This window comes from Agrococcus sp. TF02-05, from assembly GCF_017565345.1.
GTDB lineage: Bacteria > Actinomycetota > Actinomycetes > Actinomycetales > Microbacteriaceae > Agrococcus > Agrococcus pavilionensis.
Genome location: NZ_JAGEKO010000007.1, coordinates 55,793 through 109,925 on the forward strand (window position 1 = coordinate 55,793; position 54,133 = coordinate 109,925).

General features: G+C 72.6%; 60 protein-coding genes (2 of these 60 cut by a window edge). 21 read left to right on the forward strand and 39 right to left on the reverse strand.

What is annotated here, in order from left to right; genetic code table 11:
• Together JQT67_RS07635 and JQT67_RS07640 are read right to left on the reverse strand one after the other, a co-directional pair.
• Positions 1 to 443: the 5' portion of an iron chaperone gene (locus JQT67_RS07635; protein ID WP_021009522.1), read on the reverse strand. The gene continues 67 nt to the left of window position 1, outside the view; only the first 443 of its 510 coding nucleotides appear in the window; it begins with the start codon at positions 441 to 443; its stop codon lies beyond the left edge, outside the window.
• 30 nt (positions 444 to 473) lie between these two features.
• Positions 474 to 1,904, reverse strand: a complete 1,431-nt coding sequence (locus tag JQT67_RS07640; protein WP_307864261.1) for a dicarboxylate/amino acid:cation symporter — start codon at positions 1,902 to 1,904, stop codon at positions 474 to 476.
• A 176-nt stretch (positions 1,905 to 2,080) separates the two neighbouring features.
• Here JQT67_RS07640 and JQT67_RS07645 point away from each other — a divergent pair, with 176 nt between their 5' ends.
• A complete protein-coding gene (locus JQT67_RS07645; RefSeq protein ID WP_208064164.1) occupies positions 2,081 to 3,103 on the forward strand; it encodes an LLM class flavin-dependent oxidoreductase in 1,023 nt (340 codons plus the stop codon).
• A 60-nt stretch (positions 3,104 to 3,163) separates the two neighbouring features.
• Here JQT67_RS07645 and JQT67_RS07650 read toward each other — a convergent pair whose 3' ends face one another.
• Positions 3,164 to 3,703 (reverse strand): type 1 glutamine amidotransferase domain-containing protein, encoded by a 540-nt coding sequence (locus JQT67_RS07650; protein ID WP_208064165.1) that lies wholly within the window; start codon positions 3,701 to 3,703, stop codon positions 3,164 to 3,166.
• Between the two features lie 94 nt (positions 3,704 to 3,797).
• On the opposite strand from JQT67_RS07650, the gene JQT67_RS07655 reads away from it, so the two are divergent.
• The 5 genes from JQT67_RS07655 to nrdF all read left to right on the forward strand — a co-directional run bounded on the left by JQT67_RS07655 (position 3,798) and on the right by nrdF (position 8,787).
• Entirely contained in the window at positions 3,798 to 4,514 is a 717-nt protein-coding gene (locus JQT67_RS07655) for a DNA alkylation repair protein (RefSeq protein WP_208064166.1), read from the forward strand.
• A 327-nt stretch (positions 4,515 to 4,841) separates the two neighbouring features.
• Positions 4,842 to 5,069 carry a glutaredoxin-like protein NrdH gene (gene nrdH / locus JQT67_RS07660; RefSeq protein WP_021009527.1) on the forward strand — a complete coding sequence of 76 codons (228 nt, stop codon included), beginning with the start codon at positions 4,842 to 4,844 and terminating at the stop codon, positions 5,067 to 5,069.
• Positions 5,070 to 5,094: 25 nt separating this feature from the next.
• A complete protein-coding gene (gene nrdI / locus JQT67_RS07665) occupies positions 5,095 to 5,493 on the forward strand; it encodes a class Ib ribonucleoside-diphosphate reductase assembly flavoprotein NrdI (RefSeq protein ID WP_208064167.1) in 399 nt (132 codons plus the stop codon).
• On the forward strand, positions 5,481 to 7,631 hold the full coding sequence (gene nrdE, locus JQT67_RS07670; protein WP_208064168.1) for a class 1b ribonucleoside-diphosphate reductase subunit alpha: 2,151 nt from the start codon (positions 5,481 to 5,483) through the stop codon (positions 7,629 to 7,631). The genes nrdI and nrdE overlap by 13 nt, the downstream gene beginning before the upstream one ends.
• A gap of 40 nt (positions 7,632 to 7,671) precedes the next feature.
• On the forward strand, positions 7,672 to 8,787 hold the full coding sequence (gene nrdF / locus JQT67_RS07675) for a class 1b ribonucleoside-diphosphate reductase subunit beta (protein ID WP_208064169.1): 1,116 nt from the start codon (positions 7,672 to 7,674) through the stop codon (positions 8,785 to 8,787).
• A gap of 70 nt (positions 8,788 to 8,857) precedes the next feature.
• On the opposite strand, the gene JQT67_RS07680 is transcribed toward nrdF, so the two are convergent.
• Positions 8,858 to 9,619 carry an SDR family NAD(P)-dependent oxidoreductase gene (locus tag JQT67_RS07680; protein WP_208064170.1) on the reverse strand — a complete coding sequence of 254 codons (762 nt, stop codon included), beginning with the start codon at positions 9,617 to 9,619 and terminating at the stop codon, positions 8,858 to 8,860.
• Between the two features lie 57 nt (positions 9,620 to 9,676).
• The gene (glsA, locus tag JQT67_RS07685) at positions 9,677 to 10,888 is read right to left on the reverse strand and encodes a glutaminase A (protein ID WP_208064171.1); all 1,212 of its coding nucleotides are present in this window, start codon (positions 10,886 to 10,888) and stop codon (positions 9,677 to 9,679) included.
• A 244-nt stretch (positions 10,889 to 11,132) separates the two neighbouring features.
• Between glsA and JQT67_RS07690 the strand changes: the two genes are divergently transcribed.
• Together JQT67_RS07690 and JQT67_RS07695 are read left to right on the forward strand one after the other, a co-directional pair.
• The gene (locus JQT67_RS07690) at positions 11,133 to 12,161 is read left to right on the forward strand and encodes a TerC family protein (protein ID WP_208064172.1); all 1,029 of its coding nucleotides are present in this window, start codon (positions 11,133 to 11,135) and stop codon (positions 12,159 to 12,161) included.
• Positions 12,158 to 12,571, forward strand: a complete 414-nt coding sequence (locus JQT67_RS07695; RefSeq protein ID WP_208064173.1) for a hypothetical protein — start codon at positions 12,158 to 12,160, stop codon at positions 12,569 to 12,571. Before JQT67_RS07690 ends, JQT67_RS07695 begins: the two co-directional genes overlap by 4 nt.
• A gap of 14 nt (positions 12,572 to 12,585) precedes the next feature.
• On the opposite strand, the gene JQT67_RS07700 is transcribed toward JQT67_RS07695, so the two are convergent.
• On the reverse strand, positions 12,586 to 12,813 hold the full coding sequence (locus JQT67_RS07700) for a helix-turn-helix transcriptional regulator (protein WP_026372900.1): 228 nt from the start codon (positions 12,811 to 12,813) through the stop codon (positions 12,586 to 12,588).
• Complete coding sequence (locus tag JQT67_RS07705) at positions 12,813 to 13,292, reverse strand: DUF2975 domain-containing protein (RefSeq protein WP_208064174.1); 480 nt, start codon at positions 13,290 to 13,292, stop codon at positions 12,813 to 12,815. Before JQT67_RS07705 ends, JQT67_RS07700 begins: the two co-directional genes overlap by 1 nt.
• Before the next feature lie 197 nt (positions 13,293 to 13,489).
• Here JQT67_RS07705 and JQT67_RS07710 point away from each other — a divergent pair, with 197 nt between their 5' ends.
• The 3 genes from JQT67_RS07710 to JQT67_RS07720 all read left to right on the forward strand — a co-directional run bounded on the left by JQT67_RS07710 (position 13,490) and on the right by JQT67_RS07720 (position 15,711).
• Positions 13,490 to 14,260, forward strand: coding sequence for a DUF2382 domain-containing protein (locus JQT67_RS07710; protein ID WP_208064175.1), 771 nt, complete (start codon positions 13,490 to 13,492; stop codon positions 14,258 to 14,260).
• Between the two features lie 114 nt (positions 14,261 to 14,374).
• Positions 14,375 to 15,499, forward strand: coding sequence for a DUF998 domain-containing protein (locus JQT67_RS07715; RefSeq protein WP_307864262.1), 1,125 nt, complete (start codon positions 14,375 to 14,377; stop codon positions 15,497 to 15,499).
• Positions 15,496 to 15,711, forward strand: coding sequence for a DUF5302 domain-containing protein (locus JQT67_RS07720; RefSeq protein ID WP_208064176.1), 216 nt, complete (start codon positions 15,496 to 15,498; stop codon positions 15,709 to 15,711). Before JQT67_RS07715 ends, JQT67_RS07720 begins: the two co-directional genes overlap by 4 nt.
• Positions 15,712 to 15,736: 25 nt before the next feature.
• On the opposite strand, the gene JQT67_RS07725 is transcribed toward JQT67_RS07720, so the two are convergent.
• From JQT67_RS07725 to JQT67_RS07760, 8 genes are all read right to left on the reverse strand, one after another.
• Positions 15,737 to 16,318, reverse strand: coding sequence for a CueP family metal-binding protein (locus tag JQT67_RS07725; protein WP_208064177.1), 582 nt, complete (start codon positions 16,316 to 16,318; stop codon positions 15,737 to 15,739).
• Between the two features lies 1 nt (position 16,319).
• Complete coding sequence (locus JQT67_RS07730) at positions 16,320 to 16,637, reverse strand: hypothetical protein (protein ID WP_208064178.1); 318 nt, start codon at positions 16,635 to 16,637, stop codon at positions 16,320 to 16,322.
• A gap of 70 nt (positions 16,638 to 16,707) precedes the next feature.
• On the reverse strand, positions 16,708 to 18,207 hold the full coding sequence (locus tag JQT67_RS07735; protein WP_208064179.1) for a PucR family transcriptional regulator: 1,500 nt from the start codon (positions 18,205 to 18,207) through the stop codon (positions 16,708 to 16,710).
• Positions 18,204 to 19,238: a DUF917 family protein gene (locus tag JQT67_RS07740; RefSeq protein WP_208064180.1), complete on the reverse strand. Its 1,035-nt coding sequence runs from the start codon at positions 19,236 to 19,238 to the stop codon at positions 18,204 to 18,206. The genes JQT67_RS07735 and JQT67_RS07740 overlap by 4 nt, the downstream gene beginning before the upstream one ends.
• Before the next feature lie 23 nt (positions 19,239 to 19,261).
• Positions 19,262 to 20,371: a DUF917 domain-containing protein gene (locus tag JQT67_RS07745; protein WP_208064181.1), complete on the reverse strand. Its 1,110-nt coding sequence runs from the start codon at positions 20,369 to 20,371 to the stop codon at positions 19,262 to 19,264.
• Positions 20,368 to 21,447: a DUF917 domain-containing protein gene (locus tag JQT67_RS07750; RefSeq protein ID WP_208064182.1), complete on the reverse strand. Its 1,080-nt coding sequence runs from the start codon at positions 21,445 to 21,447 to the stop codon at positions 20,368 to 20,370. The genes JQT67_RS07745 and JQT67_RS07750 overlap by 4 nt, the downstream gene beginning before the upstream one ends.
• Positions 21,444 to 22,991: a hydantoinase/oxoprolinase N-terminal domain-containing protein gene (locus JQT67_RS07755; RefSeq protein ID WP_208064183.1), complete on the reverse strand. Its 1,548-nt coding sequence runs from the start codon at positions 22,989 to 22,991 to the stop codon at positions 21,444 to 21,446. The genes JQT67_RS07750 and JQT67_RS07755 overlap by 4 nt, the downstream gene beginning before the upstream one ends.
• 49 nt (positions 22,992 to 23,040) lie before the next feature.
• A complete protein-coding gene (locus JQT67_RS07760) occupies positions 23,041 to 24,396 on the reverse strand; it encodes a cytosine permease (RefSeq protein WP_208064184.1) in 1,356 nt (451 codons plus the stop codon).
• A gap of 206 nt (positions 24,397 to 24,602) precedes the next feature.
• Between JQT67_RS07760 and JQT67_RS07765 the strand changes: the two genes are divergently transcribed.
• Positions 24,603 to 25,427, forward strand: coding sequence for an SDR family oxidoreductase (locus JQT67_RS07765; protein ID WP_021009539.1), 825 nt, complete (start codon positions 24,603 to 24,605; stop codon positions 25,425 to 25,427).
• Between the two features lie 3 nt (positions 25,428 to 25,430).
• On the opposite strand, the gene JQT67_RS07770 is transcribed toward JQT67_RS07765, so the two are convergent.
• Positions 25,431 to 26,162, reverse strand: coding sequence for an MBL fold metallo-hydrolase (locus JQT67_RS07770; protein ID WP_208064185.1), 732 nt, complete (start codon positions 26,160 to 26,162; stop codon positions 25,431 to 25,433).
• A gap of 50 nt (positions 26,163 to 26,212) precedes the next feature.
• Here JQT67_RS07770 and rmuC point away from each other — a divergent pair, with 50 nt between their 5' ends.
• The 3 genes from rmuC to JQT67_RS07785 all read left to right on the forward strand — a co-directional run bounded on the left by rmuC (position 26,213) and on the right by JQT67_RS07785 (position 29,000).
• Positions 26,213 to 27,664: a DNA recombination protein RmuC gene (gene rmuC, locus JQT67_RS07775; protein WP_208064186.1), complete on the forward strand. Its 1,452-nt coding sequence runs from the start codon at positions 26,213 to 26,215 to the stop codon at positions 27,662 to 27,664.
• A 4-nt stretch (positions 27,665 to 27,668) separates the two neighbouring features.
• A complete protein-coding gene (locus JQT67_RS07780) occupies positions 27,669 to 28,316 on the forward strand; it encodes an NUDIX domain-containing protein (protein ID WP_208064187.1) in 648 nt (215 codons plus the stop codon).
• 93 nt (positions 28,317 to 28,409) lie between these two features.
• Positions 28,410 to 29,000, forward strand: a complete 591-nt coding sequence (locus tag JQT67_RS07785) for a MarR family winged helix-turn-helix transcriptional regulator (RefSeq protein WP_208064188.1) — start codon at positions 28,410 to 28,412, stop codon at positions 28,998 to 29,000.
• Here the strand turns inward: JQT67_RS07785 and JQT67_RS07790 are convergent.
• From JQT67_RS07790 to idi, 9 genes are read right to left on the reverse strand one after another with little or no spacing between them, the layout of a single operon-like run.
• A complete protein-coding gene (locus tag JQT67_RS07790; RefSeq protein WP_208064189.1) occupies positions 28,997 to 29,416 on the reverse strand; it encodes a pyrimidine dimer DNA glycosylase/endonuclease V in 420 nt (139 codons plus the stop codon). The two genes, JQT67_RS07785 and JQT67_RS07790, sit on opposite strands and share 4 nt — an antisense overlap.
• Positions 29,413 to 30,942: an SDR family oxidoreductase gene (locus JQT67_RS07795; protein ID WP_208064190.1), complete on the reverse strand. Its 1,530-nt coding sequence runs from the start codon at positions 30,940 to 30,942 to the stop codon at positions 29,413 to 29,415. Before JQT67_RS07795 ends, JQT67_RS07790 begins: the two co-directional genes overlap by 4 nt.
• Complete coding sequence (locus JQT67_RS07800; protein WP_208064191.1) at positions 30,939 to 31,838, reverse strand: prenyltransferase; 900 nt, start codon at positions 31,836 to 31,838, stop codon at positions 30,939 to 30,941. Before JQT67_RS07800 ends, JQT67_RS07795 begins: the two co-directional genes overlap by 4 nt.
• A complete protein-coding gene (locus JQT67_RS07805) occupies positions 31,831 to 32,163 on the reverse strand; it encodes a lycopene cyclase domain-containing protein (RefSeq protein WP_208064192.1) in 333 nt (110 codons plus the stop codon). The genes JQT67_RS07800 and JQT67_RS07805 overlap by 8 nt, the downstream gene beginning before the upstream one ends.
• On the reverse strand, positions 32,160 to 32,498 hold the full coding sequence (locus JQT67_RS07810; RefSeq protein ID WP_208064193.1) for a lycopene cyclase domain-containing protein: 339 nt from the start codon (positions 32,496 to 32,498) through the stop codon (positions 32,160 to 32,162). Before JQT67_RS07810 ends, JQT67_RS07805 begins: the two co-directional genes overlap by 4 nt.
• Complete coding sequence (crtI, locus tag JQT67_RS07815; RefSeq protein WP_208064194.1) at positions 32,495 to 34,075, reverse strand: phytoene desaturase family protein; 1,581 nt, start codon at positions 34,073 to 34,075, stop codon at positions 32,495 to 32,497. Before crtI ends, JQT67_RS07810 begins: the two co-directional genes overlap by 4 nt.
• Positions 34,072 to 34,980 (reverse strand): phytoene/squalene synthase family protein, encoded by a 909-nt coding sequence (locus JQT67_RS07820; protein WP_208064195.1) that lies wholly within the window; start codon positions 34,978 to 34,980, stop codon positions 34,072 to 34,074. The genes crtI and JQT67_RS07820 overlap by 4 nt, the downstream gene beginning before the upstream one ends.
• Positions 34,977 to 35,996, reverse strand: a complete 1,020-nt coding sequence (locus JQT67_RS07825) for a polyprenyl synthetase family protein (protein WP_208064196.1) — start codon at positions 35,994 to 35,996, stop codon at positions 34,977 to 34,979. The genes JQT67_RS07820 and JQT67_RS07825 overlap by 4 nt, the downstream gene beginning before the upstream one ends.
• A complete protein-coding gene (idi, locus tag JQT67_RS07830) occupies positions 35,993 to 36,541 on the reverse strand; it encodes an isopentenyl-diphosphate Delta-isomerase (protein ID WP_208064197.1) in 549 nt (182 codons plus the stop codon). Before idi ends, JQT67_RS07825 begins: the two co-directional genes overlap by 4 nt.
• A gap of 61 nt (positions 36,542 to 36,602) precedes the next feature.
• On the opposite strand from idi, the gene JQT67_RS07835 reads away from it, so the two are divergent.
• Complete coding sequence (locus JQT67_RS07835; protein WP_208064198.1) at positions 36,603 to 37,175, forward strand: MarR family winged helix-turn-helix transcriptional regulator; 573 nt, start codon at positions 36,603 to 36,605, stop codon at positions 37,173 to 37,175.
• Here the strand turns inward: JQT67_RS07835 and JQT67_RS07840 are convergent.
• The gene (locus tag JQT67_RS07840) at positions 37,172 to 38,575 is read right to left on the reverse strand and encodes an ATP-dependent RecD-like DNA helicase (RefSeq protein WP_208064199.1); all 1,404 of its coding nucleotides are present in this window, start codon (positions 38,573 to 38,575) and stop codon (positions 37,172 to 37,174) included. The two genes, JQT67_RS07835 and JQT67_RS07840, sit on opposite strands and share 4 nt — an antisense overlap.
• Before the next feature lie 175 nt (positions 38,576 to 38,750).
• Between JQT67_RS07840 and JQT67_RS07845 the strand changes: the two genes are divergently transcribed.
• On the forward strand, positions 38,751 to 39,563 hold the full coding sequence (locus JQT67_RS07845) for a class II glutamine amidotransferase (RefSeq protein WP_158316682.1): 813 nt from the start codon (positions 38,751 to 38,753) through the stop codon (positions 39,561 to 39,563).
• A gap of 72 nt (positions 39,564 to 39,635) precedes the next feature.
• Positions 39,636 to 39,872: a GIY-YIG nuclease family protein gene (locus tag JQT67_RS07850; RefSeq protein ID WP_307864263.1), complete on the forward strand. Its 237-nt coding sequence runs from the start codon at positions 39,636 to 39,638 to the stop codon at positions 39,870 to 39,872.
• A gap of 102 nt (positions 39,873 to 39,974) precedes the next feature.
• On the opposite strand, the gene JQT67_RS07855 is transcribed toward JQT67_RS07850, so the two are convergent.
• The 6 genes from JQT67_RS07855 to JQT67_RS07880 form a co-directional block, all read right to left on the reverse strand.
• Positions 39,975 to 40,193: a DUF3618 domain-containing protein gene (locus JQT67_RS07855; protein WP_021009552.1), complete on the reverse strand. Its 219-nt coding sequence runs from the start codon at positions 40,191 to 40,193 to the stop codon at positions 39,975 to 39,977.
• Positions 40,190 to 40,669 carry a phage holin family protein gene (locus JQT67_RS07860; RefSeq protein ID WP_208064200.1) on the reverse strand — a complete coding sequence of 160 codons (480 nt, stop codon included), beginning with the start codon at positions 40,667 to 40,669 and terminating at the stop codon, positions 40,190 to 40,192. Before JQT67_RS07860 ends, JQT67_RS07855 begins: the two co-directional genes overlap by 4 nt.
• Complete coding sequence (locus JQT67_RS07865; protein ID WP_208064201.1) at positions 40,666 to 40,959, reverse strand: YtxH domain-containing protein; 294 nt, start codon at positions 40,957 to 40,959, stop codon at positions 40,666 to 40,668. Before JQT67_RS07865 ends, JQT67_RS07860 begins: the two co-directional genes overlap by 4 nt.
• A 129-nt stretch (positions 40,960 to 41,088) precedes the next feature.
• On the reverse strand, positions 41,089 to 43,029 hold the full coding sequence (locus JQT67_RS07870) for a M13 family metallopeptidase (RefSeq protein WP_208064202.1): 1,941 nt from the start codon (positions 43,027 to 43,029) through the stop codon (positions 41,089 to 41,091).
• A gap of 36 nt (positions 43,030 to 43,065) precedes the next feature.
• The gene (locus JQT67_RS07875) at positions 43,066 to 43,503 is read right to left on the reverse strand and encodes a type II toxin-antitoxin system VapC family toxin (RefSeq protein ID WP_208064203.1); all 438 of its coding nucleotides are present in this window, start codon (positions 43,501 to 43,503) and stop codon (positions 43,066 to 43,068) included.
• A gap of 10 nt (positions 43,504 to 43,513) precedes the next feature.
• A complete protein-coding gene (locus JQT67_RS07880) occupies positions 43,514 to 43,765 on the reverse strand; it encodes an antitoxin (protein ID WP_208064204.1) in 252 nt (83 codons plus the stop codon).
• 77 nt (positions 43,766 to 43,842) lie between these two features.
• Here JQT67_RS07880 and JQT67_RS07885 point away from each other — a divergent pair, with 77 nt between their 5' ends.
• A complete protein-coding gene (locus JQT67_RS07885) occupies positions 43,843 to 45,159 on the forward strand; it encodes an MATE family efflux transporter (RefSeq protein ID WP_307864264.1) in 1,317 nt (438 codons plus the stop codon).
• Between the two features lie 13 nt (positions 45,160 to 45,172).
• On the opposite strand, the gene JQT67_RS07890 is transcribed toward JQT67_RS07885, so the two are convergent.
• From JQT67_RS07890 to JQT67_RS07905, 4 genes are read right to left on the reverse strand one after another with little or no spacing between them, the layout of a single operon-like run.
• Positions 45,173 to 46,807 carry a polyketide antibiotic transporter gene (locus tag JQT67_RS07890; protein ID WP_208064205.1) on the reverse strand — a complete coding sequence of 545 codons (1,635 nt, stop codon included), beginning with the start codon at positions 46,805 to 46,807 and terminating at the stop codon, positions 45,173 to 45,175.
• A 4-nt stretch (positions 46,808 to 46,811) separates the two neighbouring features.
• Positions 46,812 to 47,870: an ABC transporter ATP-binding protein gene (locus tag JQT67_RS07895; protein ID WP_307864265.1), complete on the reverse strand. Its 1,059-nt coding sequence runs from the start codon at positions 47,868 to 47,870 to the stop codon at positions 46,812 to 46,814.
• A 34-nt stretch (positions 47,871 to 47,904) separates the two neighbouring features.
• Positions 47,905 to 48,240 carry a metalloregulator ArsR/SmtB family transcription factor gene (locus JQT67_RS07900; RefSeq protein WP_208064206.1) on the reverse strand — a complete coding sequence of 112 codons (336 nt, stop codon included), beginning with the start codon at positions 48,238 to 48,240 and terminating at the stop codon, positions 47,905 to 47,907.
• Positions 48,237 to 49,475, reverse strand: coding sequence for an MFS transporter (locus JQT67_RS07905; protein ID WP_208064207.1), 1,239 nt, complete (start codon positions 49,473 to 49,475; stop codon positions 48,237 to 48,239). Before JQT67_RS07905 ends, JQT67_RS07900 begins: the two co-directional genes overlap by 4 nt.
• A gap of 94 nt (positions 49,476 to 49,569) precedes the next feature.
• On the opposite strand from JQT67_RS07905, the gene JQT67_RS07910 reads away from it, so the two are divergent.
• Both JQT67_RS07910 and nucS read left to right on the forward strand, forming a co-directional pair.
• Entirely contained in the window at positions 49,570 to 50,748 is a 1,179-nt protein-coding gene (locus JQT67_RS07910) for an MFS transporter (RefSeq protein WP_307864266.1), read from the forward strand.
• Positions 50,745 to 51,440 (forward strand): endonuclease NucS, encoded by a 696-nt coding sequence (gene nucS / locus JQT67_RS07915; protein WP_208064209.1) that lies wholly within the window; start codon positions 50,745 to 50,747, stop codon positions 51,438 to 51,440. Before JQT67_RS07910 ends, nucS begins: the two co-directional genes overlap by 4 nt.
• 29 nt (positions 51,441 to 51,469) lie before the next feature.
• Here nucS and JQT67_RS07920 read toward each other — a convergent pair whose 3' ends face one another.
• The 3 genes from JQT67_RS07920 to hemB form a co-directional block, all read right to left on the reverse strand.
• Entirely contained in the window at positions 51,470 to 52,171 is a 702-nt protein-coding gene (locus JQT67_RS07920; RefSeq protein ID WP_208064210.1) for a hypothetical protein, read from the reverse strand.
• A gap of 163 nt (positions 52,172 to 52,334) precedes the next feature.
• Positions 52,335 to 53,639 (reverse strand): glutamate-1-semialdehyde 2,1-aminomutase, encoded by a 1,305-nt coding sequence (hemL, locus tag JQT67_RS07925; protein WP_208064211.1) that lies wholly within the window; start codon positions 53,637 to 53,639, stop codon positions 52,335 to 52,337.
• Positions 53,636 to 54,133, reverse strand: partial view of a porphobilinogen synthase gene (gene hemB / locus JQT67_RS07930; RefSeq protein ID WP_208064212.1) — the 3' portion only. 507 nt of this gene lie beyond the right edge of the window; 498 of the gene's 1,005 nt are visible here — the last part of the coding sequence; the start codon falls outside the window, past its right edge — the gene reads right to left on this strand; it ends in the stop codon at positions 53,636 to 53,638. Before hemB ends, hemL begins: the two co-directional genes overlap by 4 nt.

Here is a 54,133-nt window from a genome sequence, read left to right on the forward strand (position 1 = left end):
GCGTACGAGGTCGGCCACATGTCGCCGTCGTCGAGGTTCGCGATCGTCTGGAATCCGAGCGTCGAGTAGCGCTCGTCGAACTTCGACGCCTGCTGGAAGAACACGAGCACCTTGCCGTCGCGCGCGTAGGACGGGAAGCCGTACCAGGTCTTCGGGTCGAGGTCGGGCGCCGTCTCGGAGACGACCTCGTGCACCATCTGCGCGAGCGACTTGTCGGGCTCGGGGAGCCCCTCGATCGCGTCGAGCACGTCCTGCCGGTCGCGCTCCTTCTTGTTGCCGCCCTTGGACTGCCGCCGCAGCTCGGCGGTGCGGGCCTTGAGCGCCTCGCGCTCCTCCTTCGAGAGCGTGCCGTCCTCGGTCTTCGCCTCGGTCTTCGCCATGGGGATCCTCCGATCGTCGTCGATCGCGCGAGCCGCGATGCGCACCATCTTGCCGGTGCGCATCGCGGCTCGCTTCTCCGATCCTGCCCGGGCTCAGCGCGCCGGCACCGGCTCCCGGCGCTCATCGGGCTCCGCGCCCGACGGCGTCGACGCATCCGCCTCGGCCGCCTCGTCGGAGTCGTCGAGGAACGGGCCGTCGCCGCGCGGGCCGTCGTAGATCGCGCGGTCGAGGATGCCCTCGCGCTTCGCGACGATCGTCGGCACGAGCGCCTGGCCCGCGACGTTGACCGCGGTGCGGCCCATGTCGACGATCGGGTCGACGGCGAGCAGCAGGCCGACGCCCTCGAGCGGCAGGCCGAGCGTCGAGAGGGTCAGCGTGAGCATGACGGTCGCGCCGGTCGTGCCCGCGGTCGCGGCCGAGCCGACGATCGAGACGACGGCGATGAGCAGGTACTGGATGAGCGTCAGCTCGATGCCGAAGAACTGGGCGACGAAGATCGCGGCGATCGCGGGGTAGATCGCGGCGCAGCCGTCCATCTTGGTCGTCGAGCCGAACGGCACGGCGAACGACGCGTACTCGCGCGGCACGCCGAGGTTGCGCTCGGTGACGCGCTGCGTGAGCGGGAGCGTGCCCATCGACGAGCGGCTCACGAACGCGAGCTGCACCGCGGGCCAGACGCCCGAGAAGTACTGGCGGATCGAGAGGCCGTGCGCCTTGACGAGCGCCGGGTAGACGACGAACAGCACGAGCGCGAGCCCGAGGTAGATCGCGCCGACGAACCACGCGAGCGTGCCGAGCTTCTCCCAGCCGTACTGCACGACGGCGTTGCCGAGCAGGCCGACCGTGCCGATCGGGGCGATGCGGATGATCCACCACAGCGCCTTCTGGATCACCTTGAGGGTCGACTCGGTGAAGTCGAGGAAGGGCTGCGCCTTCGTGCCGAGCTTGAGCGCGGCGATGCCGACGACGGTCGCGACGACGATGACCTGCAGCACGTTGAAGCCGACGGTCGAGCTGATGACGCCCTCGGCCGACTCGCGCGTCGAGACGGTGAGGCCGAGGAAGTTCTGCGGCACGAGGCCCGTGAGGAAGTCCCACCAGCCGCCGACGCGGCTCGGCTCGCCAGGCTCGAGCCCCGAGCCGTCGACGCGGGCGCCGGGCTGCAGCGTCACGCCGAGGGCGATGCCGATCGTGACCGCGATCGCCGCGGTGATCGCGAACCACAGGAGCGTCTGGCCCGCGAGCCGCGCGGCGTTCTGCACGCGGCCGAGCCGCGCGATCGAGGCGATGATCGCGGTGAGGATGAGCGGCACGACGGCGGTCTTGAGCAGCGCGACGTAGCTCGAGCCGATCGTCGCGAGCGTCTCGGCGAGCGGGTTGTCGGCGCCGTCGGCGCTGGGGCCGAGCTGCAGCGCGACGAGGCCGAGCACGACGCCGAGCACGAGCGCGGCGGAGATCTGGAAGCCGAAGGATCCGAGGATCCGGCGAGCGCGCGAGGGCGCGGGCGCGTCAGTGGTGGGCACGGTGCTCCTAGGGATGCGGTGAGGGACTCGCGCGAGCCAGACGGGCTGGTGCGCAGATACAGTTATAGCGGCAATAAGGTGCGGTTGTCACGCGGCGTGTCAGATAGCGCCACGCAACTGCGCCTCGCGCACGCGTCACGCGGAATGCGGCTCGGCGCGCCCGGGTTCTCCCGTCCATGCGCAAGCGGATCGGCTTCCTCTCCTTCGGCCACTACCGGCAGGTCGTCGGCGCGCGCGTGCCGACAGCGGGCGACTCGCTCCGCATGCACGTCGACCTCGCCGTCGCGGCCGAGGAGGCGGGCATGGACGGCGCCTGGGTGCGCGTGCATCACTTCTCGACGTCGCTCGCCGCGCCGTACCCGCTGCTCGCCGCGATGGCTGCCCGCACGTCGACGCTCGAGCTCGGCACCGGCGTCGTCGACCTGCGCTACGAGCAGCCGCTCGCCATGACCGAGCTCGCGAGCGCCGCCGACCTGCTCTCGGGCGGCCGGCTGCAGCTCGGCATCTCGCGCGGCTCCCCCGAGCCCGCGATCGACGGCCAGGAGCGCTTCGGGCTCGGGCTCGGCGTCGGCGAGCGCTGGGCCGACGTCGCCCGCGAGCACGCCGCGCACTTCCGGCGGGCGCTGCGGGGCGAGCCGCAAGCGCGTTCGGAGCGGGCGGCGCAGCTCGGCCAGGGCCCCGACCTGCCGGTCGAGCCGCGCTCGCCCGGGCTCGCCGACCGGTTGTGGTGGGGCGCCGGCAACCACGCGTCGGGCCTGTGGGCGGGCGAGCACGGCTACCACCTGCTGTCGTCGACCCTGCTGACGCAGGACGACGGCCGCCCCTTCCACGTGCAGCAGGCCGACCAGGTGCGCGGCTACCTCGCCGCCTACGCGGAGGCGGGGCACGAGGTCGCTCCCCGCACGGCCGTGACCCGCAGCGCGTTCCCCTTCTTCTCCGACGACGACCGCCGCTACTTCGGGCTCGCCGACGAGCAGCACGACGGCGTCGGCCGGCTCGACGGCGGCGCGGCGCGCGGCGGCCCGACCTACGCGGGCGAGCCCGAGCACGTCGCCCGCCGGCTGCTCGCCGACGAGGCGGTGCAGGCGGCCGACACGGTGCTCTTCGCCCTCCCGAGCCAGCTCGGGCTCGACTACAACGCCCACTTGCTGGGCTCGCTCGTCGCCGTCGCGCGCGAGCTCGGGTGGCAGGAGGACTGACCCTCCCAAGATGGCAGAGGCCGGCTGCCGCAGCGGACAGCCGGCTCCTGCCCGCTCCGGTCAGCGCTCGTGCGTGCCCTCGGCGAACTCCTCGACGATCTTCGCGTTGAACGCCGGCAGGTCGTCGGGCGTGCGGCTCGAGACGAGCCCCTTGTCCGTGACGACCTCCTCGTCGACCCAATCGGCACCCGCGTTCCGGAGGTCCGTCTTGAGGCTCGGGTAGCTCGTCATCCGGCGGCCGTTGACGGCGCCCGCCTCGATGAGGATCCACGCGCCGTGGCAGATGACGCCGATGGGCTTCCCCGCGTCGGCGAAGCCCTTCACGAGCGCGACGGACGCCTCGTCCATCCGCAGGTGGTCGGCGTTCACGACGCCGCCCGGCAGCACGAGGGCGTCGAAGTCGGATGCGCTCACGGAGCCGGGTGCGGCATCCACGGCCTGCTCGTGCCCGTTCTTGCCCTCGATCGAGCCATCCTTGGGCGAGACGAGGGTCGGCGTGCCGCCCGCGGCCTGCACCGCCTCCCACGGGCTCGTGAGCTCGGAGTCCTCGAAGCCGTCCGTGAGCACGAACGCGACCTTCTTGCCGGTGATGTCAGCCATGCTGCCTCCTTCTCCACTGGTGTGCGTCGGCGACGGTACGGGCCGCGCCTGAGCGAGCCTTGTGCGCGACCTGCACGGGTGCCAGCCTGGGCCCGTGCAGCCGGAGGGGGCGGACGCGCCGATCGCGCTCGTCGAGCGGCTGCGCGCGCTCGCGAGCCCGGAGCAGCGGGCCGCGCTCGAGCGGGCGCTCGCCGACCGCGTCGAGACCGAGATCCTCGGCGTGCGCATGGGCGCGGTGTTCGCCCTCGCGCGCGAGCACCTCGACGCGCCACTCGAGGTGGTGCGGGCGCTGCTGCAGCGGCAGGAGCACGAGGCACGCGTGCTGGGCCTCAGCATCATCGGGCAGCGTGCCAAGCGCGCCCGACGGGGCGATCCGTGGCTCGACGAGGCCGCCGCGCTCTACGTCGCCGAGCACGACCGGATCGTCTCGTGGGACCTCGTCGACCTCGCGGCGCCCTCCGTGCTCGGCCGCGCCGCGCTCGAGCACGGCACCGCGGTGCTCGACGACCTCGCGGGATCGGCCGAACCGCTCCGGCAGCGCAGCGCGCTCATGGGCTCGCTCCCGCTCGTGCGGCGCGGGCGGCCGGCGGATGCGGTGCGGCTCGCCCTCGGGATGCTCGGCTCCCCCGCGACGCAGCTGCAGCGCACGATCGGCGCCGTGCTGCGCGAGGTCGGCAAGGTCGATCGCGAGCTGCTGATCGGCGTGCTCGAGCGGGAGGCGCCGGGCATGACGGCGATCGCCCTGCGCTTCGCGACCGAGCGGCTCGAGCCGGCGGAGCGCGAGCGGCTGCGGGCGCTGCGGGAGCGCTGAGCGGCATGTGGGCGGCCGGGCGTAGCGTGCCTCTCGAAGCCCCCGGAGGTGCCCGATGCCGACCCCGAACCACACCGGTGTAAGTCGTCGTCGGCGTGTCGCGAAGATCTTCCGGCCGACTCCCCACAGGGTCCGCGCCGACTCTCCACAGGCTTTTCCGCGTCGTTCCGCGGCGGGAATGACACCTGTGGAGTTCTTGTTGACTCAGGTGTGGAGAAACACACCATCTTGTGTCCTTGATCGCCGCCAGACCCCACATATAGTGGGAGCCCGGCCACGGCCGGACCACGAGACCTCAGCACCGGAACCACACCGAGGAGAGCGGCCATGACCGTCACCGTCTATTCGAAGCCCGCCTGCGTGCAGTGCACGATGACCACTCGCGCGCTCGACGCCCAGGGCATCGAGTACGAGATCTTCGACGTGACCGCCGACGACAAGGCGCTGCAGACGGTCAAGGAGCTCGGCTACATGCAGGCACCCGTCGTGATCGCCGACGAGCAGCACTGGTCGGGCTTCCAGCCCGACCGCATCAAGGCGATCATCGCGGCTTGAGCCGCGCCGCCGGCAGGGGGGCGCCGTGAACCAGGTCGTCTACTTCTCGAGCGTGTCGGGCAACACCGCCCGCTTCGTCGAGAAGCTCGGCCGGCCGGCCTCGCGCATCCCCCTGTACGCCTCCGACCCGCCGCTCGAGCAGCGAGAGCCCTACGTGCTCATCGTGCCGACCTACGGCGGCGGCGACGGCAAGGGTGCCGTCCCGAAGCAGGTCATCCGGTTCCTCAACGATGAGCAGAACCGCAAGCACCTGCGGGGCGTCATCAGCGCCGGCAACACCAACTTCGGCGCGGGCTACGGGCTTGCGGGCGACATCATCGCCCGCAAGTGCGACGTGCCGCACCTCTACCGCTTCGAACTCTTCGGAACCCCCGACGACGTGCGCGTCGTCAACGATGGATTGGATGGACTATGGCGACAGTGACGCCCGAGATGACGACGGGCAAGACGTCGGCGATGGACTACCACGCGCTCAACGCGATGCTCAACCTCTACGGACCGGACGGCAAGATCCAGTTCGAGAAGGACCGCGAGGCGGCCAACCAGTACTTCCTGCAGCACGTCAACCAGAACACCGTCTTCTTCCACTCGCTCAAGGAGAAGCTCGACTACCTGGTCGAGAACGACTACTACGAGAAGGAAGTGCTCGACCAGTACTCCTTCGAGTTCATCAAGTCGCTCATGAAGCGCGCCTACGGCTACAAGTTCCGCTTCCCGACGTTCCTCGGCGCCTTCAAGTACTACACGTCGTACACGCTCAAGACCTTCGACGGGAAGCGCTACCTCGAGCGCTACGAGGACCGCGTCGTGAACGTCGCGCTCGCCCTCGCCGCGGGCGACGAGACGCTCGCCGAGCACATCGTCGACGAGGTCGTCAACGGCCGCTTCCAGCCGGCCACCCCGACCTTCCTCAACGCGGGCAAGAAGCAGCGCGGCGAGCTCGTCTCGTGCTTCCTGCTGCGCATCGAGGACAACATGGAGTCGATCGGGCGCTCGATCAACTCCGCGCTGCAGCTCTCGAAGCGCGGCGGCGGCGTGGCGTTCAACCTCACGAACATCCGCGAGTACGGCGCCCCGATCAAGCAGATCCAGAACCAGTCCTCGGGCGTCATCCCCGTGATGAAGCTGTTCGAAGACAGCTTCTCGTACGCGAACCAGCTCGGCGCGCGCCAGGGCGCGGGCGCGGTGTACCTGCAGGCGCACCACCCCGACATCATGCGGTTCCTCGACACGAAGCGCGAGAACGCCGACGAGAAGATCCGCATCAAGACGCTGTCGCTCGGCGTCGTGGTGCCCGACATCACCTTCGAGCTCGCGAAGAAGGGTGAGGACATGTACCTGTTCTCGCCGTACGACGTCGAGCGCGTCTACGGCGTGCCCTTCAGCGACATCTCGGTGACCGAGAAGTACCACGAGATGGTCGACGACCCGCGCATCACGAAGACGAAGATCAACGCGCGCGAGTTCTTCCAGACGCTCGCCGAGATCCAGTTCGAGTCGGGCTACCCGTACATCATGTTCGAGGACACGGTGAACCGAGAGAACCCGATCGAGGGCCGGATCAACATGTCGAACCTCTGCAGCGAGATCCTGCAGGTCAACACGCCGTCGACCTACGACGACGACCTCGACTACGTCTCGGTCGGCAAGGACATCTCCTGCAACCTCGGCTCGATGAACATCGCGCTGTCGATGGACTCGCCCGACTTCGGCAAGACCGTCGAGACGGCCATCCGGGCGCTCACGGCGGTCTCCGACCAGTCGAACATCGGCTCCGTGCCGTCGATCGCGCGCGGCAACGACATGAGCCACGCGATCGGCCTCGGCCAGATGAACCTGCACGGCTACCTCGGCCGCGAGCGGATCTTCTACGGCTCCGAGGAGGGCATCGACTTCACGAACATCTACTTCTACACGGTGCTGTTCCACGCGCTGCGGGCCTCCAACCGCATCGCGCAGGAGAAGGGCCGCACCTTCGAGGGCTTCGAGCGCTCGAAGTACGCGACCGGCGAGTTCTTCGACAAGTACACCGAGCAGGAGTGGAAGCCGGCGACCGCCCGCGTGCAGGAGCTCTTCGACAAGTCGGAGATCCACATCCCGACGCAGGATGACTGGCGCGACCTCAAGGCGCTCGTGCAGCAGCACGGCATCTACAACCAGAACCTGCAGGCGGTGCCCCCGACCGGCTCGATCTCGTACATCAACAACTCGACGTCGTCGATCCACCCGATCGCGGCGAAGATCGAGATCCGCAAGGAGGGCAAGCTCGGGCGCGTCTACTACCCGGCGCCGTTCATGACGAACGACAACCTCGAGTACTTCCAGGACGCCTACGAGATCGGCCCCGAGAAGATCATCGACACCTACGCCGCGGCGACGCAGCACGTCGACCAGGGCCTCTCGCTCACGCTGTTCTTCAAGGACACCGCGACGACCCGCGACATCAACCGCGCGCAGATCTACGCGTGGCGCAAGGGCATCAAGACGATCTACTACGTGCGACTGCGCCAGCTGGCGCTCGAAGGTACGGAAGTGGACGGCTGCGTCAGCTGCATGCTGTGATTTCCTCACTTTTAGCGCGACAACGATGAAGGAACAGGACATGGACACCCAAGAGACGCAGGCGTCGGTCTTCGACGACCCCATCGACGCCCCGGCCCTCGCCGAGGAGGCCGGCCCGGCGATCGAGGCCGACCGCGCCGAGATCCAGGAGGCGCTCGACGGCGGCGTGCAGACCGAGGCGCAGAAGCGCCAGCACCGCCACAACCACCTCGTGCGGGCGATCAACTGGAACCGCATCGAGGACGAGAAGGACCTCGAAGTGTGGAACCGCCTCGTGAACAACTTTTGGCTGCCCGAGAAGGTGCCGCTCTCGAACGACATCCAGTCGTGGGCGACGCTCACCAAGGACGAGAAGCTGCTCACGATGCGCGTCTTCACCGGCCTCACGCTGCTCGACACGATCCAGGGCACGGTCGGCGCCGTCTCGCTCATCCCCGACGCGGTGACGCCGCACGAGGAGGCGGTGCTCACGAACATCGCCTTCATGGAGAGCGTGCACGCGAAGTCGTACTCGTCGATCTTCTCGACGCTCGCGTCGACGAAGGAGATCGACGACGCCTTCCGCTGGTCGACGGAGAACCCGTACCTGCAGCGCAAGGCCGAGATCATCATCGGCTACTACGAGGGCGACGACCCGCTCAAGCGCAAGGTCGCCTCGACGCTGCTCGAGTCGTTCATGTTCTACTCGGGCTTCTACCTGCCGATGCACTGGTCGAGCCGCGCGAAGCTCACGAACACGGCCGACATGATCCGCCTCATCATCCGCGACGAGGCCGTGCACGGCTACTACATCGGCTACAAGTTCCAGAAGGGCTACGAGCAGCTCACGCCCGAGAAGCAGGCCGAGCTCAAGGACTACACGTACTCGCTGCTCTACGAGCTCTACGAGAACGAGTCGAAGTACTCGGCCGAGCTGTACGACCCCGTGGGGCTCACTGAGGACGTCAAGAAGTTCCTCCACTACAACGCCAACAAGGCACTGATGAACCTCGGCTTCGAGCCGCTGTTCCCGTCGACGGTCACCGACGTCAACCCGGCGATCCTGTCGGCCCTGTCGCCGAACGCCGACGAGAACCACGACTTCTTCTCGGGCTCCGGCTCCTCCTACGTCATCGGCAAGGCCGAGGCGACCGAGGACGAGGACTGGGACTTCTAGTCCACGACGATGGAGGGGCGGCGCTGCGGCGCCGCCCCTCCATCGTGCGCGCCGCGCATCCGCCGGCGGCTCAGGAGCGCAAGTACGACGCACCATTGAAGTCGAGCACCCCGCCCGACGACCATGTCGCCGCCGGCGAGCTCAGGAAGAGCACCGCCGCGGCGACCTCCTCCGGCGTCCCGACGCGCCCGAAGGGGCTCTGCGCGCGCAGGTCCTCGCCCGCGGCGCCTTCGAGCTTCGCGCTCTGCCGCTCCGTGCTGACGAATCCCGGCGCGATCGTCGTCACGACGATGCCGTGCGGCGCGAGGGCCACCGCCATCGACTGTCCGAACGCGTGCAGCCCGGCCTTCGCGGCGCCGTAGGCAGGGAACTCCGGTTCGCCCCGGTACGCGCCTCGGGATCCGACGTTGACGACGAACCCAGGCGCTCCGCGGTCGATCAAGCGGCGCGCGACGAGGAAGGTCAGGTTCGCAGCGCCGAGGAGATCGACGTCGACGATCCTCCGCCAAGCCGCCTGCCACTCCTCGAAGCTCGCCTCGTCGACCCGATGGCGGACGTCGTCGGCGGGCGCCACAGCGGCGTTGTTGATGAGGATGTCGATCCCACCGAGCGCATCGTCGGCGGCCCGCACAATGTCGGCAGCGCTGTCGGGATCGCCGATGTCTCCACCGACCGCGATGTGGCCGACGCCGGTCATCGAGCGGAGCGTCTCCTCCGCCGCGGCGCTGTCGGAGCCGTAGTGGACCGCCACGCGGTCTCCGCGCTCGGCGAGAGCCCGAGCGATCGCGCGTCCGATCCCGCGCGAAGCTCCTGTGACCAATGCGGCACCCATGGTTCCCCTCCTGCTCTCCGGATCGCGGTCACCGGCCCACGGCCCGCGCGCCTCGCGTCATCCGCCCAGCACGCCGTCTGGGTCGGTGACCCGCACGTCCCGACCGTCGGCGCGCATCCGCTCGACGGCCTCGGTCAGCAGACGACGGCCGATGGCGCTCGCCGAGACGACGCGCGTCAGGTCCAGCACGACGGGCGAGCGATCGTCGGGGAGCCCTTCGAGCTCGCGCAGCGCCGCCTCGGCCGCGGCGAAGTGCATCGTGCCCTGCAGCTGCACCTCGCGGACGCCGTCGCCGTCGGTGTCGGGCTCGACGACGCCGTAGAGCACGTGCGTCGCGACCTCGGGCGCGTGCATGAGGTGGAGGCCGAACTCGGTCGACATGCGCGCGAAGGCCTGCTCGCCGCGCACGCTCGTGCCGACGTCGTCGAGTCGCGGCGAGAAGGCGCCGGCGCCGATCTGCCCGGGGAGCGCGCCCAGCACGCCGCCCGCGACGCCGCTCTTCGCAGGGATGCCGACCCGGCTCATCCAGTCGCCCGCCGCGTCGTACATGCCGCACGTCGCCATGACGCTCAGCGCTTGCGTGCACGCCCAGACCGGCACGACCTGCTCACCCGTGACGGGGTTCCTGCCGCCGCCGGCGAGCGTCATCGCCATCACCGCGAGGTCGCGCACGTCGACGAGCATCGAGCACTGCCGGATGTAGCCGTCGACGGCGTCGTGCGGCTCGCCGTCGAGCTTGCCCTGCGAGTGCGCGAGGTAGGCGAGGGCGAGCGTGTGGCTCGCGACCGAGCGCTCCGACTCGAAGACCGCCTCGTCGATCTCGAGCTCGCGGCCGGCGAACGCCGAGAGCCCCGAGCGGACGCGCTCGTCGCGCTCGGCGAGGCTCCACTCGGGGTCGCCGATGAGCGCGTGCGTCGTCACGGCGCCGACGTTGATCATGGGGTTCCGCGGACGGCCGCTGCGCTCGAGCGAGATCTCGTTGAACGCGTCGCCCGAGGGCTCGACCCCGACGTGCTCGAGCACCGTCTCGATGCCGCGGTCGGCGAGCGCGAGCGCGTAGGCCAGCGGCTTCGAGATCGACTGGATGGTGAAGCGGTGCTCGGCGTCGCCCGACGCGTAGACGGTGCCGTCGGCGGTGCAGAGCGCGATCGCGAAGCGGTCCGGGTCTGCCTCGGCGAGCTCGGGGATCTCGTCGTGCAGCTCCCCGCCGTCGTCGTCGGCGCACTCGCGCAGCATCTCGTCGAGGAGCTCCGGGATAGGGTTGCGCATGCTCGAGGCTAGCGATGCTCGGCTGAGGGCCATCCGTGCGGCGAACCGCGGCATCCGCTGTGGCCTCGCAAGGAGAGCGCCCCGATCGGTTCCGGCCGCAGCGTCTGCGCATGTATGATGCTTGCGGAGGGGAGTAGTCCCCCGGCCACGCGTCGTCATTTCGTGCTCGCCATCGGGCTCCGGCGCTTGGAGGCCTTCGGGTCTCGGACGAGACCTCCAGTTGCACCGTCAACTGGAGGACACGATGGATGTACCTTTCTATGCCTGGCTCGCCGTGCTCGCGGCGATCGTCGTCATGCTCGCGATCGATCTCTTCGCACATCGGCGGGCACACGTCATCGGCGTGCGCGAGGCGCTCGCCTGGTCGATCGTCTGGGTGCTCTCGGGCATCAGCTTCGGGATCGTCGTCTGGAACCTGTGGGGCGCCGAGCTCGGCCAGCAGTACTTCGCCGGCTACCTGATCGAGAAGTCGCTCGCGGTCGACAACGTCTTCGTCTGGGCGATCATCTTCGCCGCGTTCTCGGTGCCGCGCGAGCTCCAGCACCGAGTGCTGTTCCTCGGTGTGCTCGGCGCGCTCGTCTTCCGCGGCATCTTCATCGCGGTCGGGGCTGCGCTCATCGAGAGCTTCGCCTGGATCCTCTACGTCTTCGCCGCATTCCTCATCGTCACGGGCATCCAGATGCTGCGCACTCGCAACGAGCACGTGCACCCCGAGCGCTCGCGAGTGCTCAGGCTCTTCCGGCGCGTCGTGCCGATGACGGATGCGTACCACGGGCAGCGCTTCCTCGTGCGGAAGGCGGGAGTCGTGGTGGCGACGCCGCTGCTCGCGGTGCTCGTGCTGGTCGAGGTGACGGACATCGTCTTCGCGGTCGACTCGATCCCGGCGGTCTTCGCGGTCACCTCCGAGCCGTTCCTCGTCTTCACCGCGAACGCGTTCGCGATCCTCGGGCTGCGAGCGATGTACTTCCTGCTCGCCGATCTCATCCACCGCTTCGTCTACCTCAAGGTCGGACTCTCGCTCGTGCTGATCTGGGTGGGCGCGAAGATGGCGCTGCTGGACGTGCTGTACATCCCCACGCTCGTCTCCCTCACCGTCGTCGCGCTCATCATCGGCATCTCGATCGCGGTGTCGCTCGCGGCGACGCGAGGGCAGGAGCGCCGCGCCGTCGAGACAGCGCCCGCGGGCTCCTTCCGCGTGGCGACAGCGGCTGAGCTCGCCGAGCTCGAGCCGCTGCTGAGTCGCCGCCGCGCGCGCGAGCTGAGCCGCCGGTGACTGTCGCTCACACCGTCGCGGTACTGGTCGACGAAGCGGATGAGCGCCCGCTCGAACTCATGGCCCGCGCCCTCGCCGAGCCGCTCGACGGCCTCGTCGTGGTCGCGGCGGTGCGCCGCCTCGGCCTCACGACCGATGCGGCGCTCGCCGACCGGCACGCGCTGCGTCGCGAGGCGCTCGTCGAGCACCTCGCCGAGATGGCGCGAGACCTCGCGCCGGCTCCACTCGCGTTGCGGCGGCGCAGCCTCACCGCTCGCTCAGCGGCACTGCACCGCACCGCCCGGCGCGCCCGGCGGCTCGCGCGAGCCCTCGGCGCCACCGCGCTCGTCCACCGGGACGACACGGGCGGAGTCGTGGTCGAGCGGATTGCCGTGCGCCGGCAGCGGCCCGGTTCGACGGAGCGATCATGACCCGCCCGCGCGGCTCAGGTCGACGCATCCGCCCCGTCGTCGTCGACCCACTCGAGCAGGTCGCCCGGCTGGCAGCCGAGCACGCGGCACATCGCGTCGAGCGTCGAGAACCGCACTGCCTTCGCACGGCCGTTCTTCAGCACCGCGACGTTCGCGGGGCTCAGCCCGACGCGCTCGGCGAACTCCCCCACGCTCAGCTTGCGCTTGGCGAGCTCGACGTCGATCCGCACGACGATCGGCATCAGATCACCTCGTCGAGCTCGGCGCGGTAGCCGCTCGCCTGCTGCAGCAGGCCGCGCATGACGAGCATGAGCAGCAGCGGCAGGAGCGAGAGCACGACCGGGCCGAAGAGCGCCATCGGGATGCCCGGGTCGCGCAGCTCGGGCGTGAGGAAGACGACCGCGACGACGACGAGCGCGCCGGCCGCGAGCAGCGCCCAGCCGATCGCGAGCGCCCACACGATCGCGTCGACCCAGCGGCGCGCCTCGTCGCTGAAGATGCGGTCGCGCTGCACGAGCGTGAGCAGCCGCCAGATGCAGACGATGACCGCGAGCACCGCGACGATCACGAGCGAGAGCACCGCCTGCGCGCCGATGCGGAACCACAGCGCCTCGTCGGCGAGCTCGCCCGGCAACGACAGCAGCAGGATGATGAGCAGCCAGGCGGCGGCGAGGATGAGCGCGACCCGGAGCGGTAGGACGGTCCAGCGAGAGCGGAGCATGCACCCATCTTGCTGGCTTTGCTATCGAGAATCAATAGATACCGGTCGAATATCGATGTCGTCGTCGGATGGTGGCGCTCACCGGCGAATCGGTGTGGGGTACACGGCGGGCGTGCAGGTCACGAGGACGGGACGCCCAGGCGGAGTCGAGAGGCTGGACGCAGACCACCAGATCCGACAGGAAACGAGGCATGACCATGAGCAACGGCAATCTCTCCATCGACCAGGTCCAGGGCGGCACGGTCTACGACTCGACCGGCGACAAGGTCGGCGAGGTCTCGAGCGTCTACCTCGACGACTCGACCGGCCAGCCGGCGTTCGCGACCGTGAGCACCGGATGGTTCGGCACGCGCGAGAGCTTCGTGCCGCTCCGCGACGCGACCGTCCGCGGCGACGAGATCCACGTGCCGCACACCAAGGACACGATCAAGGACGCTCCGAACATCGACGCAGACGCGCACGTGAGCGAGGCCGAGGAGGCGGAGCTCTTCCGCTACTACGACTACCAGGGCGGCACCGGCACCACGGGCACCGACTCGGTGGGCACGGGCTCGGTGGGCACCGGCTCGATGGGCACGGGCACCGACGCGGTCGACAGCGACCACGAGTCGATCGTCCGTCGCGAGGAGGAGCTGCACGTCGGTACCGAGCGCGTCGAGTCCGGCCGCCTGCGCATCCGCAAGCACGTCGTGACCGACCACGAGACGGTCACCGTCCCGGTCGAGCGCGAGGAGGTCGAGATCGTTCGCGAGCCGCTCGACGGCACGAGCACCGGCACCCGCGGCGATCTCGGCGACGACGAGATCGAGGTCACGCTCAGCGAGGAGCGGCCGGTCGTCGACAAGCGGGTCGTCGACGCCGAGCGCATCGGCGTCGACCGCCGCACGGTCGTCGACAACGAGACCGTGCAGGCCGACGTCGCGCGCGAGGAGATCGACATCGACCGCGAGGGCGACACGCGCCGCTGACGCACCCCTGGGAACGGCCCGCCGGCGACTCGCCGCGCGGGCCGTTCCGCGTCCCTGGCGCGGCGCCGACGCGCGCTCGGCGCGCGGTGGGCGCGGCATGGTTCGATCGGATGCGTGGAGGCCGTCACGAGCGTCGAGCTGCGTCGCGAGGCGCGCGCGATCGCCGCGGCGTGGGCCTCGTTCGCCGTCGGCGGGCTGTTCGCGCTCGTGGCGGTGTGGGGTGAGCCGAGGCCGATCGCGGGAGAGGGCTCCGTCGCGCTGCCCGCGGCGGGCATCGTGGCGCTCATCACCGCAGGGGCCTTCGCACTCAGCACGCTCCTGCACCGGCGCGACGAGGCGGGCCCGATGCCGCCGTGGCAGCGCTCCGTCTCGCGTATCTCGACCGTGGCGCTCGCCGTCGGCTTCGCGGCGGTCGCCTACCTCGGCACGCTCACGGGCGCCGAGATCCTCGCCCGCGGACTGCAGGGGCTCGAGGTGCCGGCGATCGGCGGCGCGCTGCTCACCGGGGTCGCGAGCGCCGCCGGCGGCTGGCTCGCCTACCGGGCGGGCATCGAGCTGCGCACGCGCGACCTCGCGACGCTGCTGTTCGGCTTCCTCACGATCGGCACCGTCTTCGCGATGCTCACCGCGGCCGATCCGCGCTGGTGGGAGCGCCACTTCTCCGACCTCGGCGCAGGCTCGGGCGCAGGATCGTGGGCATTCAACGGCACGGTCGTCGTCGCAGGGCTGCTCGTCGCGACGATCGGCTCGTACATCGGCCGCGACCTGCACCGCTGGCTCGGCGACCGGGCGCTGCGCGGCATCGCGAGCGTCGTGGTGCTCTTCGCGCTCACGGGCCTCGCGCTCGCGTGCGTGGGCCTCTTCCCGGTGCAGGCGGCACCGCTGCCGCACAACATCGCGGCGTTCGGCACGCTCGGCCTGTTCGCCGCCTCCGCGGCGGCCGTCATGCTCGTGATGCCGCTCCGGCCGCGGGCCCTCGTGCTGACGACCGCGGGGGCCGCGGCGGGGATCGTCGTCGCGCTCGCGCTGTGGCGGCCGCTCGAGGTCTACTCCGCCGCCGGCCTCGAGGCCGTGGCGGTCGGCATCGCGTTCGCGTGGCTCACGACGCTCGTGCGCACGATCGGCGCCCTCGCTCCCGACGCATCCCGCCCCTCGCGCGTGCCGAGCCTGCTGCGCCGAGGCCCGACAGGGCGGCCGGACTCGACATCGTCACCGGCAGGCGGCAAGGTGGGGTCATGAGCGAGAACGAACCGGCAGCGGCACACGCGCCCCAGGACACCCCGGAGGGCGTCGAGAGCGCCGAGCAGGCGCAGCGCCGCAAGTTCCGCGAGGCGCTCGACAAGAAGAAGCTCGGCCACCACGGCCAGGGCATGGCGCCGCAAGGCGGCGTGCAGGGCGCCCACTCGGGCCCCGCGGTGCAGAAGCGCGTCCACCGCCGCAAGAGCGGCTGAGCGCCGACGAGCCGAGCTGCGCGCCTCAGCGCAGCGCGAGCGTCGTGATGCAGGTCGGGGCGTCTGCGGACGTCGACAGCGTCGCGACACCCATCATTCCCGCGTGCTCGATCTCGATCGAGCCGCGGAGGTCGCGGGGCAGCCAGTAGCCCACGAAGCCGTTGTCGAACGTCTGGGTGCTCTCGTCCACGATCACCGCGCCGGATGCGTCCGTGATCGTCACGCGCACCGGCTCGCGCGAGAGCTCACCCTGGCACGTCGTGAGGCTGTGGAAGTGGCACTCGTGGGTCTGCTCGACGTAGGGCGCGATCGAGACGTAGGCGAGGTCGTCGGGCAGCGGCAGCGACGTCTCACCACGCTCGTCCTCCAGCACGAGCGCATCCGGCCGCACCGACGCGATGAGGGTCGTCGAGCGCTCCGAGACCGCCACGCGGTCGAGCACGTCGATGACCTCGACCGCGGTGAGCCCGGCCAAGCCATGGTCGGCCAGGACGTCGTCGGTCGCCGAGCTCGCCGCCGCGTCCTGCGGAGCGGGCACCGCTGTGCAACCGGCGAGCACGGCGATGCCGACGGCGGCCAGCGCGGTGAGCGATCGTCGCGAGCGCACGTCAGAGCCGGTCCAGCAGCGCGCGCATGGCGTCGATCTCCGCCCGCTGGTCGCGCACGACGGCCTCCGCGAGGCGGACGACCGCGGCGCGCTCGAGCGCCTCGAGGTCCGCGGGCGACATCATCCCCTCGGCCGTGCCGCTGCGCGAACCGTGACCGACGTCCGCGCTCCCGCGATCCTGACCCCACGCGTCGAGCTGCTCGATCTCGGGAGCGTGCGCCGCCCTGATCTCCTCGACGACCCGCGGGTCGTCGCCCTCGATCCCGAGCGCGGCGACGGCCGCAGCCGGCACGGCGATGCGAGTGAGTCCTCCCGGCACGGCGTCCCCTTTCGACAGCGCCAGTATACCCCTAGGGGGTATCGCAGACCAGCCGGACGACGCAGGCGCGTCAGCGCGCCGGTGCCGCGCGCACCGCGAGCTGCAGGGCGAGGCGCACCTCCGGGTCGGCGAGATCCATCCCGAGCTCCTGCCCGACGCGCGCGATCCGCTGCGCGACGGTGTTGCGGTGGATGCCGAGGGCGCTCGCGGTCGCCGCGAGCGACGACTCGTGGTCGAGATAGGCGGCGAGCGTGCGGCGGTCGTCGATGCGCAGCGGCTCGAGCAGTCCTCGCGCCGCCGGGAGGAAGGCGTCGCTGCCCGTCCACGCCAGGAGCAGCTGGTCGATCCCGAGCCGATCGACGTGCAGGAACCAGTCGGCGGCGGAGCGGTCCGCCGCGAGTCGCGCGGCGTCCATCGCCTCGTGGATGGTCTGCGCGAAGCCGGCGACGCCGCGCTGCAGCGTGCCGACGCCCGTCGCGACCGGCAGCTGTAGCAGCCACGCGCCGTGCCGCTCGCGCAGCGCGGCGATGGCGGCGCTGAGCTCAGCGCGCGAAGGCGCGCTCGAGAAGCTCAGCCACCCGACGGCCCCAGCGCCGCGGATCGTCGAGTGCGCGCGCACCCGCAGCGCCGCGAGGCTCGGGCGGAGGAGGCGCAGCACCTCGAGCGGCTCGGCACGACCACGTCCCTGCACGGCGAAGCCGACGTGCCAGCCCTCGGTCGTCCACCCGCGCTCGGCGACGCGGCGGTCGAGCTCGACGTCGTGGCTCGCGGACGGATCCAGGAGCTCGCTCAGGAGCGACGACGAGCGCGAGGCATCGTCGCGCTCCTCGACCTCATCGATGAGGATGCGGGCCGCGACTGCAGGCATCGCGATCTCGGCTGCAGAGGCGAGCGCCGCGAGCTGCCGCAGGCTCAGCGCGCGACCGTGGAACGCCAGGCGCAGCCGGTCGGAGCCCTTGCTGTCGACACGCACCGAGGCGACGGTGCCCGCAGGATGCTCGAGCCGATCGACCCAGCGGTCGAAGTCGATGTGCGCCAGGACGCTCGGATCGAGCTCCGGACCCGCTTGCTGCACGATGCCGTGCGGAGCGACGAGCGCGACGCCGTGGCCGATGCCCGCGGCGAGGTGCCGGAGCTGGTCGGGCAGGTCGCGCGCCGCGTACTGGATCGTCTGGGCCACGCGTCGCACGAGCGAGAGCGCCAGGGCGTCGGCGCTCGTCGTGAGCTCCCAGCACGTCCTTGCGAGCGAGGTGGGCCGCGCTGCGCGGACGAGGGTGAGCCCGACGCGAGCGGCGAGGCTGGCGGTGCCGGCCGAGACGGCGGTGCCGCCCGGCAGCGCGAGACCGGTGATGCCGAGGTCGCGCACGCGCCGCACGAGCGCGTCGAGCTGCCACGCGCGCGTCGCGCTCGCCGTCACGATGATCGCGAAGGTCGCCGCGGATGCTCGCTCGAGCGTCGACTCGTCCGGCTCCACCTCGACGCGGTCCCAGGTGTCGGCCGCACGGACGAGGACCTCGATGCCGCCGTGGCCGGGCTGCTCGAGGAGCGCGTCGAGGTGCAGGGCACTCATGCCGCGACCTCGTCGAGCCCGTCGAGGCCGTAGCGCGAGGGCAGCACGCGCTCGAGCCGTTCCGGCCGAGTCGACCACCAGGCGGGCGCTTCGAGGCCGAGCACCGCGACGCTGCGGCCCGCGGCGATCTCCTCGACCTGCAGGATCGCGCCGGACTGCGGATCGACGACGTCGACGATGTCTGGCGAGCGCGCGACCACGGCGCCGTCGACGAGGCACGCCACGACCTCTGAACGGGCGACCAGCCGCACCGCGGCGCCGTCGTCGGCCGCGATGTCGATGACGCGCACGCGGACGTCCGCGGGGTCTGGCCCGACGTGCGCGACTCGCCCGAGAGCGAGGGCACGAGCGCCGATCGCGGCGACGCGCGCAGCGATCGCGTCGTGCGATCCCCACGCCTCGCCGAGCGCCCGGGCGCGAGCGAGCGTGCCATGGATCGCGTGCTCCTCGAGGTCCCCGACGGTGAATCCGCCGATGACGATCCCGGCCCATCCGCCCGCCGCCTGGAATGCGGCGCGCAGCACGTGCTCGACGTCGGCGGGGCGCGCGTCGGTGAGGAGCAGCGAGCCGCGCCGCCAGGCCGAGATCGCGATCGCGATGCCGGGGAGGTCGTCGACGAGGATCGAGAACTGGTCGAGGTCGGGGAGCGCCCGCCCCATGAGGTCGGCGTCGACGAGCGCGAGGTCACCGGCGACCTGCAGCGGCGCGAGCGCGTTCATGCCGCCCGCCTCCGTGACGCACACCGCCGCCGCTCGGGTGCCCGTCCACCGGTCGATCGTCTCGATCGCATCGTCGAACAGATCGCTGCCGGGCAGCCGCTCGCCGAAGACCATGGTCGAGCCCCCGACGCCGACGGCGACGCACGGCGTCGAGGGGTCGAGGTCGTGCACGTCGTGCACCGAGAGCGGCCAGCTCACCGCGCTGCCGGCGCTGAGCGCCATCAGCCGCGGGGTGCCGCCGCCCCCGCCGCCCAGGAGCGATGCGCCGATGCCGAGCGCCGCGAGGTCGTCGCGCTCCAGCGTCCACCCCATGCGTCCAGCCTACGGCGCAGCAGTCACGCCCCCGCGGTGGCGGGCTGCACCTCCACGGGCACGAACGGCTCGTCGAGCCCGAAGGCCGCGGGACCGAACGCGGCGAGCGCCCCCGGCGTGCGCATCATGTCGGGCGTCGAGATCCCGAGCACGCGCACGCGCTGGCCATAGCGGAGTCCCTCGGTGGTGATGGGCTCGGCGCTGTCCGCATCCAGCACGCAGATGAGGTCGGGCACGATCGCGACCGTCTCACCGCCGCGCTTGGCGATGAGGTTCTCGTTCTGGAACTGCACCTCGAGCGCCTCGCCACCGCCGTCGATCGGGTCGATGCGCGCGCGGCCCTTCGCGAAGCCGTCGGTCGTTCGACGTTCGACATCGGCGACCTTGCCGTGGAAGAGCTCCCGGACATGGCTGTAGAGCGTCGTCGCGAGGCACGCGGCGATCGCATCGAACGGCGAGCGGTGCTCCTCGCGCGCCTCGCGGATCGCGCGCCCGAGGGCGAGTGCCATCGAGAGCGTGCGCGGAATCGCGGTGCGGCGCACATCGGCCCCCGACATCGCGTATTCGGCGATGTGGCCGACCCCGCCGAGGCGGATCGTGATCGCGCGCGCGAGCCACTCCATCTGCCGATCGTCGTCGCCGGTGTCGATGATGACCCGCTCGCCCCGCTCGCCCGCGAGGGCGAGCGGGGACCCGTGCACACCGTAGACGGCGAACGTCTCCATCGACAGCTCCGGGAAGGCCCGCCCCATGCCGTCGGCGTCGACGACCGGCAGACCGGTCTCGGCGGCCACGACGAGCGGGATCATCGAGTTGATCCCGCCGCACTCGATCGGCATCGTCGCATCCGCCGCCCTGCCGAGGTGCTCCTCCAGGATGCGCAGCGCGAGGGTCGGCTCGGTGCCGGCCGGGATCTTCTCCACCATGACGGTCGGCGCGCCCATCTGCGCCGTCGGGATGACGAAGCAGTCGTCGGCGAGGTCCTCGGGATCCAGCACCGTGATCGCGCGGTCGCCGAGCACCTGCTCGACGAGCCGGCGGCCGATGTACGGGTCACCTCCGCCGCCCGTGCCGAGCAGGGTCGCGCCTCGGGCGAGGTCGCCGAGATCGGTCGCGCGGAGCTCGAAGCTCATGCGGCCACCTCCTGGATCGAGCCGTCGAACCGGGTCGGCGGGCAGTCGTAGCCGAAGTACGCGGGACCCGCGAGCGCGATGCCGCCCTCGGAGTGCCAGCGCTCGTCGGCCGGCGCGGCCACGACGCGCACGCGCTGGCCGTAGCGCAGGCCCTCGGTCGTGATCGGCGCGCCGGAGTCGTGCTCGAGCACGACGATGAGGTCCGGCGTCGTGACGAGCACCTCATCGTTGAGCGTGGCGACGAGGTGCTCGTTCTGGAAGGAGAGCGTGAGCGCGCCCGCGTCGCCCGTGATGCGCGCGCTGCCGCGCGCGAAGCCGGTCGTGGTGGCGCGCGCGACGTCGACGACCTTGCCGGCGAAGAGCTCGCGACCGCCGAGCCGGTCGACGACGGCCGCGACCGGATCGACGTTCGCGCTGCGGGCGCGCTCGATCGCGTCGCCGAGCTCGACGCACAGCGAGAGCGAGCCGGCCACGAGCGACTCGCGCGCTTGGGCCCCGCTCATCGCGAAGCCCGAGATCATCACCGAGCAGCCCATCTCGACCGCCGCGACGCGTGCGATGCGCTCGGTCCACAGGTTGTCGACCGTCGAGAGCACGGCCGTGTTGCCCTTGTCGTCGGCGATCCCGAGCGGCGAGGCGGTGATGCCGTAGAGGGTCGGCAGCACCATCTGCAGCTCGGGGAACGCGCGGCCCATGCCGTCGCCGTCGAGCAGCGGGAGGCCGAGCATCGCGGCGGCGGCGACGGGGATCGTCGAGTTGACACCGCCGACCTCGGCGCATGCGATGTGCGTCGGCCGTCGGTCGAGCTGCGCCGCGAGCGCCTCGATCGCCGCGACGACCTCGTCGACGTTCGGCAGCTTCTCGACCATGACGGTCGGGGCGCCCATCATCGCCGCGTTCACGACGACGGCGTCGTCGGGCAGCGACGCGAGCGGCACGACCTCGACGCTCCCGTCGCCGATCGCCTGCCGCGCGAGCAGGGCGCCGACGTAGGGGTCGCCTCCACCGCCCGTGCCGAGGACCGCGGCACCGAGAGCGAGTCCCGGGATGGAGTCGGCGGTGATGTGCCAGCTCATCGGCCCATGTCCAGGTCGCCGACCGCCTTGGCGCGCACGCGCGTGGCGTTGCCGGGGAGGTAGGGCAGCGGCACTTCGTCGAAGTCGACGATCTGCACGCTCTGCGGCGTCGCGCCCGCGGCGATCGCCTTGTCGACGGCCTCCTGCCGCACGTCGTCGAGGATCGCATCGCGCCGACCGGGGTCGACGGCGACCACCTTGTCGATCTCACCGCCCACCTGCGCGATCGACGCGCCGATCGCGTTCGCGACCGCGTAGTTGTCGGGGCGCTGCACCGCTCCGAAGATCGGCAGCACGTCCGGTAGGAGGATCGAGCCGCCGCCGACGGCGACCACGGGGATGGGCTCGGACGACGTGCGCATCCGGTCGACCGCCTCGGTGACGCGCTCCGCGATGCGGTCGATGACGGCGAGCGCGAAGGAGCGCTCGATGTGGCGCACGCGGTCGACATCCCCGATCTCGACGCGGCCGGCGGCGACCGCGATGTCGGTCGCCGTGAGCGTGGATCCGCCGAACACGAGCGCCTCACTCGTCAGGCGGTACCCGACGGAGGTGGGGCCGACCTCGCGGGACTCCTCGTGCACGTGGCTCCCGCCGCCGATGCCGAGCGACAGCACGTCCGGCATCCGGAAGTTCGTGCGCACGCCGGCGACGGTGACCTCGGTCGACGTCTCGCGCGGGAAGCCCTTGACGAGCAGGCCGATGTCGGCGGTCGTGCCGCCCACGTCGATGACCGCGCAATCGGTGAGGCCGCTCGTCGCCGCGGCGCCTCGCATCGAGTTGGTGGGACCCGAGGCGAACGTCGCGACGGGATAGCGGCGCACGAACTCCTCGTCCATGAGCGTGCCGTCGTTCTGACTCAGGAAGATCGGCGCGGCGATGCCCTGCGCTCGCACAGCTGCGCTGAGCCCGTCGACGATCTCGACCGCGAGCTCGCGGAGCGCCGCGTTGATCACGGTCGCGTTCTCGCGCTCGAGCAGACCGATGCGACCGATCTCGTGGCTGAGCGAGATCGCGGCGTCGTCGCCGAGCTCCTCGCGCACGACCTCGGCGGCCGCGAGCTCGAGGTCGTGGTTGACCGGGCTGAACACGCTCGAGATCGCCACCGAGCGGATGCCGTTGGCGGCCATGTCGGCGGCGTGGCGGCGCAGCTCGTCGGGGTCGAGCGGCGAGATCGGACGGCCGTCGAACTCGTAGCCGCCGTGCGCGAGGTAGGTGCGCGCCTGGATCGCCTCGCGCAGCTCGCCCGGCCAGTCGACGAGCGGCGGAAGAGCGCGCGTCGCCGGAAGGCCGAGACGCAGCGCCGCAGTCGGAGCGAGGCCGCGAGCCTGGACCAGCGCGTTGATGAAGTGGGTCGTGCCGATCATGACGGCCGTGATCTCGACCCCCTCGAACGGCCGGTCGGCGCGCAGCGACTCGATCGCCGCGACGATGCCGCTCGTCACGTCGGCGCTCGTCGAGCGCTTGACGCTCGCGAGCACGCGCGATCCCTCCATGAGCACGGCGTCGGTGTTCGTGCCGCCGACGTCGATTCCGATGTGCATCGCGAGTGTCCCCTTGGTTCCGGTCCGGTGTGCTTGCTGGTTCGGCGCGTCAGCGCTCGGTGGCATCGACGACGGGGCTCGCCGCGCCGCCGATGGCGACGTCGTTGTCGGTCGCGACCTCGCCGATCCCTCGCACGAGGCCGAGCTTCCCCGCCACGACGTAGAGCACGAAGGAGAGCACGAGTGCGGTGATCGACGGGATGCCCCACGTCACGAAGTAGCCGACGAGGCTCGACAGGAGCCAGACGACGAGCGTCGCGGGGACGATGCGCGGAGCGGTTGCCGGCAGTGTGCCTGCCTCGCGCGTGGCGTCGAGCGCGGGGCGGAAGCGCCGCACGACGAAGTACTCGGCGAGCAGGATCCCGGCGATGGGCGGGAACGCCGCGGCGAGCACGGTGAGGAAGGGGATGAAGCCCTGCAGGATGCCGAAGGCGGCGAGCAGCGTGCCGACGACTCCGATCACGATGGTCGTCGCGAGGTGCGGCAGCCTGCGGTTGAAGGCCGTCGAGACGAAGTTCACGAGGCCGAGCACCGACGAGTACAGGTTCCAGTCGTTGATCTTGAGCGTGCCCGTGACGATGATGAGCAGGCCGACCCAGCCGACCGCCGACGTCACGATCGCCACGATGTTGCCGCTCTGCGCGGCATGGGCGAGGAGCACGCCGGCCATGCCGATCACAAACTCGCCGAGGGTGATGCCGACGACCGTGACCTTGACCACGTCCCCGGGCGTCCGGTTGAAGCGCGTCATGTCGCTCGTGATGATCGCGCCCACGATGAAGCCGCCAGCGACGACGCCCGCGCCCGCGAAGACCGACATCGGCTCGCCTGCCGGAGCGCTGTTCATCAGGTCGACGATCGAGTGCTGGCTCAGCTCGCTCACGATCGACCAGCCGACTAGCACGAGGAAGAGCGGCACCGTGATGTTCGCGAGCAGCTGCATCCCCTTGAAGCCGAACGCGACCACACCCGTGACCGCGAGGCCGAAGATGATCGACCAGGCGGGGATCGGCATGACGTCGGGCATGAGCGAGTCGAGCGACTCGGCGGAGATGGCGCTCTGGATCCCGAACCAGCCGATGAGGCTCATCGCGATCGCGAGGCCGACGAGCGACGAGCCGATCTCGCCGAACCCCGTCCAGCGAGTGAGGAGCGACGTCTGCATGCCTTCGCGCTGCCCGACGATCCCGACGAGGATGATGACGACCTCGAGGATGATGGAGCCGAGCAGGAACGCGAGCGCCGCATCCCAGAAACCCATGGCGTAACCGAGCGTGGCGCCGAGCAGGAACTGCGAGAGCGCGGAGACCTGGCCGAATCGCTGCACCGCGATGCCGAACCAGTGCCTGCGCGCCCCCTTGGGCACGCGCTGCAGCGAGTAGTCGTCGTGGGCCGTGGCTTCCATCGCGCCACCCTCCTGATCGAAGCGGTCGATGGCGCCACGGTATGGGCGTCGCGGAGCGCTCGCCATGTGCGGAGCGCTGAAGATTGGCGTCGCAATATGCGAAGTGCACAGTCACAGGAGAGGCGGGACGGGGCGCGGCGGTTCGCCGGGGGTGCGATCATCGGGCTGATGCCGGGCAGGACCGGCACGGTTCGAAGGAGAGCACCTTGGCACGCACAGCGATCATCACGGGCGCCGCATCCGGCATCGGGCGGGCGACGAAGCAGCTGCTCGACGAGCGCGGCTACCGCACCGTCGGCGTCGACCTCGCGGGCAGCGACGTCGACGGCGACCTCTCGACGCCCGCGGGCCGTCGCGCGGCGGCCGACGCCGCCCTCGCCGCCGCGGGCGGTGAGGTCGACGTGGTGGTCGCGAGCGCAGGCATCGCTGCGCCGATCGCCAAGACCGTCGCCGTGAACTACTTCGGCGTCACGGAGTTCCTGGACGCCCTGCGGCCGGCGCTCGCGCGCTCCGCCGCACCGCGCGTCGGCATCACCTCGTCGTTCTCGTCGCTGCAGCCGACGTCGGCCGAGCTCGTCGACGCGCTGCTGGCCGGCGACGAGGCGAAGGCGCTCGAGATCGGCGGCGCCGCCGAGGCCCAGGGCCCGCAGGTGGGATTCATCAACTACAGCGGCTCGAAGCGCGCGATCAGCCGCTGGGCGCGGAGGGTCGCGCCGACCGCCGAGTGGGCGGGCGCGGGGATCGCGGTGAACTGCGTCGGCCCCGGCATCGTGGAGACGGCGATGACGGCGGATCTCATCCGCGACATGGGCGATGCGCTCGACGCGCAGCTGCCGATGCCGCTCAACTACCACGCGAAGCCCGAGACCGTCGCGGCGCTGCTCGCCTGGCTCGTGAGCGAGGAGAACACCCACGTCACCGGTCAGACGATCTACGTCGACGGCGGCGCCGAGGCGCTGCTGCGCGGCGATGACATCTTCAGCGCACTGCCCGACGTCGGCGGCGAGGCGCCCGGCGACGCGCCCGCGTAGGCGTCAGCCGGCCTCGGCCAGGTAGCTGAGCTGCGCCGCGGTCGACGCCTCGGCGGCGAACCGCACGTCCGGATCGAGGTCGGCGTAGACGAGGTCGACGACGTCCCCGACCGTGGCGTCGGCCGCGCTCGTGCCGAGCTCGCGCAGCGCCCGCCGCACCTGCTCGAGGCGCTCGAGCCGGTGCGCGCGGTACTGCCGCGCGATCGCGGCGACCGAGGGCAGCGGGTCGCCGTGGCCGGGCAGCACCTCGAGGTCGCCGAGCTCCTCGAGCTTGTCGAGGCTCGCGAGGTAGGGCGCGATCGCACCGTCGGGGTGCATGATCACGGTCGTGCCGCGGCCGAGGATCGTGTCGCCGGTGAGCACCGCGCGGTCCGGCACGACGATGCTGACGGAGTCGTGCGTGTGGCCGGGGGTCGCGAGGATCTGCAGCTCGGCGTCGCCGACGGGGATCCACTCGCCGTCGACGAGCGGCGAGCCACCGTGGCACTGATCGGCGTCGAGGCCGCGCAGCACCGCGCCGGTCGAGCGCGCGAGCTCGCGCGCCGACTCCGTGTGGTCGGTGTGCTTGTGCGTCACGAGGATCAGCCGCGGCGCGAGGTCGACGAGCCGCTCGACGTGCTCGGCATCGGCGGGACCCGGGTCGACGACGACCTCGCCGCCGAGCACGTAGGTGTTCGTGCCGTCGAGGGTCATGGGACCGGGGTTCGGGGCGACGATGCGCTGGATCTCCACCATGCGATCGAGGGTAGCCCCGGCATGTCACCGGCATCTGGTGCCATGGGGGCATGGATCCGCTCCTGGTCGTCGCCGCCCTGCTCGGGATGCTGCTCGCCGGCGCGCTCGGCGCGCTGCTCGGCTCGCGCGTCGGCCGTGCCCGCGCCGACGCCGCGCACGCGGCGAGCGCCGCCGAGCTCGAGGTCGCGCGCAGCCGGCTCGAGCTCATCGAGGGCGAGCGCGCTCGCGAGCGCGACGTGGCCGAGCGCCGGCACGCGGCGCAGCTCGAGGAAGTGCGCGCCGAGGCGGCGCAGCGGCTCGCCGAGGAGCGCGAGCGCGGCCGCGAGGCGATCGCCGAGCTGCAGCAGGACGCGCGGCGCCGCGCCGACGAGTTCGCGAAGCTCTCGAGCGCCGCGCTCGAGCGCAACTCGGCGCTCTTCCTCGAGCAGGCGGAGGAGCGCCTCCGTCGCTCCCAGAGCGAGGGCGCGGCCGAGCTCGCGAAGCGGGAGCGGGCCGTGCAGCAGCTCGTCGAGCCGCTCTCGAAGTCGCTCGAGTCGGTGCGCTCGGAGGTCACGGCCGCCGAGAAGGCGCGCGCCGAGGCGAACGCCGCGCTCGCCGAGCAGCTGCAGCTCATGCGGTCGAGCTCCGAGCGGCTCTCGACCGAGACCCGCCAGCTCGTCACGGCGCTGCGGGCACCGCAGGTGCGCGGCCGCTGGGGCGAGCTGCAGCTGCGACGCGTCGTCGAGGCGGCCGGCATGCTCCAGCACGTCGACTTCACCGAGCAGGCGCACCACGTCACCGACGACGGCGCGCTGCGCCCCGACATGCTCGTGCACCTGCCCGGCGACAAGCAGGTGATCGTCGACGCGAAGGTCGCCTTCGCGGGCTACCTCGAGGCGATGGAGGCGAGCGACGACGCGACGCGCGACAAGCGGCTCGACGCGCACGCGCGGCACCTCCGCGACCACATCGACCAGCTCGGCTCGAAGGGCTACTGGGAGGCGGTGCCCGGCAGCCCCGAGTTCGTCGTCATGTTCGTGCCCGCCGAGCCGTTCCTCAACGCGGCGCTCGAGCGCGACCCGACCCTCTTCGAGCGGGCCTTCGAGCGCAACGTCGTGCTGGCGACGCCCGCGACCCTCGTCGCGCTCCTCCGCACGGTCGGCTACACCTGGCGGCAGGAGCAGCTCGCCGGCGAGGCGCTGCAGGTGCTCGAGGTCGGCCGTGAGCTGCACAAGCGGCTCGGCACGATGGGCACCCACCTGACGAAGCTCGGCAGCAGCCTCAACCGCACGGTCGAGGCGTACAACGCCTTCAACGCATCCCTCGACCGCAACGTCGTGACCCAGGCCCGGCGGTTCTCGAGCCTGCAGGGCCTCGAACCGTCGCTCGAGCGGCAGCCGCCGCTCGAGGTGCTCGCGGTCGCCGCGCAGAAGCCCGACGTGCACGCCGACGACGCGATCCGCGACATGGCGCGCACGGAGGCCCGGGATGCCGCGGGATCGGGGCCCTCGGCGGTAGCGTGAGCGCGTGACCGAGATCCCCGTCGCCGCGACCCTCGTGCTCGTGCGCGACGGGCACGCCGGCGCCATCGAGGTGCTGCTGCTCCAGCGGCCCGACCGCGGCTCCTTCCCGGGCGGCTGGGTCTTCCCCGGCGGCCGCGTCGAGCCGGTCGACGAGGCGGCCGACGAGGAGACCACGGCGCGCAACGCCGCGGTGCGCGAGACGGCCGAGGAGAGCGCGCTCGTCGTCGACCCCGAGTCGCTCGTGCCGCTGTCGCAGTGGATCCCGCCCGAGCAGCTCTCGACGAAGTTCCACACGTGGTTCTTCGTCGCCCGCGCGCCCGAGGGCGAGCTGCGCCTGCAGCAGGCCGAGGCGATCGACGCGACCTGGATCCGGCCGGCGGATGCGCTCAAGCGGCACGGGAAGGGCGACCTGCGGCTCTTCCCACCCACGTGGGTGACGCTCGACACGCTGCTGCCGTTCCCGACCGTCGACGCGGCGCTCACCGCCATCGCCGGCCGCGAGCCGCAGCGCTACGCGACGAAGCAGGACCCCGCCCGCGCGCTCGCCATCTGGGAGGGCGACGAGGCGTACGACGGCGGTGCCGACTCCGAGGAGGGGCCGCGGCACCGGCTGCACGTCGGCGCGCTGCCGTGGCGGTTCGAGCGGCGCTGACCGGGGTCGAAGCGGCCGACTCCGTCGGCGGCGCACCGTCCTGAGCAGATGCTAAGCCTGGCGAACTATGAGCCGCAGTAGTACCATCGGCTCATGAGTGAGGTGGTGCGCGACGTCGATCGCGACCTCATGGACCCCCGCCGCCTCGACGCATCCGCCGGCCTCGTGCGCGAGCAGGGTCTGAGCGACGCCGAGGTCGACGAGATCACCGACCTCTTCCACGCGCTGCGCCGCTGGCACCGCACCTCCGCCGCGCACAGCGAGGCGAGCCGTCGCTACATGCGGCTCGGCGAGAACGACATGCGCGCGATCCGGTACGTGATGTCGGCCGGGCACGACGGCGGCATCGTGACCTCGTCGATGATCGCCGAGCACCTCGGGATCACGGGACCGTCGGTGACGAAGCTGCTCGACCGGCTCGAGCACGGCGGCCACATCCGCCGCGAGCGGCATCCGCGCGACCGCCGCGCGCTCTCGATCGTCGTGACCGACGAGACCCGCGCGCAGGCGACCGCGTCGGTGGGCGCCGATCACGCGCGGCGCTACGCCATCGCCGCCGCGCTCTCGCCGGAGGAGCGCCGGGCAGCGACGAAGTTCCTGAGCCTGCTCGCCGACCTGCCGGTCGTCGAGCACCATGCGGCCGACTCGGAGGCATCGGCCCGGTCGCCGCGCGAAAGCGACTAGGGCCGCTCCCACTCCGCGACCGGCCCCGGCTCGACCGTGAAGAGCGGATGCGGCACGGGGCGTCGGGCGTACCGGAGCCGCTCGGGCGTGCGCTTGGCGAGCTTCGCCCGCAAGTGGATCCACTCGAACTCGAGCTGGCCCTCGGTGACCGTCATGCGGGGCGCGGGTCCCGGCATGTCGATGCGGGAGCGGTCGAAGCGGTAGCCGCGGGCCTCGGCGGCGTCGGCGACTCCGGCGAGGTAGGCGCCGATCGCCACGACCGGATCGGGCTGCTCCCGGAACCGCTGCAGCTGCGGGTGGCGGGTGTAGCCGCGCGTGCGGCCGGCGAGCACCGCTTGGGCGAGCAGTGCCTCTCGCCAGCACGCGGTGAGCCCCGGCCGATCGAGCAGGCCGGGGTGGAGCGACCAGATCCTCACGAGCGGGCCTCCGCCGCCGCGACGATGCGGCTCGCCATGACCTCGAAGATCACCTGGTGCGCGGGCACGAGCGACCACCAGTAGAGGCGACCGCTCAGCCCGCTCGGCAGGAACACCGCGCGCTGGCGGTAGTGCGCGCCGCTGCCGCGCGGGGTCACCTCGAACTCGATCCACGCGCGGCCCGGCACCCGCATCTCGGCGCGCAGCCGCAGCAGTCGCCCGCGCTCGATGCGCTCGACGCGCCACCAGTCGACGACGTCGCCCTCGCGGAGCGCCTCCGGGTCGCGGCGGCCGCGGCGCAGCCCGACGCCGCCGACGAGGCGGTCTGCGAGGCCGCGGATGCTCCACAGCAGCGGCACCGAGTACCAGCCGCGCTCGCCCCCGATCGACTCCACGACGCGCCAGACCGACTCCGGTGACGCATCCGTCGACCGCTCGCGCGCATCCTCGAAGACGGTCGATCCCGACCAGGCCGGGTCGCTCGGCAGCGGATCGGAGGGGGCGCCCGCGGGGCTCGCCGAGCGCCAGCTCGACTCGATGTCGCCGGAGCGCTCGCGCGCGAGCGCGAGCCGCACGGCGTGCCGGTAGCCGGTGAGGCCGGCCGCGGGCGGCGGGATGACGGCGTCGATGCGGCGCTCCTCGACCACGCAGTCGTGCAGCAGCGAGCCGATGAGGGGCACGGCGATCGCGCGCGGGACGGGCGTGACGAGGTTGACCCACTGCGACGCGAGCCACGGCGTGAGCACCGGGAGCGGTGCGATCGGCCGCTGCGGCAGGCCCGCCTCGAGCGCGTAGCCGTTCATCACCTGACCGTAGCGCAGCACGTCCGGGCCGCCGATGTCGAAGGCGCCGTGCACCTCGCTCGGCACCGTGGCCGCGCGCACGAGATAGTGCAGCACGTCGCGCACCGCGATCGGCTGCACGAAGTTGCGCACCCAGCGCGGCGCGGGCATGTAGGGCAGCACCTCGGTGAGGTGGCGGATCATCTCGAAGGAGGCTGAGCCGGAGCCGATCACGATGCCTGCCTCGAGGACGATCGTGGGCACGCCGGAGGCGAGCAGCGTCTCGCCCACCGCGACGCGCGAGGCGAGGTGCCTCGAGAGCCGCTCGCCCTCGGGGTGCAGGCCCGAGAGGTAGACGATGCGCTCGACGCCTGCGGCCCGGGCCGCCGCCGCGACGTGCCGCGCCTGCGCGAGCTCGGCGGCCTCGAAGTCGCCGCCAGCGCTCATGGCGTGCACGAGGTGGAAGACGACCTGCTGCCCCTCGAACGCCGCCGCGAGCGTCGACGGGTCCTCGAGGTCGCCCCGCACCACCTCGACCTCGCGGGTCCAGGATGCGTCGGCGAGCCTGCGGGGATCCCGCGCGAGTGCGCGCACGCGGTGCCCCGCGAGGGCGAGCCGCGGGATGAGGCGCCCGCCGACGTAGCCGGTCGCGCCGGTGACGAGCACCGATCGGCGCTCCGCCTCGGGAAGCCGCTCGACCGGCGGCTCGGGCGCGAGCCCGCCCGCGTGCGCGCGCTCGCTCATCGCGCGAGCATCGCCCACGCGATGCAGAGCATCGTGACGAGGAACCCGCAGCCGTAGTTGACCCAGAGGAAGCGCCGCCAGCCGCGGTTCGCCGCGGCGCTCGACGCGTCGTCGACGCGCCAGAACGGCGCCGCGAGCACGATGTACGGCACGGCGACGAGCGCGCCGAGCGACGCGGGCCATGGCGCGAGCAGCATGAGCGAGCCCGCGACCGCCCACAGCGCGATCGCGAGCCGCACGGTCGCGCGCGCGCCGAGCACCGTCGCGATCGAGGCGATGCCGCCCTCGCGGTCGGGCACGACGTCCTGCACGGCGCCGAACGCGTGGCTCGCCATGCCCCAGCAGAAGAACGCGACCAGGATCGCGACGAGCTGCGGCGTCCAGTCGGCGCCCGCGAGCACGAGGCCGTAGACGGCCGGGCTCACGAAGTGGGTGCTCGAGGTGATCGAGTCGAGCACCGGCACCTCCTTGAAGCGCAGCCCCCGCGCCGAGTAGGCGACGACCGCGAAGAGGCTCACGGCGAGCACGGCCCACGACACCGGGTCGCCCAGCCCGACGAGCGCGACCACGAACGGCACCGAGAGCCCGATCGACCAAGCGAGCGTCGCGCGGTGCGTCTCGGGCGGCAGCAGCGCACCCTCCACGCCGCCCTTCCGCGGGTTCTTGGCGTCGGATGCGTAGTCGAAGACGTCGTTGATGCCGTACATCGCGAGGTTGTACGGCACGAGGAAGAAGAGCGTGCCGATGATCGTGCGGACGTCGACGGTGCCGGTGGTGAGCACCATCGCGGCGGCGAACGGGAAGGCGGTGTTGATCCAGCTCACCGGGCGCGAGGCGAGCAGCAGCCGGCGGGCGAGGCCGGGGCCGGTGACCGCGCCCTCGGCGACCTCACGCATCCGTCGCCTCCGACGCGTCGTCGCCCCTGCGCGCGGCCCGGCTCGGCAGCAGCGTCCAGATGGCGGCGGCGAGCAGCACGGCGATGAGCGCGTAGCCGAGGTCCTCGATCGGCGCGAGGGCGATGTGCGGGCCGAGGAGCTTCGCGTCGTCGTAGCGGAAGAGGTCGGCCGCGATCATGAGCGAGTCGAACACGATCGTGAGGGCGAGCACGATCGCCGCGGCGATCGCGAGCGCGCCCCACCGGCGGCGGTCGCGGCGCAGCGCGAGCAGCGCCGCGACGATCGAGGCGGCGAGCAGCGGCGCGAGCACGAGGATGTAGCTCACGCGCGCTCCTCGACCCGGGCGCGGCGGTTCGCCAGCAGCCGCTCGCCGGCCGCGAAGGCGACGAGCGAGACGTAGGCGAGGAAGGCGATGAAGAAGAGCTCCTCGATCGGCAGGTGCGGCAGCACCTCGAAGCCGGTCATCCAGGGCGACGCCCCGAGCCGGAAGTTGCCGGTCGCGATGCACGCGAGGTCGGTGATGAGCAGCACCGCGGCGGTGCCGGCGACCGCGCCGAGCGCGCGCAGCGGGTCGGCGAAGAGCGCGAGCCGCCACCGCGCGTCGAGGAGGCCGACGCAGAAGGCCGAGACGACGATCGCACCGAGGTAGACGAAGCTCACGGCCGCTGCCCCGCCCGCTCGGGCTCGAGCGGCTGCAGCGGGCCGGTCGAGCGCTCGCCGCGCACGTGCTTCACCACGAGCTCCGCCGAGATGAGGCACATCGGCACGCCGATGCCGGGGACGGTCGTCGAGCCCGCGAGCAGGAGGTCGCGCACCGACGCGTGCTTCGTCGAGCCGCGGAGGAACGCCGACTGCCGGAGCGTGTGGGCCGGGCCGAGGGCCGTGCCGCGCCACGCGTCGAGGTCGGCCGCGAAGTCGGCCGGACCGACGGTGCGGCGCGTGACGACCCGCTCGGCGAGCCGCTCGATGCCCGCCCACTCGGCGATCTGCGCGATCGCGCGATCGGCGATCGCCTCGACCGCGGCGTCGCCGGCGCCGTCGACGCCGCCGCGGCCGAGCCGCGGGTCGGCCGGCACGGGCACGAGCACGAAGAGCGCCTCGTGGCCGGCGGGCGCGACCGAGGGGTCGGTGGCGGAGGTGCGGCTGACGTAGAGCGACGCGGGGTCGGTGACGCCGTCGGCCGGGTCGGCGGCGGGCGGGCCGAAGATGCGCCCGAAGCCGTCCTCCCAGTCGCGCGTGAACAGCAGCGTGTGGTGCTCGAGCTCGAGCAGCTCGCCCTCGACGCCGAGCATGACGAGCACGGCGGAGGGGCCGGCGACGCGCTTCGCCCAGCGGCGTCGGGCGCGCTCGGCGACCCCGGGCACGTGCGGGAGCAGCTTCGTGTCGGTCGCGTGGCCGTCGGCGGCCGAGACCACGAGGTCGGCGTCGATGCGCTCGCCGCTCTCGAGCAGCACGCCGCGGGCGGCGCCCTGCTCGACGACGATGCGACGCACGCGCGCGCCGGTGCGCAGCTCCGCGCCCGCCTCGCGCGCGAGCCGGGCCATCGCCTCGACGAGCACGCCGAAGCCGCCCTGCGGGTACCAGACGCCCTCCACGAGGTCGAAGTGGCTCATGAGGTGGTACATCGAGGGCGCCGACCTCGGCTCTGTGCCGAGGAAGACCGCGGGGTAGCCGAGCGCCTGCCGCAGCCGCACGTCGCGGAACGATCGCGCGACGCGGGAGTGCAGGGTCTCGACGAGCAGCCGCGCGAGCGTCGGCAGCCGGGTGCCGACGCCGACCCCCGCGAACGCGCCCGGCGAGTCGAAGCGGTTCGAGAGCAGCCCCGAGGTCGCGAGCTCGGCGGTCTCGCTCGCCGAGCGCAGGTAGCGCCGCAGCTCCTCCCCCGCGCCCGGCTCGATGCGCTCGAACGCCGCGATCGTCGCCTCGAGGTCGCCGGAGACCTCGAGCGGCTCGTCGACGCCCTCGTAGAGCACCTTGTAGGCCGGGTCGAGCCGCACGACGTCGACCTCCGCCTCGAGGCTCGAGCCGAGCATCCGGAACGCGTGCTCGTAGGGCTCGCGCATGAGCATCCATGACGGCCCGGTGTCGAACGTGAAGCCCTTCGAGCGCCAGGTGCCGGCGCGGCCGCCGAGCGCCTCGCCCTGCTCGACGAGCACGACCTCGTGGCCGTCGCGCGCGAGCAGGCCAGCGCTCGCGAGCCCCGCGATGCCGCCGCCGATCACCACGATGCGGCTCATCGGGCCGGCTCCAGCCGCGCCTCGCGCGCGCTCGTCGCGCGGGCGACGCTCGCGCCGAGCGCGGCTCGGGCGACGATCGCCGCCTTCTCGGCGCTCGGCACGCTGATGCGGCGCCGGGGCAGCTCGTCGGCGGGGGTCGCGCGGATGCGTCGGGCGAGCGCCGCGAAGAGGCCGTGCGCGGCGAGCACGGCCGGGCGCGCCTCGCGCGGCAGCAGCGGCACGGTGTCGCGCGCGATGCGCAGCTCTCCCTCGAGCCGGTCGAGCACGCGGCCGACGGCCTCCTCGGTCGGATGCGCCGGGTCGACGCCCGGCAGGTACGCGCGGCCGAGGCCGTCGGCGTCGGCGCCGATGTCGCGCAGGAAGTTCACCACCTGGAAGGCGGAGCCGAGGGCGCGGGCGCCGCGGTCGACGCGCCGCGCCTCGGCGTCGGGCAGCCGCCGGCCGCCGAGGAAGCAGCGCACGCACATGAGGCCCACGACCTCGGCGGAGCCGTAGACGTAGCTGCGCAGCTCGCGCTCGTCGCGGAACGCGACGGGCTCGAGATCGCGCCGCATCGCCGCGAAGAAGGGCGCGGTCTGGTCGGCCGTGATGCCGACCCGGCGGGCCGTCTCGGCGAAGGCGTGCACGACGAGGTCGGCGCTGAAGCCGGTCGCGACCGCGCGCTCCACCTCGCGCTCGAGCGCGTCGAGCACCTCGCGGCATGAGCGGGTGTCGAGGCCCGACTCGGCGCCGGGCCCGTCGACGATCTCGTCGGCGACGCGCACGAGCGCGTAGACGCTCGCGATGTCGCCGCGCATGACGGGCGGCAGCAGCCGGCTCGCGAGCCCGAACGACGTCGAGTACGCCTCGATGACCGTCGCGCTCGCGCGCCGGGCGGTGCGCGTGTAGAGGTCGAGGCCCGTCATCGTCCCCGCTCCACGCAGCGCGCGAGGATCCGCAGCAGCTCGTCGCGCACCGACTGCTCGACCGGGGCCGCGACGAGCAGCGCGCGCACCTCGTCGGCCCCATCGGCGATGCGGCGCTCGACCTCGTCGAGCGCGCCGCTGCCGCGCATGACGTGCCGCACTCGCGCGGCGGCGCCCTCGTCGGCATCCGCGTCGCCGTAGTGGCTCGCGACGCTCGCCCAGGCCGGATCGCGGCTCGCGAGCGCCGAGAGCAGGGTCGGCGCTCCGGCGCGGATGTCGCTCAGCGTGCTCTTGCCGGTGATCGCCTCGTCGCCGAAGACGCCGAGCACGTCGTCGCGCAGCTGGTAGACCACGCCCATCCGCAGGCCGATGTCGCCGAGCGCGGCGATCGCGGCATCGTCGCGGCCGCCGAGCACGGCGCCGAGCTCGAGCGGAGCGCGGAAGGAGTAGTCGGCGGTCTTGCCCTCCAGGATGCGGTCGATCGCGGCGTGGTCGGGCGTCGCGCCGGCGAGCAGGACGTCGTCGTGCTCGCCCTCGGCGGCGCGCACCATCGCTCGCGTGACGATCCCGAGCACGCGCGAGCGCATCGCGCTGGGCGCGTCGAGCGAGCCGAGCGAGGCGATCGCTCGCACGAGCAGCGCATCGCCCGTGACGATCGCGGCGGCGAGGCCGAGCCGCTCGGCCCGCGCCGGCGCGAGGCCGGCCTCGGCGGCGAGATCGCGCGCCTCGCGCGCGACCGAGGGCTCGCCGCGACGCTCCTCGTCGCCGTCGATGACGTCGTCGTGCACGAGCAGCGCCGCGTGCAGCAGCTCGATCGCCGCCGCGACGGCGACGACGGCGTCGCGATCGGCGCTGCGGCCGGCCGCAGCCATCACGAGACGGGGGCGGAGCAGCTTGCCGCCGGCCGCGGCCCGGGCCGCCGCGGCCTGCACGGGGTGCGGACCCGTCGGCGCGGCGAGCTGCGCGATGCGCTGCTCGACCTCGGCGAGCAGCGTCGGTGCGTCGACGGCGGTCACGACGCGCCCGCGAGCGCGTCGAGCTGCTCCGCCTGCAGCACGAGCCAGGGGCTGAAGGCCCACGGCGTGGCGACGACGCTCGTGCGGAGGTCGTCGGGATCGACCCACTGCCACTCGGCGACCTCGCTCGGCTCGGGTTCGAGCGGGCCCGCGATGCGGCCGACGAAGACGGGGCAGCGCTCGTGCTCGACGATGCCGCTTGCGTCGACCGCGCGGTACGCGAAGTCGGGCAGCACGAGCCGCAGGTCGCTCGCGCTCGTGCCGAGCTCCTGCTGCAAGCGCCGCTGCACAGCGTCCTCGAACGACTCCCCGGGCGCGGGGTGCCCGCAGCAGCTGTTCGTCCACACACCGGGCCACGCCCGCTTCTCGAGCGAGCGGCGCGTGATGAGCAGCCGGCCCTCGTCGTCGAGCAGGTAGCACGAGAACGCGAGGTGCAGAGGCGTCGAGTCGGTGTGCACCGTCGCCTTCGGGGCCGAGCCGATCGGCGTGCCGTCGTCATCGAGCAGCACGACCAGCTCGTCGTCGTTGAGCGGCGGGTTCTTCATGCCCCGAGAGTAGCAAACACTTAGCCATTGCAACTATGAGTTGTGGCAATAGAATGAGCGCATGCCGCAGACGCCGAACGAGGGTCCGCACGAGCGCGAGATGCTCGATCCGCGCCGCTACGACGTGTCCTCGTCGTTGGTCTCCGAGTATGGCTTGAGCGACGGCGAGGTGGAAGAGGTCATCGACCTGTTCGACGCGCTGCGCGGCTGGCACAGCGCATCCGAGGCGCAGAGCGAGGCGAGCCGGCGCTACATGAAGCTGAGCGAGAACGACATGCGCGCGATCCGCTTCATCATGGCGACGACCCGCGAGCAGCGCATCGTCACGTCGACGATGCTCGCCGAGCACCTGCGCATCACGGGGCCCTCGGTGACGAAGATGCTCGACCGGCTCGAGCGCGGCGGCCACATCCGCCGCGAGCCGCATCCGACCGACCGCCGCGCGCTCTCGCTCGTCGTCTCCGAGAGCACGCAGCAGACCGCGAACGCGACGGTCGGGCGCTACCACCTGCGCCGCTTCCAGGTCGCGTGCGAGATGTCGAGCGCCGAGCGCCGCACGGTGACGGCGTTCCTCCGCCGGCTCGCGGAGGTGCCGCTCCTCGACCCCGGCGCCGAGGCGCCGCAGCCGGGCTAGAACGGCAGCGGCCCGTCGGGCGCGAACGCCACCACGGCGCTGTCGCGGCCGTCCTCCTCCGCCGCCGTCTCGGCAGGCTCGGCACCGGCGGCCGGGGCGTCACGCAGGTCGGTCGCGGCCGCTCGAGCCGCGTCGCGCGCGCGCACCTCGTGGATGAACCGGCGCACGCGCTGGTCGACGATGATGTCGCCGGGCCGCAGCGGCCGCGAGAGGTAGAGGCCCTCGAGCGAGGTCAGGCGCGAGAGCGCGACGTAGGTCTGGCCGGGCGCGAAGGCGCGCGAGCCGAGGTCGACGACCGCCTCGTCGAAGGTCTTGCCCTGCGCCTTGTGGATCGTGACCGCCCATGCGAGCCGCAGCGGGAACTGCGTGAACTCCGCGACGACGTCGCGCTTGATCTCCTTCGTCGTCGGCGAGTAGGAGTAGCGGTACTGCTCCCACACCGCCGGCTCGACCTCGTGCTGCTCGCCGTCGACCTCGACCCACACGGTGCCGCCGATGTCGACGACCTTGCCGAGCGATCCGTTGACCCATCGCCCCTCGGCGTCGTTGCGCAGGAACATCACCTGCGCGCCGAGCTTGAGCTGCAGCTCGACGTCGGCCGGGTACTGGCGGCCGCCGTAGTCCCCCGAGACCTCCGCGACAGCCGTCTTCGACTTCCCGGGCAGCTGCGCGAGCGCGCGGCCGTTGATGCGCGTGACGGTGTCGTTGCGGCTCGCGAGCGTCAGCACGTCGTCGGCGGGCTTGCGGGCGCCCGCGTCGTTGAGCAGCTGCGCGATCTCGGCGGTGACGGTGCCGTGCCGCACCGCGTTGAGCGCCATCTTGAACTCGAGGTCGGTCTGGCGGTGGATGTGCACGAGCTCGACGACCTCGAGCTCCGCCTCCTCGCGCCACACGCGGGCGTCGAAGAACCACATCGATTCGTAGTGGTCGGCGAAGTAGGCGCGCTCCTCGGCGTCCCCCGGCACGGGCGCGAGCTGGTACGGATCGCCGAACATGACGACCTGCACCCCGCCGAACGGCACCGAGCGCACACCGCGAGCCTGCCGCAGCGACCGGTCGATCGCATCCATCAGGTCGGCGTTCACCATCGAGATCTCGTCGATCACGAGCAGGTCGAGCGAGTTCAGCATCTGCTTGAGCTCGGTGCGCTGCCGCAGCGGCGCATCCGCGATCACGCCGAGCGGCAGCTTCAGGAGCGAGTGGATCGTCTGCCCGCCGACGTTGAGCGCCGCGACGCCCGTCGGCGCGCACACGATGATCTGCTTGCGCGAGTGCTCGGTGAGGTGGCGCAGCAGGGTCGACTTGCCGGTGCCCGCGCGGCCGGTGATGAACAGGTGCCCGTCGCCGTCCTCGATGCGCCGGAAGATCGCCAGCTGCTCGGGGGTCAGCTCGACGTCCATCCCTCCATCCTCCCGCACCGGCGGCGCAACCGGGCCTGCACGCGCGGGCAGCTGTTGATGCGCCACGCCGTGGAACAGCGGGCCGCGACGCGCTGTTACCCACTGTGACGCCGCATCCGCACACCGTGCGCTCGCGTGCGCCATCATGGATGCCGACGGAAGAAGGGGGATGCGCATGTGCCGATTGCTCGCGCACGTCTCCCCCACCCCTGTCACGACGCAGAGCGTGCTCGGCGACGCGAGCTGCCACGAGTGGCAGCGCCTCGGGCGGCTGCACACCGACGGCTGGGGCACCGCGTGGCTCGACGGCGGCGAGGTGCGCCGCTACCGCGATGCGCGTCGCGGGCTCGACAACCCCGACCTCACCGACGCGCTCGGCGACACGCCCTCGCGCGCTCGGCTCACCCACCTGCGGCTCGCGACCGAGGGCTTCGCGACCCGCGTGCAGAACACGCACCCGTTCCGGGTCGGCGACATCGCGCTCGCCCACAACGGCTCGGTCGTGCCCTTCGCGCCGCTGCGGGCCAAGGTGACGGATGCGGAGCTCGAGCGGGTGGGCGGCGAGACCGACACCGCGGTCGTCTTCGCGCTCATCCTGCGGCAGGTCGACGTCGGCGTGCCGCTCTTCGACGCCGTGACGTCGACGGTCTCGCAGCTGCGCGAGGAGTTCCCGACCTCGGCCCTCAACCTGCTCGTGCTGAGCCCGGACGAGCTCATCGCGGTGCACGCGAACCAGGGCGCGCCGATCCCGCTCGAGCTCTTCGAGGAGTCGGGCCTCGGCGACGACCTGCCGGTCGACCACGTCGACCACTACTACCAGCTGTCGTGGCGGCGCTCGGAGGACGGCGCGATCGCGGTGACCTCGAGCGGGCTCACGGGCGACGGCTGGAACCGCATGCGGCCCGAAACGGCCGTGCGCATCGACCTCTCAACGCTGCACGTCGAGCGCCGCGAGCTGCGCGAGGTCGCGGCGGCGCACGTCGCCTGACCCCCACCGCTGGCTGAGCCGCTGCGCGCCGGCTCCTACTACGTCGGCAGCACCGGCGTCATCGAGCAGCGTGTGCAGGAGCACGCGCATGGCAAGGGCGCCGAGTACACGCGGCGACGACTCCCGGTCGAGCTCGTCTGGGCCGAGGAGCTCGACGGACTCGCGGATGCGTACGCGATGGAGCGACGGATCCACGGGTGGAGCCGCGCCAAGAAGGAGGCGCTCATCGCCGGGGACTGGGAGCGGATCCGGTCGCTGGCGCGGCGACGCGGCGTCGAGAAGGTGAAAGGGCGCTTCAGAGCCGGATAGCTCGCACGGTCGGCCTGGAGGCTTCGTCACGCTCAGTCGCCTTCGGCGACGGAGCGGCTCAGCCAGCGGGAGGGCGCGAAGCCCCCCTCAGTCAGCGGGGCGCTAGCGGCGGCCGAAGATCGCCAGGGCGATGCCCCCGACGATGAGCACTGCGACGCCTGCCGCCGCGGCGATCCAGGGCGTCGGGTCCTCGTTGTAGGAGTCCTGCGCCCGGCCGACGACGCGGTCGGCGACCTTCTTGGGGTTGACCCGGTCCTCGATCTCGTTGAGGTGCTGGCGCAGCTGCTCGCGCTGACGATCGATCTCGCGCTGCTCGGTCATCGCACGTCCCCCTCGACCCTCGTCGCTCCGCTCGCGCCCGTCGTCCGCGCCGCGGTCGGCAGGTCGTCGAGCGGGTCGGTGCCGTCGGCCGCGTGCCCGAGGCCGCGCACCATGTTCACGTCGTCCTTGATGCTGTCGACGGCCTGGAGGTCGCCGAAGTCCTTGTTCTTCTTGATGAGCTGGATCCCCACGAGCGCGAGGATCGCCAGGATCACGAGCAGCACGCCCGAGACGATGAGCGCCGAGAGCCACGGCGCGAACGCCTCGTTGAGGCCCTGGTAGCCCGCGTAGAGCAGCCAGCTGAACAGGAAGATGGCCACGACGCCGGCCGCCGCGAGCAGCGCTCCGCCGACCCCGACGCCCTTCGCCTTCTCGGAGAGCTCCTCCTTGAGGTGCCGCACCTCCGCCTTGGCGAGGTCGACGATCATCTGCGGCGTCTCCGCCAGGAGATCGCCGAGCGACTTGCGCGGCGTCATGACACGTCCTCGGGGCGCGCGATCTCGGTCGTGCCGCCGTTGCCGCGGCCGCCCTTGCCCTTCGAGACCTTGCTCATCGCGTCGCCCGCGACGCCCTTGGCCTGCTCGACGAGCTTCGGCGCCTGCGTCTCGACCAGGTGCTGCACCTCGTGGCGCTGCTTCTTGACCGTCGGGTTGTTCCAGACCTTGTCGGCCGCGCTGGCGATCTGCTCGTAGCGCTGGCGACCGGCCTTCGCGCCGAGCACGTACCCGGCCCCGAAGCCGATGACGAGAAGGATCCTGCCGCGCATGTTCGCTCCTGCCGTTGGGGGGTGCCAGCCGTGCTGGCCTCGTGCCTGTTCACGATACCCAGCAACGCCGGGTCCGCGCTCCCAGGTTCCGCTCGGGCGACGCGGAGGAAGTCCCGCGTCGCCGCCCGCTCACCAGATGGTGACGCGGGCCTCCGGGTCGAGCCACAGGCCGTCGCCGGGCTGCACGTCGAAGGCCTCGACGAACGCATCCAGGTTCTTCACCACCTGGTTCGTGCGGTGCTCGTTCGGCGAGTGCGGATCGATCGACACGAGTCGCACGGCCTCCTCCGGGCGGATCTTGATCTGCCACGCCTGCGCCCACGAGAGGAAGAAGCGCTGCGCACCCGTGAGCCCGTCGATGACGGGTGGCTCCTCGCCCGCGAGCGAGTGGAGGTAGGCGCGCCAGGCGATGCCGAGGCCGCCGAGGTCGCCGATGTTCTCGCCGATCGTGAGCGCGCCGTTCACCTTGTGGCCTGGCGCCGCGACGGGCTCGAGCGCGTCGTACTGCGCGATGAGCGAGCCGGTGCGCAGCTCGAAGGCCTTGCGGTCGTCGTCCGTCCACCAGTCGATCAAGCGGCCGTCGCCGTCGTACTTCGAGCCCTGGTCGTCGAAGCCGTGCCCGATCTCGTGCCCGATGACCGCGCCGATCGCGCCGTAGTTCGCCGCCGCATCCCGCCCCGCGTCGAAGAACGGCGGCTGCAGGATCGCGGCGGGGAAGACGATCTCGTTGAAGCCCGGATTGTAGTAGGCGTTGACCGTCTGCGGGTTCATGAACCACTCGTCGCGATCGATCGGCTTGCCGATCTTCGCGAGCTCGCGGTCGTGCTCGAAGCGCGTCGCCGCCTGCACGTTCGCGACGAGGTCGTCGCCGATCTCGAGCGTGGAGTAGTCGCGCCACTTCGCCGGATAGCCGATCTTGGGCGTGAACTTCTCGAGCTTCTCGATCGCGCGGCGGCGCGTGTCCTCGCCCATCCACTCGAGGCCCTCGATCGACTCGCGATAGGCGATCACGAGGTGCTCGATCAGCACGTCCATCGCGGTCTTCGCCTCCGGCGGGTAGTGCCGCTCGACGTAGATCCTGCCGACCGCGTCGCCGAGCAGGCCCTCGACGAGCGAGACGCCGCGCTTCCAGCGCTCGCGCTGCTCGGGCGCACCCGTGAGCGTGCGGCCGTAGAAGTCGAACTGGTCCTTCGAGATCTCGGTCGTCAGGTAGCTCGCGAACGAGCGCAGGATGCCCATGCGCAGCCACGTGCGCCACTCCGGCAGCCGCTCGTCGACGAGCATCGACTCGAGCCCCTCGAAGAAGCTCGGCTGCCGCACGACCGCCTCCTCGAACGCGCCGTCGGGCGCGTGGACGGCCCGCAGCCATGGCCGCAGGCGCTCGTAGCGCTCGACCGGGCGCTGCAGGTTGTAGGTCTTCTCGTCGTCGCGGGACGCGACGCGGTCCCAGTGGTGGGATGCGAGCTCGGTCTCGAGCGCGAAGACGGCGGCCGCGTCGGCGTCGGCCTGGGCAGCGCCGAGGTGGCCGAACATCGTCGTCAGGTGGGCGAGGTAAGCTTCGCGCACCTCGGCGAAGGACTCCTCGCGGTAGTACGACTCGTCGGGCATGCCGAGGCCGCCCTGGTTCATGTGCACGAGGTAGCGCGTGGGGTCGCCCGGGTCGGTGTCGACCCACACGCCCGTGAACCCCGGGCCGCCGATCGACTCGAGCTCGCCGAGCAGCGCGAGCAGCTCGTCGATGCTCGAGACGGCCTCGGCGCGCTCGAGCAGCGGCCGGATGGGCTCGATGCCCTTCGCGTCAGCGGCCTGCTCGTCGAGGAAGGAGGCGTAGAGGTCGCCGACCTTGCGGGCGTCGGTGCCGGGCTCGGCGTCCTGCATCTCGATCACGATCTCGCGCACCGCGGCCTCCGCCTCCTCGGCGAGCACCGCGAACGAGCCCCAGCGGGCCTTGTCGGCCGGGATCTCGGTGCGCTCGAGCCAGCGCGAGTGGACGTGCATGAAGAGGTCGTCCTGCGGCCGGACCTCGTCGTTGAAGTCGTCGACGGGCAGGCCAGAGGGCAGGGTCGTCATGCGGTCCAGCCTATTGGCGCGCTCGACGCCCGGCGCTCAGCGCAGCAGCTGCTCCGGCGTCCGCCACTTGACTCCCTCGAAGCGGGAGAAGTCGTTGTCGTACGAGACGATGTCGGCGCGATGCTCGAGCGCAAGCGCCACGAGGTGCGCATCGTTGACGAGGTTGCCGCCGCGGCCGACGTCGCGCAGCGCCCGCAGCAGGGCTCGCGCATGCTCGGGGCCGGGCGCGACCGCACGACCACCGGGCGCAGCCAGCCACTCGTCGACCTGCTCCATCGCGTCGTCGATCGTGAGCGGCTGCGGGAAGAGGCCCTCCTTCGTCGCGAGCCGCACGAACGCGAGCATTGCGACCCACGAGAGGCCGACCGTGTCGCCGCCGCCCAGGGCGCGATCGAGCCAGCGCTTGGATGACTCGTGGTGCGGGGCGTCGGCGTTCACCGCGTACAGCAGCACGTTCGCGTCGACGATCCTCACGCGACCCTCCTCACTGGCCCGCCCGCATCCGTCGGATGAGCTCGGCGTCCTCGTCCTCCGCCGCGAGCTGCAGCGCTCGATCGAGATCGATCGCCGGCCTCCCCATCGATCGAGCGCGCGTCTCGAACGGCGGGGCGCTGCCCTGCAGCGCACCGGCGCGGATCGCATCGTTGAGCGCGCGCTTGAACGAGACGCCGCGCTCCGCCATCAACCGGCGCACGAGCGACTCGGTATCCGGGTCGAGGGTCACCGTCGTCCGCATGGTGACAGCATATCATCACGAAGAATGATGCCTTGCTGTCGAAGAGCGGCCAGGCACAGGCTCGCTAGCGTGGACGGGTGCGGGTGAAGGCGGATGCGCTCGATCGGGAGATCCTGCGGCTCGCGGTCCCCGCGCTCGGCGCCCTCATGGCCGAGCCCGCGTTCCTGCTGGTCGACACGGCGCTCGTCGGGCACCTCGGCGCCGAGCAGCTCGCGGGCGTCGGCATCGGCGCGGCGGTGCTCTCGACCGCGGTGGGCCTGCTCATCTTCCTCGCCTACGGCACGACGCCCGCGGTCGCGCGGCTCGTCGGCGCCGGCGACCGGCCTGCCGCGATCCGCGCGGGCATCGACGGCATCTGGCTCGCGATCGTCGCCGGCGCGGTGCTCGTCGCGGCCACGCCGCTCGCCGGCCCCGTCGTCGGGCTCTTCGGAGCCGCATCCGCCGTCACCGAGCACGCGGCGGTCTACCTCGGCATCTCGATCCTCGGGCTGCCCGCGATGCTCATCGTGCTCGCCGCGACGGGGCTCATGCGCGGGCTGCAGGACACCCGCACGCCGCTCGTCGTCGCCACCATCGGCTTCGCCGCGAACGCCGCGCTCAACGCGCTGCTCATCTACGGCGCCGGGCTCGGCGTCGCGGGCGCCGCGCTCGGCACCGTCATCGCGCAGTGGGGCATGGCGGCGTTCTTCCTGTGGTTCGCGGTGCGGGAGGCGCGCCGGGAGGGCGTGCCGCTCGGCATCCACTGGGACGACCTCGGCCGCACGGCGTCGACGGGCGGCTGGCTCTTCCTCCGCACCCTCTCGCTGCGGGCGGCACTGCTCGCCACGACGGTCGTCGCGACGCAAGCGGGCACCGCGACGCTCGCGGCGACGCAGATCGCGTTCACGCTCTTCTCGACGCTCGCCTTCGCGCTCGACGCGCTGGCGATCGCCGGGCAGGCGATGCTCGGCAAGGCGCTCGGCGCGGGGGACGTCGCCGAGGCCCGCGCCGTCACGCGGCGGCTGCAGGTGTGGGGCGTGGGGTTCGGATGCGTCGTGGGCGCGCTGCTGCTCGCCGTCGCGTGGGTGCTCGGCGGGGTCTTCACCTCCGACCCGGCGGTGCTCGAGGCGCTGCCGATCGCGCTCGTGCTGCTCGCGCTCGCGCAGCCGATCGCGGGCTTCGTCTTCGTGCTCGACGGCGTGCTCATCGGCGCGGGCGACGCGCGCTACCTCGCGCTCACGGGCGTGCTGAACCTCGCCGTCTACCTGCCGCTCCTGCTGCTCGCGCTCCTGCCGGGCGTCGATGCGCTCGCCGTCATCTGGGCGGCGTTCTCGTTCGGCTACCTCGGCGCGCGGGCGACGACGCTCGGCCTGCGGGCGCGCTCCGACGCGTGGCTCCGCACGGGCCGGCGCTGACGCATCCGCCCGGTCAGACGACCGCGTCGCGGCGCGAGAAGCGCAGCGCTGCCGCGGCCAGGAGCGCCGCCGCGATGGCGGCGAGCCACCCGGAGCCCGTCCAGTCGGGCTCCGGGGCGAGCGGGTTCGCGATCCAGTGGAAGGGGCTCAGGTCCTCGATCCACTCCCATGGCTCGCCGAAGAGCGGCGCGAACTCGCCCGCGAGCATGAGGCCGACGAGCAGCACCCAGCCGAGCCACGCGACCGCCGCCGGCACGAAGGCGACGATCGCCGCGCCGACGGCGAGGTAGACGGCGACGAGCGGCACGTGGGCGCCGGCGATCGCGACGAGCTGGCCCCAGCGGTCGTCGCCCCCCGCGCTGAGCGAGGCTCCCGCGACGGCGGCGAAGGATGCGAGGGTCGCGAGCCCGGCGACGGCGCCGACGAGCAGGTGGCTCGCGAGCCATCCGGTGCGGCGCACCGCGGCGGCGAGCACGAGCTCGCCGTGCGCGAGCTCCTCGTGGCGGAGCCGCAGCGGCGCCTGCATCGCGGCGGCGCTCGCCATGAGGCCGATGAAGGCGGCGAGCGCGGTGAGGAAGACGCCCTCGGTGTCGTCGCCCTCCGCGCCGAGCGTCGAGACGATGCGGGACAGCCCCGGATTGTCGGCGAGCGCGCTCGCGACGACGGGCGCGAGCCGGCCCGCGATCGCGCCGACCGCGGCGGCGACGAGCACCCAGGCGAGCCCTGCGCCGAAGAGCAGCCGCGCGGTGAGCCCGAGCGGTGCGCCGCCGGGCATCGCGCCGAGGGGCGACCTCGCGGTCGCGCGACCGCCGCGCTCGGGCAGGAGCGAGCCGCCGAGCTCGCGGCGCGACTCGAGCAGCACGACGAGCGCGCCGAGCACGAGCGCTGCGGCGGGCAGCAGCAGGAGCGGCGTGGCATCCGGCGACCACGGCGGGTCGGCGAACGGATGCGCCTGGGCACCCCAGCCGATCGGCGAGAACCACACGGGCCAGGCCGCCTCGACCCGCGTGAGGTCCGCACTCGGCTCGCCGAGCGCATCCCCGATCCCGCGCACGAGGAACCACGCGCCGACGACGATCGCGGCGGCGCCGTTCGCCGCGCGCGACGTCGGCAGGGCTTGCGCGGCGAGCAGCCCGACGAGCAGCGCGAGCGCCCCGACGCCCGCGAGCGCCGCCGCCATGAGGAGCGAGCCCGTCGCGTCGAGGCCGAGCGCGATCGACACGGCCGCGGTCGCGCCGCACACGACGACGAGCTCGACGGCGCCCGCGAGCAGGGTCGCCGCGAGCGGCGCCCAGCGGCCGACCGCCGTGCCGCGCACGAGCTCAGCCCGGCCGGCGTCCTCGTCGCCGCGCGAGTGCCGCACCGCGAAGGAGGTCATCATGAGGCCGACCATCACGGCGAGGTAGGCGAAGGTCGAGACGAACATGACCGCGCCGAGCCCGATGCCGGCGGGCGCACCGCGCAGCAACAGGAGCGCCGGCTGGGCCGCGAGCAGCGCGACGAGCCCGCGCCGGGACTCCTCGTCGAACGCCGCTCCGACACCGCCGACGACCGCTGCCCAGAGCCCGGCGACGCCGAGCACCCAGAGGGCGAGGCTCAGCCGGTCGCGGCGCAGTGCCGCGGAGAGGAGCAGTCGGGTGCCGTCCACCGGCTCACTCCGCGTGTCGACCGCGGCGGCGCGCGGCAGGCTCCGGCGCCGCCGACGGCAGGACGCCCGTCGAGGCGATCGGGCCGGTCAGCTCCTCCGGCTCGGCGAGCGCGTCGACGTCGGGTGCGAGCAGCTCCTCGCCGTGCCGCTCGCCCTGCGCGCGCTCCGAGCGCGCGCGATCGACGCGCTCCGCGTCGCCGTAGTGGCGCAGGAAGAGCTCCTCGAGGCTCGGCGGCGTGAGGGTGACGGCCTGCGCCTCGGCCTCCCCGAGCCAGCGGAGCACCGCGGGCACGTCGTCCGGCGCGACCGAGCCGCGCACGCGCTCGCCGTCGACCGCGACGTCGACGATCGGCACGCCGACGGGCGCGGGACCGCGGTAGGCGACGACCGCGTGCCGGAGGTGCCGCAGCTCGTCGAGCGAACCGCTCTCGACGATCCGGCCGTCGCGGATGATCGAGACGACGTCGCACAGGCGCTCGACCTCGCTCAGGATGTGACTCGAGAGCAGCACGGTCGCGCCGCGCTGGGCGACCCGGCGGATCTCGGCCTGGAAGACGCTCTCCATGAGCGGGTCGAGCCCGCTCGTCGGCTCGTCGAGGATGTAGAGGTCGGCCTCGCTCGCGAAGGCCGCGATGAGCGCGACCTTCTGGCGGTTGCCCTTCGAGTAGGCCTTCGCGCGACGGCGCGGATCGAGGTCGAAGGCCTCGATGAGCCGGGCGCGGTCGGATGCGGGGGCCCGGTGGCCGCGGAGGCGCGTGAGGGTGTCGATCGCCTCACCGCCCGTGAGGCCGGGCCAGAGCGTCACGTCGCCCGGCACGGTCGCCACGCGCCGGTGGATCGCGACCGCGTCGCGCCACGGGTGCATGCCGAAGACGCTCGCCTCGCCGCCCGTCGCACGCAGCATCCCGAGCAGCACCCGGATCGCCGTCGACTTGCCGGCGCCGTTCGGGCCCAGGAAGCCGTGCACCTGCCCCTGCTCGACGACGAGGTCGAGCCCGTCGAGCGCGCGCACGCGCCCGAATCGCTTCTCGAGCCCCTGCGTCTCGATCACCGGCCCCGGCACGCCGCCGACGCTACTCCTCGGAGCGGCGGACGCGTCAGGCCGCGTGGTGCGGCGGCGTCTCGTGCAGGAGGTGCTCGGCGTGGTGCAGCGCGTTGGTGACGAGTCGCGCGACGTGGGCGTCGGGCTGGCTGTAGCGCACCGAGCTGCCGTCGCGCCGAGCGACGACGAGGCCGTGCGCGCGGAGCTTCGCGAGGTGCTGCGAGACGGCCGGCAGCGGCCGGTCGAGCCGCTCGGCGATCGTCCCCACCGACAGCTCCTCCCGCTCGAGCATCGCGAGGACGGCGAGCCTCGTCGGGTCGGCGAGCAGCTTGAGCACGGCCGCGGCCGCGGTCACCTCCTCGGTGCTCGGTCGGCGCGGCGCTGCGGTCACCCGAGCATGCTCTCAGACGGCGCGCGCCGCGCGGGCGCCGAGTGCCACAGCCGCCACGCGACGACCGTCGCGATCGCCGCGACGCCGGCGAGCACGAGCGCCGTGCCCGGGAGGCCGATGACGCCGAGCCAGCCGGCGAGCGGGTAGGTCAGGAGCCAGCACGCGTGCGACAGCGAGAACTGCGCCGCGAACGCCGCGCCGAGGTCGCCGGCGGGCACGCCGCGACGGATGAGCCGGCCGACGGGCGTCTCGACCGCGCTCCAGCCGACGCCCACCGCGAACCACAGCGCGCCGACGAGCAGCGCGCCCTCGAGCCCCGGAAGAGCGACCGCGCCCGCGGCGAGCGCCGTCGCGACCGCGAGGAGTGCCGCGGCGCCGAGCATGACGCGCCGCTCGGGGGCACGCCGCAGCACGGCGGGGAGCGCGAGCGCGGCGAGCATGGAGCCCGCGCCGTTGGCCGCGAGCAGCATCGCGACGACCTCATCCCCCAGCCCGAGGGAGCCGCGGGCGATCACCACCGTCTGCACGAGCACGAACGCGCCGGCGGCGGCGACCGCGAGGTTGAGCGCGAGGATCGGGCGCAGGGCCCTCGTGCGCACGAACAGGCGCACCCCGTGGCGGGCGCGATCGCCGAAGGGCGCCTCGGGCGCATCGGGTTCGATGCGCCGGGCGGGGACGGCGGTCGCGAGCACGAGCAGCGCCGAGCCGGCGAACCCGATCGCGGTGCCGAAGAACAGCGCGCTCGCCGGCACCACGAGCAGCAGCACCGCGGCGAGGGCGGGCGAGAGCACCGCCTCGAGGTCGTAGGCGAGCCGCGAGAGCGAGAGCGCCGCGGTGTAGTCGTCCTCGTCCTCGAGCACGTCCGGGATGACGGACTGGAACGTGGGGGTGAAGGTCGCCGATGCCGCCTGGAGCAGGAAGATGAGCACGTAGATGTGCCACGCCTCGTCGACGAAGGGCAGCGCGAGCGCCACGACGAGCCGCACCGCATCCGCGCCGACGAGCACGGCTCGCCGCGGGAGACGGGCGAGCGCGGCGGCCGCGAGCGGCGCGACGCCGACGTAGGCCACCATCTTGATCGCGAACGCGGTGCCGAGCACCCCCGCCGCGTCCGCGGGCTCGAGCTGGTACGCGAGCAGGCCGAGCGCGACCGTCGCGAGGCCGGTGCCCGCGAGTGCCACGACCTGCGCGAGGAAGAGGCGTCGGTAGGCGGGGTGGGCGAGGGCGCGGCGCATCCCTCCAGCCTGCCCACGCTTGCGCAGTTGCGCAATTTCGCAAGAATGGGCGGAGCCCGCACCCGAGCGCGCCCGGCACGGCAGAATGGGGCGAGTGCACTCCGTGACCGCCTGGCGCAACGCCGTCTTCGCCGCGTTCTTCGCGATGGGATTCGGCTACGCGAGCTGGATGGCCCGAGTGCCGCACGTGCGCGACATGCTCGACGTCTCGACCGGCGAGATGGGCTTGCTGCTGCTCGGCATCTCGATCGGCTCGGTGACCGGCCTGCTCGTCGCGAGCCACGTCATCCACGCCCTCGGCGCCCGGCTCGTCATCTCGATCGGCATGATCTCGGTCTCGGTCGGGCTCGCGCTCGCCGGCTGGGCCGCCGACGCGGGGCTCGCGTGGCTCGTCGTCGGAGGCTTCATCCTCGGCGGCAGCCTCACGGGCATGACCGACGTCGCGATGAACATCTCGGGCGCGGCGAACGAGCGCGCGGTGGGCAAGCCGATCATGCCGATCTTCCACGCCTTCTTCTCCTTCGGCACCGTCGCCGGCGCGGGCCTCGGCGCGCTGTGCGAGGCGCTCGGCATCGGCGTCGGCTGGCAGGCGACGGGCGTCGCCGTCGTCACCGCCGCGCTCGGCATCACGATCCACCGCTACCTCCCGGCCGACACGGTCGCCGAGCACGAGGAGCCGGTGACGCTCCGCGAGCGGCTCGCGGTCTGGAAGGACCCGCGCACGCTCCTGCTCGGCCTGCTCGTGCTCGGCATGTCGCTCACCGAGGGCTCCGCGAACGACTGGCTCGCGCTCACGATGGTCGACGGCCACGGCTTCTCGAACGAGGGCGGCGCGATCATGCTCGCGCTCTTCCTCACCGCCATGACCGGCGGGCGGCTGCTCGGCGTCATGCTGCTCGAGCGCTTCGGCCGCGTGCCGGTGCTGCGCGGCACCGCCGCCCTCGCCGCGATCGGCCTGCTGCTCGTCATCTTCGCCGACCAGCCCGCCCTCGTCGTCGCCGGCGTGCTGCTGTGGGGCGTCGGCGCGAGCCTCGGCTTCCCCGTCGGCATGAGCGCCGCCGCCGACGAGCCGCGCCTCGCCGCCGCGCGCGTCGGCACCGTCTCGGCGATCGGCTACATCGCCTTCCTCGCCGGGCCGCCGCTGCTCGGCCTGCTCGGCGACCTCGTGGGCCTCCGCCTCGCGATGCTCGCCGTGCTCGTCTTCGTGCTGCTCTCGCTGCTCACGAGCCACGTGGCTCGCGAGCGCACCCCGACCCCCGAGGAGTCCCGATGAGGATCGTCGTCGCCCGCTGCTCCGTCGACTACGCCGGCCGGCTCTCGGCCCACCTACCGCTCGCGCCGCGCGTGCTCATGCTCAAGGCCGACGGCTCGATCCTCGTCCACTCCGACGGCGGCTCGTACAAGCCGCTCAACTGGATGAGCCCGCCCGCCGTCTTCACCGCATCCGAGCCCGACGACGAGCAGCGCGCGGCGGGCATCACCGAGGTGTGGACGGTCACGCACAAGAAGACCGGCGACTCGCTCATCGTGTCGGTGCACGAGGTGCTCTCGGATGCGTCGCACGAGCTGGGCGTGGATCCCGGGCTCGTGAAGGACGGCGTCGAGGCGCACCTGCAGGTGCTGCTCGCCGAGCAGATCGAGCGGCTCGGCGACGGCTTCGAGCTGTGGCGGCGCGAGTACATGACGCCGATCGGGCCGGTCGACATCCTCGCGCGCGACGCCGAGGGCGCGACCGTCGCGGTCGAGATCAAGCGGCGCGGCGAGATCGACGGCGTCGAGCAGCTCACCCGCTACCTCGAGCTGCTCAACCGCGACCCGCGCATCGCGCCGGTCACCGGCGTGTTCGCGGCGCAGGAGATCAAGCCGCAGGCGAGGACGCTCGCCGAGGACCGCGGGATCCGCTGCGTCGTGCTCGACTACGACGAGATGCGCGGGATCGACTCGGGGCACGCGCGGCTCTTCTGAGGCCTCGGCGGCCGAGAGCCGGCCGGGGTCTAGGCGGAGTAGGGGTCGATGCGCTCGCGCCAGCCGGCGGGGCTCTGCGGCGGCTCGTCCTCCCGCGAGGCGTACGGGTCGACGCGGTCTGGCGCGGGGGCGGATGCGGCGGGCACGGGATCCTCGCGCGACGCGTAGGGCGTCACGTGGTCGGGCATCCGGCCGCCCGGCTCGGGCAGCGCGTCCTCGCGCGACGCGTACGGCGCCACGCGCTCCGGCGCGGGCGCGGAGCCGGCAGGCACGGGGCCGTCATGCGACGAGTAGGGCTCGACGCGCTCGCGCCAGCCCGCCGCCGGTGGGGCGCCGCCGAAGTCCTCGTCGACGAACGGCGCCGACGAGGGCACGGCGAAGGCCTGGCCCGCCTCGCCGAACGGCTCTTGCGGCTCGCGCTGCTGCGCTGCATCGGACTGCGGCACGGTGACCTCCCACGGCTCCGGCGGCGGACTGCTGAAGCTGACGGCGAGCGGGTGCTCGGCGGGGCCGGCGGGCTCGGGCCGCTCGAGCCGCAGGCCCGCGGCGTCGGTGCGCGTGCCGCACGCGGGGCACTGGAGCGCCGCGACGCGGCCGTCCTCATCGACGTCGACGACGCATCCGCCGATCACGACGTCGCCCGCGTCGGCCACGTCGGCGATCGTGCCGTAGCCCCAGACGATCTCGCGCATGGCGGTGCCGCACTCGGGGCACGCCGACGCCTTCGCCATGCGCACACCGTAGTCAACCCGCGCGCGCCCCACCACCCTCGCAAGCGCAGAGTTCCGGCACTCTGCGCCCGGCGGGGCGTGGAATCGCAGAGTTCCGGCACTCTGCGCTCAGCGGGGCGCGGAATCGCAGAGTGTCGGCACTCTGCGGAGCGCAGAGCGGGCGCTAGGCGATCGTCGCGGCGGCCGCCGCCCTCGCGGCGGCGGGGAGCGCCTCGACGATGCGCGCGAGCGGCTCGTCGCCGTGCGCCGCGGTGACGAACCACGCCTCGAACACGCTCGGCGGCAGGCTCACGCCCGCGTCGCGCATCGCGTGGAAGAACGGCGGGTAGCGGAACGCCTCCTGCTGCCGCACCTCGTCGAAGCTGCGCGGCGCGGTCTCGGCGAACGCGACCGAGAAGAGGCTCCCGACCCGGCTGATCGAGTGCGCGACGCCCTCGGCCCGCAGCGCGTCGGTGAGCGCCGCGGTGATGGTGTCGGCGGCGGCGTCGAGCCGCCGGTAGACGTCGTCGGTCGCGAGCCGCAGGGTCGTGAGGCCCGCCGCGACCGCGACCGGGTTCCCCGAGAGGGTGCCCGCCTGGTAGACGGGGCCGAGCGGGGCGAGCAGCTCCATGAGGTCGCGGCGGCCACCCACCGCGGCGAGCGGCATGCCGCCGCCGATGACCTTGCCGAAGGTGAGCAGGTCGGGCGCCTCGTCGCCGCTCCAGCGCTCGATGCCCCACATGCCGGCGGCGTCGACGCGGAAGCCCGTGAGCACCTCGTCGCTGATGAGCAGCGCGCCGTGCGCGTGCGCCGTGCGGGCGAGGAAGCCGTTGAAGTCGCCGTCGGGCTCGACGACGCCCATGTTGGCGGCCGCAGCCTCGACGATCACCGCGGCGATGCGGTCGCCGTGCTCGGCGAAGACCGCCTCGATCGCGTCGCGATCGTTGTAGGGCACCACGAGCGTCGTCGCCGCGACGGCTTCCGGGATGCCGGCGGAGCCGGGCATCGCGAGCGTCGCGAGGCCGGAGCCCGCCGCGACGAGCAGGCCGTCGGAGTGGCCGTGGTAGTGCCCGTCGAACTTCACGAGCAGGTCGCGGCCCGTCGCGCCGCGCGCGATGCGGATGGCCGTCATCGTCGCCTCGGTGCCGGTCGAGACGAGCCGGAGCCGCTCGACCGGGCCGACGCGGCGCTCGACCTCCTCCGCGAGCAGCGCCTCGGCGGGCGTCGAGGCGCCGAAGGAGAGGCCGTGGCTCGCGGCGTCCTGCACCGCCTCGATCACCTCGGGGTGCGCGTGCCCGAGGATCGCCGGGCCCCAGCTCGCGACGAGGTCGACGAGGTCGTTCCCCTCGGCATCCGTCACGAAGGCGCCGTGCGCGCGCACGAGGAACGAGGGCGTGCCGCCGACCGAGCCGAAGGCCCGCACGGGGCTGTTGACGCCGCCGGGGATCGCGAGCTTCGCCCGCTCGAACAGCTCGGCGTTCGTGCTCACGAGCGGCCTCCCATCGAGCCGAGCCCCATCGTGCCGAGCAGCTGTGCCTGCTCGATCGCCCAGTAGGTCAGCACGACGTCGGCGCCCGCGCGCACGATGCTCGTGAGGCTCTCGGCGATCATGCGGTCGCGGTCGATCCAGCCGTTCGCGGCGGCGGCCTCGACCATCGCGTACTCCCCCGACACCTGGTAGGCCCACACGGGCACGTCGGATGCGGCGGCGACGTCGGCGAGGACGTCGAGGTAGAGGCTCGCGGGCTTCACCATCACGATGTCGGCGCCCTCGGCGATGTCGAGCAGCGCCTCGCGGAGGCCCTCCCGGCGGTTCGCGGGATCCTGCTGGTAGGTCTTGCGGTCGCCCGTCAGGCTCGAGTCGACGGCCTCGCGGAACGGGCCGTAAAGGGCGGTCGCGTACTTCGCCGAGTAGGCGAGGATCGCCGTGTCGACGTGGCCCGCCTCGTCGAGGGCCGCGCGCACGCGCTCGACCTGGCCGTC

What these genes read in the sequence shown, in the direction of transcription:
- JQT67_RS07645 (WP_208064164.1), top strand. Translation starts at nt 2,081, where the DNA reads ATGCGCAAGCGGATCGGCTTCCTCTCCTTCGGCCACTACCGGCAGGTC.
- JQT67_RS07650 (WP_208064165.1), bottom strand. Translation starts at nt 3,703, where the DNA reads ATGGCTGACATCACCGGCAAGAAGGTCGCGTTCGTGCTCACGGACGGC.
- nrdH (WP_021009527.1), top strand. Translation starts at nt 4,842, where the DNA reads ATGACCGTCACCGTCTATTCGAAGCCCGCCTGCGTGCAGTGCACGATG.
- nrdE (WP_208064168.1), top strand. Translation starts at nt 5,481, where the DNA reads ATGGCGACAGTGACGCCCGAGATGACGACGGGCAAGACGTCGGCGATG.
- nrdF (WP_208064169.1), top strand. Translation starts at nt 7,672, where the DNA reads ATGGACACCCAAGAGACGCAGGCGTCGGTCTTCGACGACCCCATCGAC.
- JQT67_RS07680 (WP_208064170.1), bottom strand. Translation starts at nt 9,619, where the DNA reads ATGGGTGCCGCATTGGTCACAGGAGCTTCGCGCGGGATCGGACGCGCG.
- glsA (WP_208064171.1), bottom strand. Translation starts at nt 10,888, where the DNA reads ATGCGCAACCCTATCCCGGAGCTCCTCGACGAGATGCTGCGCGAGTGC.
- JQT67_RS07690 (WP_208064172.1), top strand. Translation starts at nt 11,133, where the DNA reads ATGGATGTACCTTTCTATGCCTGGCTCGCCGTGCTCGCGGCGATCGTC.
- JQT67_RS07700 (WP_026372900.1), bottom strand. Translation starts at nt 12,813, where the DNA reads ATGCCGATCGTCGTGCGGATCGACGTCGAGCTCGCCAAGCGCAAGCTG.
- JQT67_RS07705 (WP_208064174.1), bottom strand. Translation starts at nt 13,292, where the DNA reads ATGCTCCGCTCTCGCTGGACCGTCCTACCGCTCCGGGTCGCGCTCATC.
- JQT67_RS07710 (WP_208064175.1), top strand. Translation starts at nt 13,490, where the DNA reads ATGAGCAACGGCAATCTCTCCATCGACCAGGTCCAGGGCGGCACGGTC.
- JQT67_RS07720 (WP_208064176.1), top strand. Translation starts at nt 15,496, where the DNA reads ATGAGCGAGAACGAACCGGCAGCGGCACACGCGCCCCAGGACACCCCG.
- JQT67_RS07735 (WP_208064179.1), bottom strand. Translation starts at nt 18,207, where the DNA reads ATGAGTGCCCTGCACCTCGACGCGCTCCTCGAGCAGCCCGGCCACGGC.
- JQT67_RS07740 (WP_208064180.1), bottom strand. Translation starts at nt 19,238, where the DNA reads ATGGGGTGGACGCTGGAGCGCGACGACCTCGCGGCGCTCGGCATCGGC.
- JQT67_RS07745 (WP_208064181.1), bottom strand. Translation starts at nt 20,371, where the DNA reads ATGAGCTTCGAGCTCCGCGCGACCGATCTCGGCGACCTCGCCCGAGGC.
- JQT67_RS07750 (WP_208064182.1), bottom strand. Translation starts at nt 21,447, where the DNA reads ATGAGCTGGCACATCACCGCCGACTCCATCCCGGGACTCGCTCTCGGT.
- JQT67_RS07755 (WP_208064183.1), bottom strand. Translation starts at nt 22,991, where the DNA reads ATGCACATCGGAATCGACGTCGGCGGCACGAACACCGACGCCGTGCTC.
- JQT67_RS07760 (WP_208064184.1), bottom strand. Translation starts at nt 24,396, where the DNA reads ATGGAAGCCACGGCCCACGACGACTACTCGCTGCAGCGCGTGCCCAAG.
- JQT67_RS07770 (WP_208064185.1), bottom strand. Translation starts at nt 26,162, where the DNA reads ATGGTGGAGATCCAGCGCATCGTCGCCCCGAACCCCGGTCCCATGACC.
- rmuC (WP_208064186.1), top strand. Translation starts at nt 26,213, where the DNA reads ATGGATCCGCTCCTGGTCGTCGCCGCCCTGCTCGGGATGCTGCTCGCC.
- JQT67_RS07785 (WP_208064188.1), top strand. Translation starts at nt 28,410, where the DNA reads ATGAGTGAGGTGGTGCGCGACGTCGATCGCGACCTCATGGACCCCCGC.
- JQT67_RS07795 (WP_208064190.1), bottom strand. Translation starts at nt 30,942, where the DNA reads ATGAGCGAGCGCGCGCACGCGGGCGGGCTCGCGCCCGAGCCGCCGGTC.
- JQT67_RS07800 (WP_208064191.1), bottom strand. Translation starts at nt 31,838, where the DNA reads ATGCGTGAGGTCGCCGAGGGCGCGGTCACCGGCCCCGGCCTCGCCCGC.
- crtI (WP_208064194.1), bottom strand. Translation starts at nt 34,075, where the DNA reads ATGAGCCGCATCGTGGTGATCGGCGGCGGCATCGCGGGGCTCGCGAGC.
- JQT67_RS07820 (WP_208064195.1), bottom strand. Translation starts at nt 34,980, where the DNA reads ATGACGGGCCTCGACCTCTACACGCGCACCGCCCGGCGCGCGAGCGCG.
- idi (WP_208064197.1), bottom strand. Translation starts at nt 36,541, where the DNA reads ATGAAGAACCCGCCGCTCAACGACGACGAGCTGGTCGTGCTGCTCGAT.
- JQT67_RS07835 (WP_208064198.1), top strand. Translation starts at nt 36,603, where the DNA reads ATGCCGCAGACGCCGAACGAGGGTCCGCACGAGCGCGAGATGCTCGAT.
- JQT67_RS07840 (WP_208064199.1), bottom strand. Translation starts at nt 38,575, where the DNA reads ATGGACGTCGAGCTGACCCCCGAGCAGCTGGCGATCTTCCGGCGCATC.
- JQT67_RS07845 (WP_158316682.1), top strand. Translation starts at nt 38,751, where the DNA reads ATGTGCCGATTGCTCGCGCACGTCTCCCCCACCCCTGTCACGACGCAG.
- JQT67_RS07855 (WP_021009552.1), bottom strand. Translation starts at nt 40,193, where the DNA reads ATGACCGAGCAGCGCGAGATCGATCGTCAGCGCGAGCAGCTGCGCCAG.
- JQT67_RS07860 (WP_208064200.1), bottom strand. Translation starts at nt 40,669, where the DNA reads ATGACGCCGCGCAAGTCGCTCGGCGATCTCCTGGCGGAGACGCCGCAG.
- JQT67_RS07865 (WP_208064201.1), bottom strand. Translation starts at nt 40,959, where the DNA reads ATGCGCGGCAGGATCCTTCTCGTCATCGGCTTCGGGGCCGGGTACGTG.
- JQT67_RS07870 (WP_208064202.1), bottom strand. Translation starts at nt 43,029, where the DNA reads ATGACGACCCTGCCCTCTGGCCTGCCCGTCGACGACTTCAACGACGAG.
- JQT67_RS07880 (WP_208064204.1), bottom strand. Translation starts at nt 43,765, where the DNA reads ATGCGGACGACGGTGACCCTCGACCCGGATACCGAGTCGCTCGTGCGC.
- JQT67_RS07905 (WP_208064207.1), bottom strand. Translation starts at nt 49,475, where the DNA reads ATGCGCCGCGCCCTCGCCCACCCCGCCTACCGACGCCTCTTCCTCGCG.
- nucS (WP_208064209.1), top strand. Translation starts at nt 50,745, where the DNA reads ATGAGGATCGTCGTCGCCCGCTGCTCCGTCGACTACGCCGGCCGGCTC.
- JQT67_RS07920 (WP_208064210.1), bottom strand. Translation starts at nt 52,171, where the DNA reads ATGGCGAAGGCGTCGGCGTGCCCCGAGTGCGGCACCGCCATGCGCGAG.